This is a genomic window from Streptomyces sp. NPDC020898, from assembly GCF_044333925.1.
GTDB lineage: Bacteria > Actinomycetota > Actinomycetes > Streptomycetales > Streptomycetaceae > Streptomyces.
In genome coordinates this window covers 171,777-229,447 of record NZ_JBIRRV010000010.1, presented here as the reverse complement: position 1 = coordinate 229,447, position 57,671 = coordinate 171,777, and the positions used below count along the sequence as shown (strand labels likewise).

Annotated in this window: 49 protein-coding genes (2 of these 49 cut by a window edge); 31 read left to right on the top strand and 18 right to left on the bottom strand. The window is 70.2% G+C overall.

The features are described from left to right. The 3 genes from ACH4TV_RS29610 to ACH4TV_RS29600 form a co-directional block, all read right to left on the bottom strand. Positions 1-653 carry the 5' portion of an alpha/beta fold hydrolase gene (locus ACH4TV_RS29610; protein ID WP_398403346.1) on the bottom strand. The gene continues 925 nt to the left of window position 1, outside the view, so 653 of the gene's 1,578 nt are visible here — the first part of the coding sequence; it begins with the start codon at positions 651-653; the stop codon falls past the left edge of the window. A 171-nt stretch (positions 654-824) separates the two neighbouring features. Further along, on the bottom strand, positions 825-2,393 hold the full coding sequence (locus ACH4TV_RS29605; RefSeq protein ID WP_398403344.1) for a multicopper oxidase family protein: 1,569 nt from the start codon (positions 2,391-2,393) through the stop codon (positions 825-827). Between the two features lie 415 nt (positions 2,394-2,808). Next, positions 2,809-3,549 (bottom strand): N-acetylmuramoyl-L-alanine amidase, encoded by a 741-nt coding sequence (locus tag ACH4TV_RS29600; RefSeq protein ID WP_398403342.1) that lies wholly within the window; start codon positions 3,547-3,549, stop codon positions 2,809-2,811. Between the two features lie 60 nt (positions 3,550-3,609). Here ACH4TV_RS29600 and mnmA point away from each other — a divergent pair, with 60 nt between their 5' ends. Continuing rightward, a complete protein-coding gene (gene mnmA / locus ACH4TV_RS29595; RefSeq protein ID WP_398403340.1) occupies positions 3,610-4,734 on the top strand; it encodes a tRNA 2-thiouridine(34) synthase MnmA in 1,125 nt (374 codons plus the stop codon). A gap of 28 nt (positions 4,735-4,762) precedes the next feature. On the opposite strand, the gene ACH4TV_RS29590 is transcribed toward mnmA, so the two are convergent. The 9 genes from ACH4TV_RS29590 to ACH4TV_RS29550 all read right to left on the bottom strand — a co-directional run bounded on the left by ACH4TV_RS29590 (position 4,763) and on the right by ACH4TV_RS29550 (position 14,463). After that, positions 4,763-5,617, bottom strand: a complete 855-nt coding sequence (locus ACH4TV_RS29590; RefSeq protein ID WP_398403338.1) for an FAH family protein — start codon at positions 5,615-5,617, stop codon at positions 4,763-4,765. After that, entirely contained in the window at positions 5,614-6,837 is a 1,224-nt protein-coding gene (locus tag ACH4TV_RS29585; protein WP_398403336.1) for a mandelate racemase/muconate lactonizing enzyme family protein, read from the bottom strand. The genes ACH4TV_RS29590 and ACH4TV_RS29585 overlap by 4 nt, the downstream gene beginning before the upstream one ends. Next, entirely contained in the window at positions 6,827-7,720 is an 894-nt protein-coding gene (locus tag ACH4TV_RS29580; RefSeq protein ID WP_398403334.1) for an alpha/beta hydrolase, read from the bottom strand. Before ACH4TV_RS29580 ends, ACH4TV_RS29585 begins: the two co-directional genes overlap by 11 nt. Continuing rightward, on the bottom strand, positions 7,717-9,396 hold the full coding sequence (locus tag ACH4TV_RS29575) for a GH3 auxin-responsive promoter family protein (protein ID WP_398403332.1): 1,680 nt from the start codon (positions 9,394-9,396) through the stop codon (positions 7,717-7,719). The genes ACH4TV_RS29580 and ACH4TV_RS29575 overlap by 4 nt, the downstream gene beginning before the upstream one ends. Before the next feature lie 100 nt (positions 9,397-9,496). Next, positions 9,497-10,606, bottom strand: coding sequence for an LLM class flavin-dependent oxidoreductase (locus tag ACH4TV_RS29570; RefSeq protein WP_398403330.1), 1,110 nt, complete (start codon positions 10,604-10,606; stop codon positions 9,497-9,499). A 51-nt stretch (positions 10,607-10,657) separates the two neighbouring features. Beyond that, on the bottom strand, positions 10,658-11,965 hold the full coding sequence (locus tag ACH4TV_RS29565; RefSeq protein ID WP_398403328.1) for an ATP-grasp domain-containing protein: 1,308 nt from the start codon (positions 11,963-11,965) through the stop codon (positions 10,658-10,660). After that, positions 11,962-13,308, bottom strand: coding sequence for a PLP-dependent aminotransferase family protein (locus tag ACH4TV_RS29560; RefSeq protein WP_398403326.1), 1,347 nt, complete (start codon positions 13,306-13,308; stop codon positions 11,962-11,964). Before ACH4TV_RS29560 ends, ACH4TV_RS29565 begins: the two co-directional genes overlap by 4 nt. A gap of 1 nt (position 13,309) precedes the next feature. Beyond that, positions 13,310-13,636: a YciI family protein gene (locus tag ACH4TV_RS29555; protein ID WP_398403324.1), complete on the bottom strand. Its 327-nt coding sequence runs from the start codon at positions 13,634-13,636 to the stop codon at positions 13,310-13,312. Between the two features lie 80 nt (positions 13,637-13,716). Beyond that, positions 13,717-14,463, bottom strand: coding sequence for an SDR family NAD(P)-dependent oxidoreductase (locus ACH4TV_RS29550; protein WP_398403322.1), 747 nt, complete (start codon positions 14,461-14,463; stop codon positions 13,717-13,719). 737 nt (positions 14,464-15,200) lie between these two features. Between ACH4TV_RS29550 and ACH4TV_RS29545 the strand changes: the two genes are divergently transcribed. From ACH4TV_RS29545 to ACH4TV_RS29520, 6 genes are all read left to right on the top strand, one after another. After that, entirely contained in the window at positions 15,201-16,487 is a 1,287-nt protein-coding gene (locus tag ACH4TV_RS29545; RefSeq protein ID WP_398403320.1) for an MFS transporter, read from the top strand. A gap of 369 nt (positions 16,488-16,856) precedes the next feature. Then, entirely contained in the window at positions 16,857-18,005 is a 1,149-nt protein-coding gene (locus tag ACH4TV_RS29540; protein WP_398403318.1) for a fatty acid desaturase, read from the top strand. A gap of 61 nt (positions 18,006-18,066) precedes the next feature. After that, positions 18,067-18,561, top strand: coding sequence for a cobalamin-dependent protein (locus ACH4TV_RS29535; protein ID WP_398403316.1), 495 nt, complete (start codon positions 18,067-18,069; stop codon positions 18,559-18,561). Beyond that, positions 18,558-19,919, top strand: a complete 1,362-nt coding sequence (locus ACH4TV_RS29530) for a methylaspartate mutase (RefSeq protein ID WP_398403314.1) — start codon at positions 18,558-18,560, stop codon at positions 19,917-19,919. Before ACH4TV_RS29535 ends, ACH4TV_RS29530 begins: the two co-directional genes overlap by 4 nt. Before the next feature lie 48 nt (positions 19,920-19,967). Further along, positions 19,968-20,930 (top strand): quinone oxidoreductase family protein, encoded by a 963-nt coding sequence (locus ACH4TV_RS29525; protein ID WP_398403312.1) that lies wholly within the window; start codon positions 19,968-19,970, stop codon positions 20,928-20,930. A gap of 84 nt (positions 20,931-21,014) precedes the next feature. Next, the gene (locus ACH4TV_RS29520) at positions 21,015-22,319 is read left to right on the top strand and encodes an ATP-grasp domain-containing protein (RefSeq protein WP_398403311.1); all 1,305 of its coding nucleotides are present in this window, start codon (positions 21,015-21,017) and stop codon (positions 22,317-22,319) included. Here ACH4TV_RS29520 and ACH4TV_RS29515 read toward each other — a convergent pair. Further along, positions 22,289-22,621 carry a DUF427 domain-containing protein gene (locus tag ACH4TV_RS29515; RefSeq protein WP_398403309.1) on the bottom strand — a complete coding sequence of 111 codons (333 nt, stop codon included), beginning with the start codon at positions 22,619-22,621 and terminating at the stop codon, positions 22,289-22,291. The two genes, ACH4TV_RS29520 and ACH4TV_RS29515, sit on opposite strands and share 31 nt — an antisense overlap. 61 nt (positions 22,622-22,682) lie before the next feature. Here ACH4TV_RS29515 and ACH4TV_RS29510 point away from each other — a divergent pair, with 61 nt between their 5' ends. The 9 genes from ACH4TV_RS29510 (at position 22,683) to gatB (ending at position 33,665) form a co-directional block, all read left to right on the top strand. Further along, positions 22,683-23,222, top strand: coding sequence for a TIGR00730 family Rossman fold protein (locus tag ACH4TV_RS29510; protein WP_398403307.1), 540 nt, complete (start codon positions 22,683-22,685; stop codon positions 23,220-23,222). A gap of 18 nt (positions 23,223-23,240) precedes the next feature. Beyond that, positions 23,241-23,942, top strand: coding sequence for an SDR family oxidoreductase (locus ACH4TV_RS29505; RefSeq protein WP_398403305.1), 702 nt, complete (start codon positions 23,241-23,243; stop codon positions 23,940-23,942). A 161-nt stretch (positions 23,943-24,103) separates the two neighbouring features. Next, the gene (locus ACH4TV_RS29500; RefSeq protein WP_398403303.1) at positions 24,104-25,111 is read left to right on the top strand and encodes a methionine synthase; all 1,008 of its coding nucleotides are present in this window, start codon (positions 24,104-24,106) and stop codon (positions 25,109-25,111) included. Positions 25,112-25,126: 15 nt separating this feature from the next. Then, positions 25,127-27,322 carry an NAD-dependent DNA ligase LigA gene (gene ligA, locus ACH4TV_RS29495; protein ID WP_398403301.1) on the top strand — a complete coding sequence of 732 codons (2,196 nt, stop codon included), beginning with the start codon at positions 25,127-25,129 and terminating at the stop codon, positions 27,320-27,322. Between the two features lie 250 nt (positions 27,323-27,572). After that, the gene (locus tag ACH4TV_RS29490) at positions 27,573-29,903 is read left to right on the top strand and encodes a putative bifunctional diguanylate cyclase/phosphodiesterase (protein WP_398403299.1); all 2,331 of its coding nucleotides are present in this window, start codon (positions 27,573-27,575) and stop codon (positions 29,901-29,903) included. Between the two features lie 185 nt (positions 29,904-30,088). Further along, positions 30,089-30,385 (top strand): Asp-tRNA(Asn)/Glu-tRNA(Gln) amidotransferase subunit GatC, encoded by a 297-nt coding sequence (gene gatC / locus ACH4TV_RS29485; RefSeq protein WP_190154674.1) that lies wholly within the window; start codon positions 30,089-30,091, stop codon positions 30,383-30,385. Positions 30,386-30,390: 5 nt separating this feature from the next. Then, entirely contained in the window at positions 30,391-31,890 is a 1,500-nt protein-coding gene (gene gatA / locus ACH4TV_RS29480) for an Asp-tRNA(Asn)/Glu-tRNA(Gln) amidotransferase subunit GatA (RefSeq protein ID WP_398403297.1), read from the top strand. Further along, the gene (locus ACH4TV_RS29475; protein ID WP_398403295.1) at positions 31,887-32,129 is read left to right on the top strand and encodes a hypothetical protein; all 243 of its coding nucleotides are present in this window, start codon (positions 31,887-31,889) and stop codon (positions 32,127-32,129) included. The genes gatA and ACH4TV_RS29475 overlap by 4 nt, the downstream gene beginning before the upstream one ends. Before the next feature lie 15 nt (positions 32,130-32,144). Further along, positions 32,145-33,665 carry an Asp-tRNA(Asn)/Glu-tRNA(Gln) amidotransferase subunit GatB gene (gene gatB / locus ACH4TV_RS29470; protein ID WP_398403293.1) on the top strand — a complete coding sequence of 507 codons (1,521 nt, stop codon included), beginning with the start codon at positions 32,145-32,147 and terminating at the stop codon, positions 33,663-33,665. A gap of 68 nt (positions 33,666-33,733) precedes the next feature. Here the strand turns inward: gatB and ACH4TV_RS29465 are convergent, their stop codons facing one another. Next, positions 33,734-34,546, bottom strand: coding sequence for an SAM-dependent methyltransferase (locus ACH4TV_RS29465; protein WP_398403291.1), 813 nt, complete (start codon positions 34,544-34,546; stop codon positions 33,734-33,736). Between the two features lie 194 nt (positions 34,547-34,740). On the opposite strand from ACH4TV_RS29465, the gene ACH4TV_RS29460 reads away from it, so the two are divergent. The 8 genes from ACH4TV_RS29460 to ACH4TV_RS29425 all read left to right on the top strand — a co-directional run bounded on the left by ACH4TV_RS29460 (position 34,741) and on the right by ACH4TV_RS29425 (position 42,949). Continuing rightward, the gene (locus ACH4TV_RS29460) at positions 34,741-35,022 is read left to right on the top strand and encodes a hypothetical protein (protein WP_398403289.1); all 282 of its coding nucleotides are present in this window, start codon (positions 34,741-34,743) and stop codon (positions 35,020-35,022) included. A 225-nt stretch (positions 35,023-35,247) separates the two neighbouring features. Further along, the gene (locus tag ACH4TV_RS29455) at positions 35,248-37,533 is read left to right on the top strand and encodes an MMPL family transporter (RefSeq protein ID WP_398403568.1); all 2,286 of its coding nucleotides are present in this window, start codon (positions 35,248-35,250) and stop codon (positions 37,531-37,533) included. Beyond that, positions 37,511-38,086 carry a GNAT family N-acetyltransferase gene (locus ACH4TV_RS29450; protein WP_398403287.1) on the top strand — a complete coding sequence of 192 codons (576 nt, stop codon included), beginning with the start codon at positions 37,511-37,513 and terminating at the stop codon, positions 38,084-38,086. Before ACH4TV_RS29455 ends, ACH4TV_RS29450 begins: the two co-directional genes overlap by 23 nt. 35 nt (positions 38,087-38,121) lie before the next feature. Continuing rightward, positions 38,122-38,733 (top strand): hypothetical protein, encoded by a 612-nt coding sequence (locus ACH4TV_RS29445; RefSeq protein ID WP_398403285.1) that lies wholly within the window; start codon positions 38,122-38,124, stop codon positions 38,731-38,733. Positions 38,734-38,938: 205 nt separating this feature from the next. Next, positions 38,939-39,124 (top strand): hypothetical protein, encoded by a 186-nt coding sequence (locus ACH4TV_RS29440; protein WP_398403283.1) that lies wholly within the window; start codon positions 38,939-38,941, stop codon positions 39,122-39,124. Between the two features lie 233 nt (positions 39,125-39,357). Beyond that, entirely contained in the window at positions 39,358-42,405 is a 3,048-nt protein-coding gene (locus ACH4TV_RS29435; RefSeq protein ID WP_398403566.1) for an AAA family ATPase, read from the top strand. A 31-nt stretch (positions 42,406-42,436) separates the two neighbouring features. After that, positions 42,437-42,694, top strand: coding sequence for a type II toxin-antitoxin system RelE/ParE family toxin (locus ACH4TV_RS29430; protein WP_398403281.1), 258 nt, complete (start codon positions 42,437-42,439; stop codon positions 42,692-42,694). A gap of 36 nt (positions 42,695-42,730) precedes the next feature. Continuing rightward, positions 42,731-42,949: a DUF6191 domain-containing protein gene (locus ACH4TV_RS29425; RefSeq protein ID WP_398403279.1), complete on the top strand. Its 219-nt coding sequence runs from the start codon at positions 42,731-42,733 to the stop codon at positions 42,947-42,949. On the opposite strand, the gene ACH4TV_RS29420 is transcribed toward ACH4TV_RS29425, so the two are convergent. Both ACH4TV_RS29420 and ACH4TV_RS29415 read right to left on the bottom strand, forming a co-directional pair. Beyond that, entirely contained in the window at positions 42,937-44,124 is a 1,188-nt protein-coding gene (locus ACH4TV_RS29420) for a PQQ-dependent sugar dehydrogenase (RefSeq protein WP_398403277.1), read from the bottom strand. The genes ACH4TV_RS29425 and ACH4TV_RS29420 overlap by 13 nt on opposite strands. 93 nt (positions 44,125-44,217) lie before the next feature. Continuing rightward, positions 44,218-45,216 (bottom strand): aldo/keto reductase, encoded by a 999-nt coding sequence (locus ACH4TV_RS29415; RefSeq protein ID WP_398403275.1) that lies wholly within the window; start codon positions 45,214-45,216, stop codon positions 44,218-44,220. 76 nt (positions 45,217-45,292) lie between these two features. Here ACH4TV_RS29415 and ACH4TV_RS29410 point away from each other — a divergent pair, with 76 nt between their 5' ends. The 6 genes from ACH4TV_RS29410 (at position 45,293) to serA (ending at position 55,245) form a co-directional block, all read left to right on the top strand. Beyond that, positions 45,293-46,243 carry a 2-hydroxyacid dehydrogenase gene (locus tag ACH4TV_RS29410; RefSeq protein WP_398403273.1) on the top strand — a complete coding sequence of 317 codons (951 nt, stop codon included), beginning with the start codon at positions 45,293-45,295 and terminating at the stop codon, positions 46,241-46,243. Between the two features lie 372 nt (positions 46,244-46,615). Next, positions 46,616-49,627 (top strand): putative bifunctional diguanylate cyclase/phosphodiesterase, encoded by a 3,012-nt coding sequence (locus ACH4TV_RS29405; protein WP_398403271.1) that lies wholly within the window; start codon positions 46,616-46,618, stop codon positions 49,625-49,627. 255 nt (positions 49,628-49,882) lie between these two features. Then, positions 49,883-51,730 (top strand): acetolactate synthase large subunit, encoded by a 1,848-nt coding sequence (locus tag ACH4TV_RS29400; RefSeq protein ID WP_398403269.1) that lies wholly within the window; start codon positions 49,883-49,885, stop codon positions 51,728-51,730. Positions 51,731-51,750: 20 nt separating this feature from the next. Continuing rightward, entirely contained in the window at positions 51,751-52,278 is a 528-nt protein-coding gene (gene ilvN / locus ACH4TV_RS29395) for an acetolactate synthase small subunit (RefSeq protein ID WP_318323570.1), read from the top strand. A gap of 128 nt (positions 52,279-52,406) precedes the next feature. Continuing rightward, positions 52,407-53,405, top strand: coding sequence for a ketol-acid reductoisomerase (gene ilvC, locus ACH4TV_RS29390; RefSeq protein WP_398403267.1), 999 nt, complete (start codon positions 52,407-52,409; stop codon positions 53,403-53,405). Positions 53,406-53,655: 250 nt separating this feature from the next. Further along, on the top strand, positions 53,656-55,245 hold the full coding sequence (serA, locus tag ACH4TV_RS29385; protein WP_398403265.1) for a phosphoglycerate dehydrogenase: 1,590 nt from the start codon (positions 53,656-53,658) through the stop codon (positions 55,243-55,245). Between the two features lie 107 nt (positions 55,246-55,352). Here the strand turns inward: serA and ACH4TV_RS29380 are convergent, their stop codons facing one another. Beyond that, a complete protein-coding gene (locus ACH4TV_RS29380; RefSeq protein WP_398403263.1) occupies positions 55,353-56,864 on the bottom strand; it encodes an MFS transporter in 1,512 nt (503 codons plus the stop codon). Between the two features lie 101 nt (positions 56,865-56,965). On the opposite strand from ACH4TV_RS29380, the gene ACH4TV_RS29375 reads away from it, so the two are divergent. Then, complete coding sequence (locus tag ACH4TV_RS29375; protein ID WP_398403261.1) at positions 56,966-57,547, top strand: TetR/AcrR family transcriptional regulator; 582 nt, start codon at positions 56,966-56,968, stop codon at positions 57,545-57,547. Here the strand turns inward: ACH4TV_RS29375 and ACH4TV_RS29370 are convergent. Further along, positions 57,544-57,671, bottom strand: partial view of a PucR family transcriptional regulator gene (locus tag ACH4TV_RS29370; RefSeq protein WP_398403259.1) — the 3' end only. It continues 1,051 nt past the right edge of the window; the window shows 128 of its 1,179 coding nt (coding positions 1,052-1,179); its start codon lies off the right edge, out of view; the stop codon is at positions 57,544-57,546. The genes ACH4TV_RS29375 and ACH4TV_RS29370 overlap by 4 nt on opposite strands.

The following is a 57,671-nucleotide window of genomic DNA, read 5'->3' as shown; positions in this document are numbered from 1 at the left end:
CCGTACGAGCCGCCCCAGTAGCTGATCTGCCGCTCGCCGAGGCCCGAGCGGATCGCGTCCATGTCCCGCGCGACGCTCTGGGTGTCCATGTGGTCGGCGAGCGGTCCCGACACCTCGCGGCAGCTGTCGGCGAGGGCGCGGTTGGCCTGGCGGAGGGTCTGGAACGAGGCTTCGTCGGTCGGGCCCAGCGCGGCCCGCCGGGCCGTCACCTTGTCCCCGGCGCAGTGCATCTCGGCGCTGCGGGCGATACCGCGCGGGTCGAAGCCCACGAAGTCGAAACGGGCGGCGAGTTCGGGGGAGAAGGAGGACGGCGCGCTGAACGCGAGGTCCACACCGGACTGGCCGGGGCCGCCCGGGTTGAGCAGCAGCGAGCCGATCCGGCGGTCGGGGTCGGTGGCCCGGTGCCGGGCGAGGGCCAGGTCGACGGTCGTGCCGTCCGGGTGCTGCCAGTTCACGGGGACCGTGAGGGTACCGCACTCGAAGTCGCCCTCGCCGTACGGGGATTCGCAGGGTTCCCAGGCTATGGGGGTCGTGGGGGTGGGGGTGCTGGGGGTGGTGGCCGCGGTCGCAGTCCCGGTCAGTAACTGGGCGAGGAGTGCGGTGGCCGCCACTCCGACGGCCGCCAGCATGCGTCTGGGTGTGGGGGATGACACGGATGGTCCTCCGGGGCACGGGAGTTCATGGATGGATCACGGAATGGATCACAGCATGAACCCAACAGCCCGGCAGGCCAAGGAAACTGACGGTCCGTAAGTGATCTGCTGATGCTGCCGCCGGTGCTTCCACCGCCGGCGGCAGCTGTCGCAGGGAGTGTCGGGCAGGGCCTAACTGTCCATCACCATGAGGGCGGCCATCATGCCCTCGTCCTCGTGCTGGAGCAGATGGCAGTGGAGCATGTACATGTACGTGTCGTCGGCGAAGTCGGTGAACTTCATCGCGATCTTGATGGAGCCGCCGCCGACCACCTCGTAGGTGTCGAACCAGCCCAGGTCGGTGCCCGTGGGTGCCTCACCGTTGATCTCGATCAACTGGAACGGCACGTCGTGCAGATGGAAGGAGTGTTCCAGCTGCGTGAGGTTGGAGATCGTCCAGACCTCCTCGGCGTCGAGCGTGGTCATGATCGTCGCCATCGCGTCCATGGTGGTGCCCACGGCGCCGTTGATGTTCATCAGCAGCCCGCTCTGCCCCAGGGTGATCGTGCGGGCGGCGAAGGCCGACGTGTCGTACCGGGTGATGGTGTTGAGCGTGCTCGGCAGGTCGGCCGGGGTGTCGGAGGCGTCCGGCGTGACGGTCAGGAAGTCGTACGTGCCGCTGCCGCCGCGGACCCAGCCGGTCGTGACCACCGTCTGCAGCGTGACCGCGGCGTCGAGGTCGAGGACGAACTCGGCGCGGCCGCCCGCCACCAGCCGGATGGAGGTCACCTCCGCGGCCTCGGCGAGGTAGCCCTGGTCGGTGGCGATCTGAGTGAGGGTGCCGCCGTCGCCGCGCTGCACGGTCAGGATGTCGGAGGGGGAGGCGTTCAGGACGCGGAAGCGGGTGCGCTTCTTGGTGGCGGTGAAGCCCAGGGTGGTCGCGTCGACGTTGGTGCCGTTGCACAGCACCGGGTAGCTGTTGCCGGCGCTGAGATAGCCGGTGAGGTTGTACTTGACGTCACCACTGGCGTCGGCGGACAGGCACTGCAGGACGAGCGGGATGTCGTCGACGCCGTACTCGCTCGGCAGCGCGGCCGAGGCGTCCGAATCGTCCTCGACGATGATCAGCCCGACCAGGCCGCGGACGACCTGCTCGGCGGTGGTGCCCAGGGCGTGCGGGTGGTACCAGAGGGTCTTGGCCTCGTCCTTGATCTCGAAGGTGGGCGACCAGGTCTCGCCGTCGGCGAAGGAGTTCTGCGGACCGCCGTCCATGTCGGGAGGGATGTGGGCACCGTGGAAGTGGACGCTGGTCTCGTCGCCCAGGTTGTTGGTGATGTTCAGCAGGACGGTGCTGCCCTTGGTCCACTTCATGGTCGGGCCGAGGTACGACCCGTTGTAGCCGGCCGTCTGACTGGTGACGCCGCTGAGCACCTCGTTCGTCCCAGTCTGCGCGGTCAGGGCGAACGTGGTGGTGCCGTCGGCGGTGGTGCCCTCCAGCAGGTCCGGGATGTTCAGGGCGGTGTCGGCCGCGGCGGCCTTGAAGGCGTTGCCGTCGGTCAGCAGGGCGAAGGTCGCCCCGGCCGCCCCCACGGAGGCCAGCCCGACCCCCGCCAGTCCGCCGAGGAACTTCCGCCGGTGCAGGCCCTTGCCGCCCCGGCCCCCGGTCCTGGTGTGCTCGCCCTTGTCGCCCCGGTCGCGTTTCGCGTGAGCGCCCCTGCCCTGCTGGTCCGCGCCCGAAGAAGGATCTGTGGTGTGTGCCATGGCACGGGAGCTTTGATCCGAGGGCTGTGTGAGGACTGAGGCGAAGTTAGGAGCGAGCCGGGGCGGCTGTGGAAACACCGTGTGTGGTCACGGGCATCAACTCCCTGTGGGGAGAGCTGAGTTGGCGTACCGCAGGTCAAGATCGGGGTCCGGGACACATCGGGCAGCCGAAGGTGCGGAGGTGTTCGCGAAATCGAGTGCGAGTGACCTGTGTCACACCGCCTGGAAAGTGCGGGAGCCGTCAGGCGGTTGTCAGTTTCGCCGCTGAGCAGGTCGGGCGAAATCGGCTGCGGTTCGGCAGCGCCCTGCAAGGGGCGCGGGGCTGTGTCGATCTGCGGCTCCGCCGCGGGGCGCGACCAGCCACGACGGTGCCGCAGCGGACCGACGGCCCCTCGCGGCACTTCCAGCGGAGCGCTCAGGCCTCGGTCGTGGCGGCGCCCGCTGCCTCCCGCACCAGCCGCAGATACCGGTCCCAGTCCCAGCCCGTCCCCGGATCGGTGTGGTCCGTGCCCGGCACCTCCACGTGGCCCATGATGTGCTCCCGGTCGACGGGTATGCCGTACCGCGCGCAGACCCTCGCCGTCAGGCGGGCCGAGGCCGCGTACATCGCGTCCGTGAAGTCCTCGGGCTTGTCCACGAAGCCCTCGTGCTCGATGCCGACGCTCCGCTCGTTGTACTCCCGGTTGCCCGCGTGGAACGCCACGTCCAGCTCGCGGATCATCTGCGTGACGTGCCCGTCCTTGCGGACTATGTAGTGCGCCGCGGCTCCGTGCGCCGGGTTCTGGAAGACCTTCACCGCACTGTCGAAACTGCCCTGCGTGACATGGATGATCACCCGGTCCACGCCGTAGTCGTCAGGCCGGTCCGCCAGCCGCCAGTTCGCCGAGGAGGCCGCCACCCAGCGCGCCCCCGCGTAGTCGACCTCGCCGTCCTTGCGCGGCTTCGCCATCCCGGGCACCCGCCACCACAGCCGCCCCAGTTCGTCCCGCGCGAGCACACCCGTGGCGACGGCGGCCACCGCCCCGCCGATGAGCAGGGAGCGCCGGCCGATACGCCGGTCGCCGTCCTTCGGAGCCCGCCGGTGACCGTTCTGCGCGTCCTGCCCGTCCTGCGAAAGGCCGCGGCCGGTGTCCTGCCGAGCCTGTAGTTCCTCCATACGAGCGTCAACGGATACTCGCGCGCCCCGGTTCCCGGCGCCCCGTACTCTTGAAGGGTTATGACTCACACCTCGCAGCGACCCCTTCGCGTACTGGCCGCCATGTCCGGCGGCGTGGACTCCGCCGTAGCCGCCGCCCGGGCGGCGGAAGCCGGCCATGACGTGACGGGCGTCCATCTCGCCCTGTCCGCGAACCCGCAATCGTTCCGCACGGGCGCGCGTGGATGTTGCACCATCGAGGACTCCCGCGACGCCCGCCGCGCGGCCGACGTCATCGGCATCCCCTTCTACGTGTGGGACCTCGCCGAGCGCTTCCGCGAGGACGTGGTGGACGACTTCGTCGCCGAGTACGAGGCGGGGCGCACCCCGAACCCGTGCCTGCGCTGCAACGAGAAGATCAAGTTCGCCGCGCTCCTCGACAAGGCCCTCGCCCTCGGCTTCGACGCGGTCTGCACGGGCCACTACGCGCAGGTGATCGTCCTTGAGGACGGCACGCGCGAGCTGCACCGCGCCTCGGACATGGCCAAGGACCAGTCGTACGTCCTCGGAGTCCTCGACGACCGCCAGCTCGCGCACGCCATGTTCCCCCTCGGCGACACCCTCACGACGAAGGACGAGATCCGCGCGGAGGCCGAGCGGCGCGGTCTCGCCGTCGCCAAGAAGCCCGACTCGCACGACATCTGCTTCATCGCCGACGGCGACACCCAGGGCTTCCTGGCGAACCGCCTGGGCCGCGCCGAGGGCGACATCGTCGACGAGTCCGGCACGAAGATCGGCAGCCACGAGGGCGCGTACGGCTTCACCATCGGCCAGCGCAAGGGGCTCCGCATCGGCACCCCGGCCGCTGACGGCAAGCCGCGCTACGTCCTGGACATCTCCCCGGTGAACAACACCGTGACGGTCGGCCCGGTCGCGGCCCTCGACGTGAACGCCCTCACCGCGATCAAGCCCCGCTGGTGCGGAGCGGCCCCCACCGGCCCCGGCACCTACACCGCCCAGCTGCGCGCCCACGGCGGCGAGACCGAGGCCACCGCCGAGCTGATCGACGGCACCCTGGAGGTCACGTTCACCGAGCCCGTACGCGGGGTGGCGCCGGGCCAGGCGATCGTCCTCTACGACGGCACGCGCGTCGTCGGCTCGGCGACGATCGCCACGACGACCCGGGCCACGGCGGGCGTGGCCTGAGCCGGCGGACACGGGCTGCCCGGTGTCCTCATCCCCAGTGCAGGGGATGGGACATCGTCACATCGTGCGTGGCGAACTCGATCGTCACGCGGTCGCGGTCGGCCGTCGTGAAGCCGTGATGGAAGCTGCTGCGGTCCGCGCCGAGGTACACGTAGTGCACCCGGCCGGGGTGCAGCAGTGACGCGTTCGCGAAGAGCCCGGCCGTCATGTCCCGCAGCCCGTAGTGCAGGGCCTTCACCCCGGTGCTGAACGGCCCCTGCCAGGCGGCCTCCCCGTCCCGCTCGATGGTGACCTGCCCGGTGACCTGCTGCGGCGGAGTGCCCAGGAAGAGGTACGGCGCCACGCCCGCGTCGCACAGCTTCGCGTACGACAGATGCCCCGCGTGCCGCTTGAACCGGCCGATGTCGGTGAGGTCGTTGCCGAAGGTGTACCCGGCGTACCGCGGAGCGCCGTCCGCGTCCCCGACGTACACGAGGACGACCTCCGCCTCCTCGGTCACCGCGATCGCGTCCTGCGGCACGCGCAGCGGCTCGCCGGAGATCTTCAGGACGTCGCCGAGCCCCTTGAAGAACCAGTTGGGCTGAGCCGGCGCCCCGGAGTCCGCCTTCACGTTGTGGGTGGCCATGAACCCGCTGACCAGCGCGTCCCCGACCGAATCGGGCAGCAGTGGGGGCCGGAAGCGTACGTCCGTCACGGCCGCGGTCACCGGCTCGCGGCCGTCGGTCAGCGCGGCCAGCAGGGCCGGGGTGTCGCCGTCGGCTGCCAGGATCGCGGCGCGCGGGTCGGTGCCGGCGAGGGGGAAGAGGGCGAGGACGGTGTCCTCGGGGGCGCCGTGCCCGATGTACCGCTCACTGTTGTACACACATTCGAACAGGGCCGTCATCGGGTGCTCTCCTCAAGCTCGGGGCGCGGGGCGGGGACAGCGCCGGGCGGCTGCCATCCGTGGTCGGTCCAGGTCAGGGCGGTCCAGCGGGCCGCCTGTTCCGTCAGGACCAGGCCGAATCCAGGGCCCTCGACGGGGGCGATCGTGTTGGTGACGCGGTCCACCAGCGGGCGTGGCGAGACGATCGCGTCGGTGTCGGCGAAGAAGCGGTCGGACTGGCCGGCCTCGACGGTCAGGGCGTCCGGGCTGCGCAGGGCCAGGGCCCGGCTCGCGTTGATCAGCGGACCGGTCTCGGCGACCTGGACGCCGATCTGGAAGCCGAGGCCCTGGGAGCGGGCGTACTCGATGAGGCGGGCGGAGGCCAGCAGGCCGCCGTTCTTCGACACCCGGACGTTCACCGCGTCGCACGCCTCGGCGGCCACCGCCGCCCGCGCGTCCGCCGCCGTGCACACCGACTCGTCGAGCAGGACGCGGACGCCGGTCGCACGGCGCAGGGCCCGGAGATCGGCCCAGGAGCGACGGGGGAGCGGTTCCTCGACGAGGTCCACGCCGGCCTCGCGCAGCCGGCGCGCGTACGGCACGGCCGTCTCGGGCGCCCAGCTCATGTTGGCGTCCACCATCACCGGCACGTCCGCACCGAGCCGGTGCCTGATCGCGCCCACTGTGCGGACATCCCGCTCGATGTCGTCGGACGCCTTCACCTTCACGAAGTGGAAGGGCCCGCGCGTGTCGAGGAACTCCTCGACGCCGATGCTCAGATCCAGCACCTGGGAGACGGGAAGGGAGGGGAGTACGGGGATGCCGGGTGCCACCAACTCGCCTACGGAGACAGACAACTGACGGCACAGCAGGTCCAGTACGGCCGTCTCCAGCAGGCACACCAGGTTGGTGCCGGGGGCTGTCCCCAGGGTGTGGGCGAAGAGCTCGGGGAACGTCGACTCGAAGCCGTCGGTGCGGAGTTGGGCCGCGAGGTCCGCCGGTGGTGTCGTCCGCAGGCGTCCGAACAGCGCGTGCAGCGGGACGTGTTGGAGCGCCTCCGTCACGGTGTCGGTCGTCTCGCCGGTGACGTACGAGCGGGGGGCACACTCCCCGATGCCGGTCGCGTCGTCGATGGTCAGGCGCAGGACCAGGCTGTCGCTGGTGCGGCGGCGGGCCGCCGGGTGGTCGAAGCCGATGCGCATCGGCAGCGCCACCCGGTACAGCCGCGCCTCAGACCCCACGGTCCAGCCCCTGGAGCAGGGTGTGCGTGGAGGTCCAGTCGACCAGGGTGCGGCTGACGTCCGTGTAGAAGAGGTAGTGCCGGTCGGTGGGGAACTGGACGGCCAGGCCGCCGTCGGAGAACAGCTCCTGGAAGACCGTGCGGGTCGCGTCGAGGTCGACGATGGGGTCGGTCAGCCCGGACACGAACGCGGCCGGTACGTCCGGCAGTCGGGGGCGGGCCGGGTTCAGGTAGAGGCGTTCCAGGGCCAGCAGGACCGCTCGTGAGCGGCGGGTGAGGGTGCGGGCGGCCAGGTCGTCGTGGTCGATGAACCGCTGGTAGCGGGGGTCGTCGGTGAAGTCCGCCGACTTCAGGCCGGCGTCCCACGGCTCCGTGCTCGTCTCGGCGGCCAGTGCCGCCTGCTCCTCCTCGCCGAGCACCGCGTGCAGGCGGCCCAGCCAGGTCGAGCAGAAGACGGTGGCGTCGTAGCGCACGGTGAAGTCGGGGTGGTGGAGGAGGGCGGCCAGGAAGGAGCCGCCCAGGCAGTGCCCGAACAGGGTCAACGGGACGTCGTCGCCGATCAGTTCGCGGGTGTGCGTGATCGCGGTGACATAGTCCGCGATGATCGTGTCGACGTCCGGCACGTCCTGGCGTTCGCCGCCGCTGATGCCGCTGCCGCGCCGGTCGAGCACGAAGAAGGCGATGTCGTTGTCGGCGAACTGCGGCCCCACCTCCCACAGCCAGCCCGCGTGACTCTGGAGGCCGTGGAAGTAGAAGACCGCGCCCTTGGTCTCCCCGCGCGGACGCCAGAGGTGCAGCGCCAGGTCGGTGTCGTCGTCGCCCCCGCCGGAGAGCGTGATGATCTCGCGGCGCACGTTCTGCGGCGGTCTCTTGGTCTCGATCACCGGGGTACTCCCGCCCCGCCGACCAGGTCGGCGACGAAATCGGTGTCCTTCTGGAAGGGGCTGTACTTGTACTGGGTGGCGTTGCCGCGCTGGCGCCGGGACTCGGTGTGGGCGGCGATGGTGTCGTGGCCGACGGTGTGGAACTCCAGCGGGCCGAGGCGTCCGCTGGTGCGCTTGCTCGCGTACTCGATGTTGATGGTGGCGAGCGCGCGGTCCACCGCGTCGGACAGCCGGTGGTCCAACTCGGGGCTGGGGAGCGGGACTTCACCGACCACGATGTAGTGCGGGGGCTCCGCCCAGCGGGGCCCGCAGAGATAGAGGCCGCCCTCCAGGCCGTACGCGGCCAGCGCCTGTTCTATCGCCTGGGTGACCTGGGCCTCGGTGATCTTCTCGCCGGTGAAGGAGTGGAAGACACCGTCGCGGTGCACGAAGTGGATCCAGGGGACGCCGTCGGTGACCCGGTCGACGCGGTAGATGTCGCCGCTCCACAGCCGGTAGAGACCGTTGGCCTGCGTCATGATCAGGTGGTAGTCGCGGCCCGCCTCGACCTCGTCGAACAGCAGCGTGTCGACCCGCTCACCCGCGTCCAGGAGCTTCCCCAGCTCCACCTCCGCCGGTACGAACTCGAAGAACGCCTGGTTGACCGCGAGCGGTTGGCTGTCCAGGGAGTGGTCGACGGGAAGGGTGGTGACCCCCTCCGTACCGCAGCTCATGAACGGCATCGCGCGCACCCCGGGCAGTACGGCGTCCAGTTTCGACCGGTAGAGACCGGCGGAGGAGGACAGCCAGCAGCTGTAGGCGCCGAGCGAGGGCCATACGTCCTTGAGGGTGAACTCGCCCCGGTCCAGGACCGATTGGAGGTGCGCGGCGGCTTCGGGGTCGGGGTCGCCGTAGGGCCGGCCCTCCAGCGTGCCGGCGGCCAGATCGCGTACCAGGTCCGGGCCGTACTCGGCGATCAGGTCACGCAGCGAGATCAGCGTGCTCGGGTTGATCGCCGACACGAACTCCAGCCGCCGGCCCACGAAATGGCGGATGCGGTGGTACATCCGGCCCCCGTGCGAGGTGGGCGCCTCCACACCGAACCAGGGCGCCGCCGACCAGGGCGGGTTCCAGTCACGGCTGTTGATCCGCGGATGCCGGTTGCTGATCGCCTGGTACTGGACGCCGTACAGGAAGTCGTCGACGTTCTCGTGGACGGTCTGGGTGTCCAGGGTGGCGTAGGGGTGGTCGAGGAGCGCCGGGTGGAGGTCCAGGTACGTTCCCCACATGGCCTGCATCGCCGGGACCCGGTAGGTCAGCAGCCAGTGCAGGGTGTACGGGACGCGCTTCGGCGCCCCGGTCGTGCCGCTCGTCTTCAGCCAGCGCAGGACCGGGCTGCACGACAGGACGCCGCCCTTGGTCCGGGTCTCGCGGTCGATCTCGGCCGCGAAGTCGTCGTAGCGCCGCACCGGGAGGGTGTCCCGGAAACTCTTGTCGTCGGGGGCGACCGTGTCGTAGCCGCGCTCCTTCCAGTGCAGGGAGTCCCGGCACACTTCGACGACGTCCGCGAGGACCCGCCGCTGGGTGGCCGCCGGGTCCCCGAGGTCGGCCGACAGCGCCGCCCGGGCCCGCCGGCACTCCTCCTGGAAGAGGACGCGACGCGTGTTCCAGTGCTCTTGCCAGTACGAACCGCCCACGGCTTCAGCTTCTCCCTCGGCTTGTTGGCTCGATTCGGGCGGCGCTGCCACCGGGTTCTCCGGGACAACACCGTCGGATGTGAACGCTGTTCGGGTCCGGTTACCGGCCCCGCCGCGCGACCGCCCGGTCGACGGCCTCCTGCGGGCGGGCGGCGGCCCCGTTGATCCGCGGGGCCACCTGCCGGGCCAGCAGCCCGAGACTGCGGTTGGTGTTCTCGTACGACGTCCAGTCGGCGACGTACACGAGCAGCGTGCCGAAGCCGCCGGTCGCCTCCTCCATACATCGGATCTGGGCCACCACGTCGTCGACCGAACCGACCAGTGCGCCGCCCGCCGCCACCCGGTCCTCCAGCGCCCGGTGACGATCGGCGCCGGGCGGGAGGACATCACGGCCGGAGATCCGGCCGAAGTACTCGAAGAGCCACCGGTCGTAGCCCTCGCGGACCTCGGCGAAGGCCTGGGCGCGGGTCTCGGCGACATGCACCGGCAGGGCGATGCGCCAGTCCTCGCGGCGCAGGGTCCGCCCGTGCTCGTCGGCCGCCTCCTCGGCGTGCTTCCACTGCTGGGCCAGGCCCAGGTGCTCCGAGGCGCCCTTCGCCGGCAGTCCGAAGGGCAGCGCGAAGGACGTCATGCTCAGCCCGTACCGGCCGATCAGCCGGGGACTGGCCACCGAGGTGCCGGAGGTGGCCAGCGCCACCTCGATCGGGCCGGGGCCGAAACGCGGCAACTGGAGCTTGGCGTCGACCAGTTGGTACCAGTCGGTCCGCTGCGTGACCCGCTCCTCGCCGTTGACGAGTTCGAGCAGGGTCGGCAGCGTCTCCGCCAGCCGCCTGCGCTGCTCCGCGCCGTCCAGACCGAACATCGTGGCGTCGAACGGCACGCCAGGACCCACGCCCAGGATGTAGCGGCCCCGGGTGAGGTGGTGCAGATGTACGGCCCTGCTGGCCACGTGGAAGGGGTGGTGCCCGGAGAGCGGCACCACGCCGTGGGCCAGCCTGATCTGCCGGGTCCGCTGACTGGCGGCGGCGATCAGGGTCTCCGGGGCGCCGACCAGCCCCCAGCCCAGCGTGTGGTGCTCGCCGAACCAGGCCTCGTCGAAGTTGAGCCGGTCGGCGAGCTCCACCAGGTCGAGGTCGCGGTGGATCGCCAGATGCGGATCCTGACCCGTCTCGTGAACGGGCGAAAGGAACAGACCCATGCGGCTGTGCACTGCGAATCCTCCCCCTGGGACTGAGCGCCGTTGAATGGAACTGACGTAACGTCAGTTCACTTGGTAGACCGCGTCCTTGAGCTCCCGCGCCCGCTCGTAGTCGGCGGCCAGCCGGTCGTCGTCGGGCGAGGTCAGACAGATCCGCAGCGCGGCTGTCATCAGGTCGGCCGTGGGCCGGATGCGCGCCCCCGGCCGGTACTTGACGCCGGTGACGACGGTGCTGGACAACGCCTCGATCGCCGCCACGGCCTCCTGGTCCACGGCCGCCACGACGCCGTCCAGGGCGGTGGGCGCGTTGTAGGTGTAGCCGGACTGGAGCTTGCGGTACACCCCGCCGCCGTACCGCCGGACGAACTCCTCCGGGGCGAGGTACGCCAGCGCGGCCAGCCCCGCCTGGTTGTGGCCCAGGCACAGATCGTGGAAGGCCGGGTTCAGGTTGCCGTTGAGGCGGGTGGCGATCTCCACCAGGACCGGGCCCTCGTCCGTGACGATGACCTCCGCGTGCGTCGGCCCCCAGCGCACGTCGAGCGCCGCGAGCACCTCGGTGACGTACGCGATCAGGGCCGGCACCGGGTCGGCGTCCGGGGCCACGAGGATGTCCCGGTTGTAGATGTTCCGGCCGGTCGGCAGCAGCGTCTTCTCGTACTCCCAGACCCCGCAGACATACTGCCGGCCGTCCGCACTGACCGTGTCGACGATGTACTCGGTGCCCTTGAGATACGACTGGACCAGCACCTCGGTGGTCACGGCGACGTCGAACAGCGTCTCGCCGGACAGGATGGTCCCGGCCGCGCTGAGCACCTCACCGGCGTCCCGGCACACGAACACCGAGTCCGACCCCGCGGAGTCCAGCGGCTTCACCACGACCGGCCAACTGCCGTGGTCCTCAGCCCACTTGACGATCAGTGAGGCGTCGTCGCTCTTGAACTGATCGGCGCAGCGCACCCCCGCGCGGCGCAGCGTCTCGATCATCTCGTACTTGTCCCGGCGGGCCGGCGTGAGCGCGGTGCCGTTGGACTTCACCCCGAGCACCTCGCTGACCCGGTCGGCCGCCTCCACCGCGAACTCCTGCCCCGGCACCACGGCGACCGGGGATAGCGCGCCCACCAGCTCGGCCTGCGCGGCCTCGTCCGGGCTCACGATGTTCTGCTCGTACGCCGTCAGGTTCGGCGCCGTCATCGTCGGCATCAGATCGACCGTGGTCTGCAGATGGACCATCCGGGCGCCGAGCGCGGCGAACGCGGCGGGGTAGAAGTTGCCGGCTCCGTAGCCGTCGACCACAACAACCGTGGGAGCGACGGGAGTTGACACATCGGCAGCCGGGTGCTCAGGGGTGCGGGTATCGGGAGTGGTGCTCATTGCTGTCCTCCGGGTATGTCGCGGGGAGTGTCCGCGACAAAGCGTGCCAGCCTGGCGATGCCTTCCCGAATCGCCTCGGGAGCCAGGTTGCTGAAGCCGAGCCGGATCTCGCGGTCGCCGCCCTCTTCGAGGTAGAACATGCTCATCGGCGCCCAACTCACCCCGAAATCACGGGCGGAGCGCTCCATGACCGCGAGGTCGGCGGTGAACGGCACCTTCAGGGTCAGGAAGAAGCCGCCGCGCGGGGTGTTCCAGGTGACGCCGTGGTCGCCGCCGGCCGGGAACTCCGCGGCCAGCGCGGCCAGCACCGCGTCGAGGCGTTCCAGGTAGACGGCCGCCAACTCCCGGGTCGCCGACCGCAGATCGTAGCCCTGCTCGACGAGGAAACCGCCGATCACGGCCTGCGAGAGGGTGGAGGAGCCGACGCTGTACATCGCCTTCGCCTTGGACAGCGTCTGGGCCAGTGTCCGCGTGGTGCCGCCGGCGTCGGTGACCTCCTGGTCGGCGACCAGATAGCCGAGCCGGGCACCGGGGAACGCCGACTTGGCGAACGAGCCGAGATACAGCACCCGGCCGGTGGCGTCCAGGGACTTCAGGGTGGGCATCGACTCGCCGTCCCGCGCGAACAGTCCGTACGGATTGTCCTCCAGGATCAGGAAGTCCTCCTCTGCGGCGACCTCCAGGAGCCTCTTCCGCGCCGCGAGCGGCAGCACCGTCCCCGACGGGTTGGAGAAGTCCGGCACCAGATAGAGGGCGGCCGGACGCCTGCCCTCGGCGCGTACGGCGCGGGCCGCGGCGCGCACCGCCTCCGGGTCGAGCCCCTCGGGGCCCTCCAGGACGCCCCGCACGGGAACGTCCAGCATCCGGGCGGCGCCGAGGATGCCGACATACGCCGGGGACACCGACAGCAGGACGTCGTCGGGGGAGGCGAACAGGCCGCGCAGGGCGACCAGTGCGGCTTCCTGGAAGCCGTGCGTGATCATGATCGCCTCGGACGGGACATCGATGCCCTCGTCCTGCTTCAGCATCAGGGCGACCTCGTCCTGGATCAGACCGTTGACCGGTCCGTACTGGAACAGCAGCCGGGTGATGCGCTGTTCGGGGACGCCCTTGTCACGCAGATGCTTGACATAGCGGTCGATGTAGAAGGTGAGATTGGCCAGATCGTGGTTTCCGTCATACGGCGCTCCCGACGAGAAGGAGAGCGCGTCGGGGAAACGCAGCGCCGTCTCACTGAGGATGCGCATGGAATCCATGCTGGGATCGGCGATTCCGGCATGCAGGGAGTCGAGGGCGAAAGACACCGGCGCTGCCGTGCCGGTCGGTTCCGTCGTGACGGTCATATCAGTGGGTTCCCTTCGCGGCCGGTACTTCCTCCGGCATATTCAGCCGGGCGATCCAGCTTCCCTTTCCCGGCGCCCATTCACGAATTCGCGTCGTGGCCACGACGCCGCCCTTGACATAGGGCTCCTCGTCGAGAATTCGTTGCAGTTCCTCGCGGGATTCCACCTCGTACAGGAGAAGTCCGGAGTTCTCGCCGACGAGTGGTCCGCCGAGCAGCAGCACACCGCTGTCGGCCAGCCGGTAGAGGTTCTCGGCGTGTGCCGGATGCAGGCCCTGGCGCCCGGCCCGGTCGACGTTGTACTCGAATTCGACGACAAACTTCGCCACACCAAGCTCCTTGCAGTGGGAATCAGGCCAACGCGCGTAGAGCGGCGCGAGGCGAGTGAGGAGATCCGCCCGCGAACGGGTCACATGTAGAGGCCGCCGTTGATGTCGATCACGGCCCCCGTGGAGTAGCCGGCGCTCTCGGAACACAGGTGCAGCACGCTGCCGACGGCCTCGGGCACGGTGCCGTACCGCCCCATGGGCAGCCGCCCCAGGACGTCCTTCTTCGACTCCTCGGTACGGCGCTCGAAGGCGCCGGCGACCCGGTCGGTGGCGATCGGCCCGTGCGCGACCACGTTCGCGACCACTCCGGTTCCGGCCAGTTCGTACGCCAGCTGCTTGGTCATACCGATCACGGCGGCCTTCGCGCCGACGTACGCGGCGTTGTTGAAGTGGCTGTATGTACGGCCGCCCGCCGAGGCGAAGTTGACGATGCGGCCGTATCCGTCCTCGGCCATCCGGGGTGCGCAGACCTTGATCGCGATCCAGGTGCTGATCACGTTCTCCAGATGGGTCTGTTCGAAATGGCTCCGGTCGAGATCCGTGTATCCGATGACCCGGGTGTCGCCGCCGACGCCGTTCACCAGAACGGACGGCGCGTGGCGCGCGACGATCTCCGTCAGCTGCCGCTCGGCGGCCGGGATGTCGGTGATGTCGCCGACGACCGCCTCGGTCTTGGTCACGCCGGCGAGTTCGTCCGCGAGGCGGGTGACCGTCTCCTCGTTCCTGTCGAACAGGACGAGTGAGGTGCCTTCCTTCGCGAGACCTCTGGCCACCTCGGAGAGAATTCCCCCGGCGGCACCGATCAGAAGCGCGGTACGAGCAGTCACGTTGCTTTTCACCCAAACTTTACTGATGTCGGCGACCCTGAACGAGCAGGGCCCTGGTGAGGGAAGCTCGGTAGAACGCCACGCCAATCGGCCCGAGTCGTGATCGGGCTGCGAGTGGCGATGGTGTGTGCTGTGACGCGAACGATGTGTGCTGTGTTGCAAGTACGGTCTGCGGTGTCGCTCCGACGCACGCAACAAACTGGCACAGAAGGTGGCCGCCCCCTCGGCACCTCCAAGACGATCACATCTGACTTCGGTCGTTGTCAACGAGTTCCGGAAATTCCCTCGCATGCTTGCCGTGACACACGGATACCGGCGATCCTTGCTTTCACACCGCACCGACCGGGTAGTGTGCGCCGGTCGTCCGGGCGCTTCGGAAGTATGCTGCACCGCTCGGGCAAGTACTGTGAACAGTCGATGAAATGGCGTCGGGAACCTGGGAAGCGAACCGGTTCAGGCGCCATCCTCAAGGGGCGGTCTTCGGCCATCCCGAAGAGGCAGAAGCGGAACGGGGGCAAGAGTGAACAATCTTCTGGCGGGTGTTTTCCAGCCAAGACGGCAGGGAATTGCGCCTTTCTGTCGGGCTGCGTCAGACCCGCCGGCCGACCCGGCCGTACGTCGGGCCGCGCCCCGGCCGGGCCCGCCGCGCCCGTAGGTTCCCGGGAGCCCCCCACCTGCTCCCGCCCTGTCGTGCGCTCTCTTCTCCGCCTTCACCGACCCCACCGGACGAACGGATCATGCGACCCGACTCCCCATGGCGGACAGCCGATTTCCGCACGCTGTTCACCGCCTCCGCGCTCAGTCAGCTGGGCAGCAACATCAGTTACGTGGCCATACCCCTGGTCGCCGTGGCGGCGCTGGACGCCGGACCCGGCCAGGTCGGTGCCCTCGCCACCCTCAGCACGATCGCCTTCCTGGTCATCGGCCTGCCGGCCGGGGCCTGGGTGGACCGGCTCAGTCACCGCCGGGTGCTCATCGCCGCCGACCTGTGCCGCGCCCTGCTCTACGTCTCCGTACCGGTGGCCTGGTGGCTGGACGCCCTCACCCTGGGCCAGCTCTACGCGGTCGTCCTGGTCAGCGGTTGCGCCACGGTGTTCTTCGACGTGGGTTCACAGAGCGTGCTGCCCCAACTGGTCGGCAAAGAGGCGCTTGTTCAGGCCAACGCCGACATCAACACGCTGATCGCCGCCGGCAACGTACTGGGCCGCAGCGCGGGCGGCGGGCTCGTCTCGCTGCTCACCGCACCCGCGGCCGTACTGGTCTCGGCCGGCACCTATCTGGCCTCCGGGCTCGGGCTCATCGCGATCCGGCGCACCCCGCCGGCCGCCGCGAAGAGGACCGGGGCGGGCAACCGGCTGCGCACCCAGATCGCCGAGGGCGTACGGCATGTCTTCGGCAACCGGGAGCTGCGGGCGCTGGTGCTCACCGCGGCCCTGGCCAACCTGGGCTCGTCCGTCATCAACACCATGCTGCCGATCTGGTTCGTCCGCGAACTCGACCTCCCCGGCGCCGCGTTGGGCCTGTTCTGGGGGGCCGGCGGGATCGGTCTGCTGATCGGCGCGCGCAGTGCGCGGCCCATCGCCGCCCGGCTCGGATTCGGCCGCACGCTCGGTCTGGCCGGGGTCTGTCTGGCGCCTGCTGGACTGCTCGTGCCGCTGGTCGACCGGGGGCCATGGCTGTTTCTCGCGGGCGCCGGATGGTGTTTGGCCATGTTCAAGGTGGGCATGGACAACGTGCTCGGCGTCAGCCTGCGCCAGCGGATGACCCCCGGCTCGCTGCTCGGCCGCATGAACGCGACCTTCCGGTTCCTGCTGACGGGCGCCCTGGCGGTCGGTGCCGCGATCTCCGGTGTGCTGGGTGAACTCGTAGGCGTCCAGGCCACGTTGTGGGTGGGCGGCGTTTTCATGGCGACGGCCTTCCTGCCCGTCTTCCTCTCGCCGGTCCGGGTCCGCAGGGTCCTGCCCGAGCCCGTCCCCGAGCCGGAACCACCCCGCACCCAGGACGCCCCCGCCACACCCGCGTGAATTCGCGCGCGTATCGGGCATTCCCGTGTTCTGTTCCCTCCGGCTGAGTCGCCGGGTGGCGGTTCGGTATTCCTCCGCCATTCCCTGGCGATTCCCTGTCCATTTCCTTGCCAATCGATTGCCCCTCGATCGTCCGTCGATCGTGATTCGTTCAGCTTCTCGACAAAAGGTTGACCTTGCGGGTGACCGCCTGTCAGGATCGACCACGCACCCAGTCACAGACCTTTCGTGCGTCGATATCCCGAGTTCCCGACCGGGCCACCGGATATCAGACGCCTCAGATCCCTGACCTAGAGGAGTGCGATGGCAGCCATCGACAGTGGCTACCGGACCGAAGGCATTGCGGATTATTCAGATCCTCGCGAAACCATGCGCGCTCTGCCCCGGTTCACCCAGTACCCACTCACCCTTTTCACCGGAAAGGCACTGCCCGGACAGAGCCCCCTGTCCTGGTGGACACCGGGATTCCATCTCCTGACGGCATATCTCTCCATGGCCTTCGGCGTCGCCGCCGGCTGCACCGGACTGGCCCTCGGCGGCGCCTGGCTGCTGCTGGTGCCGGCGGGCTGGGCCGTCACCCTGCACGGCATGCGCAACCTCCGCATGATGATCTACCACCAGTGCTCCCACCGGAACATGTACCGAAGACGGCGCCTGGACACCGCGATAGGCCGGCTCACCTCCAGCGTCCTGGTGATCCAGAACTTCGTCCGCTACAGCCGCGAGCACGTCAGCGACCACCACGCGGCCCACCACATGACCCTGCGCGACCCCACCGTCCAGGCCTTCCTGATCAGCCTGAACCTGCACCCCGGGATGAGCCGGCGGCAGATGTGGAGACGCGTCCTCGGCAAGCTGGTGTCGCCCTGGTTCCACCTGAACTTCCTGGTGGCGCGCGCCCGTTCGTTCTGGCACGGCTCGGCGCGGGCCGAGAAGGCGACCTTCCTCGTCCTCTACCCGACCGCCGTCGCCGCCACCGTCCTCACCGGGACCTGGCAGGCCCTGCTGATCGTCTGGTTCGTCCCGCTGGTCCTGCTCTTCCAGATCAGCAACACCCTGCGGCTGTGCGTCAAGCACACCTTCCCGGGCCGGGACCTCACCGTCCGGCGCGGCAAGGAGTACTTCGGCGGCCTGACCAACGCCATCTTCATCGGCGAGGCGGCCCCCACCGCCGAACTGCCGCCGCTGCGGAAGGCCGCTGCCTGGGGAGGGTGGGCCCTGCGCATGCTGTTCGTGCACGCGCCGGCGCGCTATCTCGTCCTCACCGGGGACACGGTCGTCCACGACTTCCATCACCGGTATCCGTCCACACCCCGGTGGGCCAACTATATTTTCGAACGCCAGGCAGACCTGGAAAAGGGCAGCCCCGGCTGGCCGCCCTACATTCAGGTCTGGGGCCTCGTGCCCGCGATCAATCTGGTCTTCGACTCGTTGTCCGTCGCCGACCCGGAGGAATTCAATGTCGCGCGGCTGCGTGAGGTCAGCAAACGGGAACTCTTCGCCGCATTCGACGACTGAGTTCCCGCACTGCGCAAACTCCGCCCGCGCTCAGCCAACAGCCGGTCGACATTTGGCCGGAATGGGTCGACATTCGCCCAGTGATTCCTTTCGAATACCCCGGGGGCTCTCCATGCGGCAGGACACAGAAACACGTACCGTCATTCTCGGTGTAGCGGCCAGCGACAGCCATGTCGTGGCCAATCACCTCATCGCCCACGCGCTGCGCGCCGAAGGCTTCCAGGTGGTCAATCTCGGCGCCTGCACCTCGGTGGCCGAGTTCGCCGCGGCCCACGCCGAACACCCCGAGGCCGAGGCGGTGATCATCGGCAGCCTCAACGGGCACGCCCACGCCGACCTCCAGGACCTGCCCGCCGCTCGTGCCGCCGGCCGTCTGCGCTGCCCGGTGATCCTCGGCGGCAACCTGTCCGTGGGCAGCTACAAGGGCGCCGCCGACCATGAGCGGCTGTACGCGCTCGGCATCGACGTCGTCCTGTCCGACCTGGGCGAACTGCCCACGGCACTGGACGAGTTGAGGGCCCGCAGCACGGCAGCGGCCCCGGTCGCCGCCTCATGAGCGACGCCCTTGTGCCGCTTCCCGAGCTCGCCGAGTCCGTGGCCTACGTACGGGAGCTGGGGAAACCCACCGTCGCCGAGGTGCTGCGGGAAGCGCGGGCGGCGGGGCGGTTCGCGCTGCAACCCCGCTGCGGGGTCGGCTCGCACGCCCAGATGACGACCCTGCTCCAGGACCTGGAACGGCACGCCCGCCCGGACATCCTCACGCTCACCATCGACTCGTACACGCGACTGAAGCAGTTCGACAGCGCCCGCAGGGTCCTGGAGCACAACCCCGCCGACCTGAACGGCTATCCGCTGGTCACCCACGGCTGGGTCAAGGGGCGTCAGCTCAACGAGGCGGTGGCCGCGCCGCTGGAGATACGGCACGGGACGCCCGACGCACGGCTGCTGTTCGAGGTGACGGTGGCGTCCGGCATCACCTCTTTCGAGGGCGGCGGGATCTCGTACAACCTGCCGTACTGCAAGGACGTGCCGCTCGCCGAGTCGCTCGCGGCCTGGCGGGACGTGGACGCCCGTTGCGGTGAACTGGCCCGGCACGGACTGGTGGTGGACCGCGAGACGTTCGGCACCCTGACCGCCGTCCTCATCCCGCCGTCGATCTCGCTGGCGATCAGTGTGCTGGAGGCGGTGGCGGCGGCGCGCGAGGGCGTGCGGTGCATCTCGGTGGCGTATCCGCAGGGCGGCCACTTCGAGCAGGATGTGGCCGCCCTGCGGGCCATCCCGGAACTGGCGGCCCGCTATCTGCCGACGGACATCGAAGTCCACGCCGTACTCCACGAGTTCATGGGGGTGTTCCCGAAGCAGCGGCCCCATGCCGAGGACCTCATCCTCTACGGCGCCCTCGTCGCCCGGCTCGGCGGCGCGAGCAAGCTGATCAGCAAGACGTACCAGGAGGCGCACGGCATCCCCGACACCCGCGCCAACATCGACGGACTACTGCTCGCCTCGCGCGCCAACTCCCCGCTCCTCGACTTCATCAGGCTCGACGAGGACCGCATCGGCACCGAACTGGAGTGGATCCTGCGGGAGGTGGCCGAGATCGTCGAACCGATCCTCTCAACTGCCGATCTGTACAAGGAGATTCCGGCCGCTTTCGAGGAGGGGCGGATCGACATCCCGTTCAGTGCCAGCCGTTCGGCGCGCTCGGAGATCATTCCGCGCCGCGCGGCCGACGGTGCCATACGCTACTTCGCCACGGGATCACTGCCGTTCTCCGCCCGCACCCGCAGGGACAACGAACAGAGCCTCGCCGTGGGCGGGGAGTCCCGCCTCGGGGAGATGGTGAAGGGGCTCACCTCGGACATCAACTACTTCCTCGGGGTCTTCGGTGAGAGCACACCCGTAGCCCCGTCCTGACCCGAACCCACGACCCGCACCGCACGATCCTGGAGTGGAAAGACAACCATGCAGTCCATCCGCGTCACCCGGCCCGGCGGCCCGTCCGAACTCCGCCTGGAACAGACCGAGTTGCCGGTCCCCGGCCCCAGCCAGGTACTGGTCCGCAACACCGCCGCCGGCGTCAACTACATCGACGTCTACTACCGCGACGGCACCTATCCCGCCGAGCCCCCCTTCACCCCGGGCCAGGAGGCCGCCGGTGTGGTGGAGGCCGTCGGCGAGGGCGCGAACGGGTTCGCGCCGGGTGCGCGGGTCGCGTACGCCTCCCAGCTGGGCGCCTACGCCGAGTACACGCTGGTCCCCGAGGACAAGCTGATTCCGGTCCCTGACGGCGTCGACCTGACCGAGGCCGCCGCCGTGACGCTCCAGGGCCTCGCCGCGTACTACCTCACCCACGAGACGCACCCGGTCGCCGCGGGCGAGACCGTGGTCGTTCTGGCGGCGGCGGGCGGCCTCGGCCGGCTCCTGGTCCAGCTGGCCGCGTCCCGCGGGGCCACCGTCGTCGCCGTCGCCTCCACCCCCGAGAAGGAGGAGACCGCCCGCGCGGCGGGCGGCCACCACACCCTCGGCTACGACAAATTCGACGAGGCCGTACGGGATCTGACGCACGGTCAGGGAGCGAACGTGGTCTACGACTCGGTCGGCGCCACGACCCACCTCACCAGCCTCCGCAGCCTAGGCCGCCGGGGCACACTCGCCCTGTGCGGTCTGTCCAGCGGGCCCGTACCGCCGCTCGACGTCGAACTCCTGCGCGGCGGCGGCTCGTTGTTCCTGACCCGCCCGACGATGAAGGACTACGTGTACGACGCCCGGACGCTGCGCGCGGCAGGCGGCGCCGTCTTCGACCACCTCGCGGCCGGGGTGATCAAACCCCTGCTCCACGCGGCCCTCCCGCTCGCGGACGCCGCCGAGGCACACCGCCTCCTGGAAAGCCGCGCCACCCAGGGCAAGCTCCTGCTCACGCCCTGATCCAAGAGTGCGCATGAGTAACCAGATCACCCCAACACCCCACACCCCCACCACCGTCGGTAATTCCATCACCCGGGAGCACACATGGCCGAGGCGAGCAGCCCTCACCTCCTCTTCGTCGGCGGCGCCGGAAACGCCACCCTTGGCGTGGACGTCGTAGAGGCGGCCCTGAGGGAGGCCCAGGCCCGTGGCCTGCGCATCCATGTCACCAACCAGGAAGCCACGTTGGCGGCCACTCCGACGGTCAGCGCCCTGGCCGACACCGTCTCGGCGGTCGACTTCTCCGTGCGCGGCGAGAGCGCCGCGTGGGTGCGCGACCGGATCGCGGCCGGTGACCGGTACGAAGTCGTGTTCGGCGTACGGGAGATGGCGCAGGAGGCGGTCGCCGAGGTCGCCGACGCGCTGGGTCTGCCCGGCAACACGCCGGACGCCGTCCACCGCGTCCGCACCAAGGACGAGGCCCGCGCCCACCTCACCGCCGCGGGCTTCCTCCAGCCCGCCTTCCGGGTCTGTGCGGACGAGAAGGAGGCCCGCGACTTCCTGGCGGACTCCACGGGCCCCTGGGTGGTGAAGCCGCGCGACGCGATGGGCAGCGAGGGCGTCACCCGCATCGAGTCGGCGGACGAGCTGGCGTCGGCCCTGGCCTTCCTGCCCGGTTGGCCTGCTCAGGGGGCGTCGTTCATCGTCGAGGAGTTCGTGGAGGGCCCGGAGTACAGCGCGGAGGGGGTGTTCATCGACGGCGCTCCCCACGTGCTGGCCCTGACCTCGAAGGAACTGCTCCCGCCGCCCAACTTCTTCGAGATCGAGTACGTCATCCCGGCGATCCTGCCGGACACGACGGCCGCCGAGATCGAGAAGCAGGTCCTCGCCGCCCTGACGGCCCTGGGGCTGCGCTTCGGCCAGTTCCACGTCGAACTGTGGTGGACCGAGCGGGGCGTGGTCCTCGGCGAGGTCCACGTACGCAACGCCGGCGGCTGGATCCACCGCATGCTGCCGCACGTCATCCCGGGCCTGGAGTGGTTCGGCATCGTCTACGACGACGTCCTGGGCAGGCCGATCGACAAGGCCGCGCTGAAGCCCGTACGAGGCTCCGCGATCCGCTTCCTCACCCCGCCGCCCGGCCGCCTGACGGCGATCGAGGGCTGGGACGACGTACTGGCCCACCCCGCCCTGATCCACGCGGAGTTGGCCATCGCCCCCGGCACCGTCGTCGCCGAGCACCGCTCCGTCTGGAACCGCGTCGGCCATATCGCGGTCGGCGCGGACACCCCGGAGGAGGCCCAGGCACTGGCCCGGAAACTGGAGGCGGGGGTGCGGTTCGTGACGGAACCGGTCGAGGACCAGACAGTCTCTGCGGATCAGACAGTCTCCACGGTCTCCGTCTCGTAGAAGCAGAGGTGGTCCTTTATCTGCGCCACCTCGGGCTTCGGCTCGGGGTACGCCCAGACGAGGTCGGCGGCGTCCGGGAGAGACCAGTAGGACGCCGTGCCCTTGAACGGGCAGTACGAGTGGGTTTCGGAGGGCGTCAGCAGGTCGAGGCGGACGTCCTCCGCGGGGAGGTAGTACCGCGGGGGACAGCCGGTCTCACGCAGGACGAGGGCCCGCGTGCTCTCGGCGAGCACCTGGCCGCCGTGGACGACCCGTACGCGCTCGGTGTTCTGCTCGATGGTGATCGTGTGTCCTTCAGCCATACCGGAAAAGCGTTCGGGGAGCCCCAGTTGTTCCCGGATCCTCCCGCGTACGGTGAACGGCATGAACATCTGTGTCTTCCTCTCCGCCGCCGATCTGGACGACCGCTACACGCGCCCCGCGCGGGAGTTCGCGAAACTCCTGGGCAAGGGCGGGCACACCCTGGTGTGGGGCGGCTCGGACGTCGGGCTGATGAAGGTGGTCGCGGACGGCGTGCAGGAGGCGGGCGGCCGGCTGCTGGGTGTCTCGGTGGGCTTCCTGGCGGCCAAGGCGCGGCCGGGCGCCGACGAGATGGTGATCGCGGGGGACCTCGCCGAAAGGAAGCGGCTCCTCCTGGAGAAAGCGGACGCGGTCGTGATCATGGTCGGCGGTACCGGAACGCTCGACGAGGCCACGGAGATCCTGGAGCTGAAGAAGCACGGCAGGACGGACAAGCCGGTGGTGCTGCTGAACACGGCGGGCTTCTACGACGGCCTGAAGGAACAGTTCCGCCGCATGGAGACCGAGGGCTTCCTGCCCCGCCCGCTTACCGACCTGGTGTTCTTCGCGGAGGAGCCGGTGGGCGCGCTGGCGTACCTGGAAGAGAGCCGGGGCGTCGAGTGAGCGCCGGGTGATGCGAGCATGGAGGGCATGGCTACACATGTGATCACCGGGGCGGGGTCCGGCATCGGGGCGGCGGTCGCACGGCGGCTGCACGCGCGCGGGGACGAACTCGTGCTGCACGCGCGTGACGCGGGCCGCGCGAAGGAGTTGGCGGCGGAGTTCCCGGGGGCGCGGACCCTGGTGGGCGACCTGGCCGACCCGGACCGCCTGTCCTGGGCGTTCTCCCACCAGACGCTCCCGGAGCGGGTGGACTCCCTCCTCCACATCGCGGGCGTGGTCGATCTCGGCCCGGTCGGCGAGCTGACCCCCAAGACGTGGCGCCACCAGCTCAACGTCAACCTGATCGCCCCCGCCGAACTGACCCGGCACTTCCTGCCCCAACTCCGGCTGTCCCAGGGCCAGGTGGTGTTCGTCAACTCCGGCGCCGGCCTGAGCGCGAGCGCAGACTGGTCCGCGTACGCCGCGTCCAAGCACGGTCTCAAGGCCCTGGCGGACTCGTTGCGTCAGGAGGAACACGGGGCGGGGGTGCGGGTGACGACGGTCTATCCGGGGCGTACGGCGAGCCCGATGCAGGCGAAGGTGCACCAGCAGGAGGGCAAGGAGTACGACCCGTCGAAGTGGATCGACCCGGAGTCGGTGGCCACGACCATCCTGCTGACCCTGGACCTCCCCCGCGACGCGGAGATCAACGACGTGACGGTACGCCCGGGCCGAGGCTGACCTTCAGCCCGTCCGGCGTTTGAGGACGAGGCCCGTTGAGGGCCGTAGCGGGGTCTGGGGCGGCAGCCCCAGGGATGGGACGGGTAGGGGCGGCGGGGGCGAGGAAACCAGGGCCCGCACCAGCGCACCGCCCGCTCCACGAACTACGTAGGCTTCCCCAGGTGAACGCGAACCCCACCTTCGGCCCGGCCACCGGCGTCGGCTCCCTGCCCGGCAGCGACTCCCTGGAGGCCGTCAAGACGGCCACCGGATCCTTCGACGACTTCCCCTTCCTCCCCGAACTGCCCGCCCGCGGCCCCGGCGCCGACATGATCGGCCGCACCGCCGGAATGCTCGTCGAGATGTACGCGCGCGTGGAGCCCAGCGGCTGGCGGCTCGGGGACCGGCCGGGACGGGACACCAAGCGGGCCCGTTCCTGGCTCGGGGAGGACCTCGACGCGCTGGAGGAGTTCACCCAGGGGTACGAGGGACAGCTGAAGGTGCAGGCGGTGGGCCCCTGGACCCTCGCCGCGAGCCTCGAACTCAGGAACGGACAGCTGGCACTCTCCGACCCCGGCGCCTGCCGCGACCTCGCCGGTTCCCTCGCCGAAGGCATCCGCCTCCACCTCGACGAGCTGCGCCGCCGGGTGCCCGGCGCCCAACTCGTCCTGCAACTCGACGAACCGTCCCTCATCGCCGTACTGCGCGCCCAGGTGAAGACCGCCAGCGGCTACCACACGTACCGCGCCCCGGACCGCCAGGTCGTCGAGGCGACCCTCCGCGAGGTCATCGGCGTACACGGCGACGGCGGCGGGTCGGTGGTCGTCCATTCCTGCGCGTCGGACGTGCCCTTCGCCCTGCTCCGCCGGGCCGGTGCGGCGGCCGTCTCCTTCGACTTCTCGCTCCTCACCGAGCGTGACGACGACGTGATCGGCGAGGCCGTCGAAAGCGGCACGCGACTGTTCGCCGGTGTCGTGCCGGGCACGGATGCCCCGTTGTCAGACCCTGCCGGTAGCGTCAGTGGTGTCAGGTCGCTGTGGCGCAGGCTGGGGCTGCATCCGGGGCTTCTCACGGAGGCGGTCACGATCACTCCGTCGTGCGGACTCGCGGGCGCTTCCCCGCAGTACGCGCGACAGGCACTCGCCCACTGCGCCCAGGCGGCGAGATCACTCGCGGACAACCCAGAGTAACGGGAGGACAATACGGTGGCCGGCGAACAGCACGCACAGACCACATCGGTGCCCGCCGAGGCGCGCGACAGGCACGCCCAGCTCGCCGAGCGCGTCGAGGAGCACCGCTTCCGGTACTACGTGAACGACGCTCCCGTCGTCAGCGACGCGGAGTTCGACAAGCTCCTGCGCACCCTGGAGGCGCTGGAGGAGGAATATCCGGAGCTGCGCACGCCCGACTCCCCGACCCAGAAGGTCGCGGGGGCGTACGAGACGGACTTCACCTCCGTACAGCACCGCTCGCGCATGCTCTCCCTCGACAACGCCTTCGACGACCTGGAACTGGCGGCGTGGGCGGAGCGCGTCCACAAGGACGTCGGCGCCTCCGCGCACCACTTCCTGTGTGAGCTGAAGGTCGACGGTCTCGCCGTCAACCTGACGTACGAGAAGGGGCGTCTGGTGCGCGCGGCGACCCGCGGTGACGGCCGCACGGGCGAGGACATCACGCCCAACGTGCGGACGATCGCGGAGATCCCGGACCGGCTGAAGGGCGACCGCGTCCCGGAGCTGGTGGAGATCCGCGGCGAGGTCTACTTCCCGATGGAGAAGTTCGAGGAGCTGAACGCCCGTCTGGTGGAGGGCGGCGACAAGCCGTTCGCCAACCCGCGCAACGCGGCGGCCGGTTCGCTCCGCCAGAAGGACCCGCGCGTCACCGCCACCCGCCCGCTGCACATGGTGGTCCACGGCATCGGCGCCCTGGAGGGCTTCGACCCGCTGAGCCGCCTCTCCGAGGCGTACACGCTGCTGCACGAATGGGGCCTGCCGACCACGCGGTACGCGGAGGTGGTCGACGACCTCGACGGCGTACGGGCGTTCATCGCGAACTACGGCGAGAACCGGCACTCCGTGGAGCACGAGATCGACGGGGTCGTCGTCAAGCTCGACGAGATCCCGCTCCAGGGCCGCCTCGGCTCGACGTCCCGCGCCCCGCGCTGGGCGATCGCCTGGAAGTACGCGCCCGAGGAGGTCAACACCAAGCTCATCAACATCCGCGTGGGCGTGGGCCGTACGGGCAGGGTCACGCCGTACGCGCAGGTCGAACCGGTGACGGTGGCCGGCTCGGAGGTCGAGTTCGCCACGCTGCACAACCAGGACGTCGTCAAGGCCAAGGGTGTGCTGATCGGCGACACCGTGGTGCTGCGCAAGGCCGGTGACGTCATCCCGGAGATCCTCGGCCCGGTCGCCGACCTGCGCGACGGCACGGAGAAGCCGTTCGAGATGCCGGCCAGGTGTCCTGAGTGCGAGGAGCCGCTGCGGCCGATGAAGGAGGGCGACATCGACCTCCGCTGCCCCAACGCCCGTACCTGCCCGGCCCAGTTGAGGGAGCGCCTGTTCTATCTCGGCGGGCGCAAGTGCCTGGACATCGAGAACTTCGGGTACGTCGCCGCCGCCGCGCTCACCAAGCCCCTGGAGCCGGCCGAGCCGCCGCTCGTCGACGAGGGCGACCTCTTCGACCTCACCATCGAGCGGTTGCTGCCCATCAGGGCGTACGTCCTGGACCAGGACAGCGGGCTGCCCAAGCGGGACCCGAAGACGGGCGAGGAGAAGATCGCCACGGTCTTCGCCAACCAGGAGGGCGAGCCCCGGAAGAACGCGGTCGCGATGCTCGCCAACATCGCCGCCGCCAAGGACCGTCCGCTGGCCCGGGTCATCACCGGTCTGTCGATCCGGCACGTCGGGCCGGTCGCCGCCGAGGCGCTGGCCCGCGAATTCCGCTCGATCGAGCGCATTGAGCAGGCCTCCGAGGAGGAGCTGGCCACCACGGACGGGGTCGGCCCGATCATCGCGGCCTCGCTCAAGGAGTGGTTCGCGGTCGACTGGCACCAGGAGATCCTCCGCAAGTGGCGGGCCGCCGGAGTCCGTATGGAGGAGGAGGGGTCCGGCGAGGACGAGGGTCCGCGCCCGCTCGAAGGACTCACCGTCGTGGTGACCGGCACCCTCGAACACCACACCCGGGACGGCGCGAAGGAGGCACTGCAGAGCCGTGGAGCAAAAGTGACCGGTTCTGTTTCGAAGAAGACGTCTTTCGTGGTTGTGGGTGACAATCCTGGTTCGAAGTTCGACAAGGCCATGCAGCTGAAGGTGCCTGTTCTGAACGAGGACGGCTTCGCCGTCCTGCTCGAACAGGGACCGGAGGCAGCGGCCGAAGCAGCTCTTCCGACCGAGGAGTAGCGCAGGAGCACCAGAGGAGCAGGGGAGGGGCGGGGTTGAACACCACCCGATCGGCGCATACCAGATGCATACGGGTGGCCGGGTCGCATTCGGGCAACCGTCGTCGACCGCTGCCCCTGGAAGCCTTCTGCGGCCTACTGTTGACGTATGCGCCTGCCGTGCTCGGATGCGGTTCGGACGCGGTGCCGTTGACGGTTGTCGGGCATCGGACCGCGTGGCGTGGGCACCGCCGGCTGTGAGAGGGACGGGAATGGAACCGACCGAAAGCGCCGCCCCTCCTTCGCGGCTGCGCCGGAGCCGGATATCCGGCGCCTGGCGCTGGGGTTCCGCCCTCCTCGCGGGCCGGCCCGAGCCCGGTGGAGAACCGGGGGCGGCCCGCCGGGCGGCACGGTTCCTGGAACGGGCGGGCGTCGGCGCACGTACGACCGGACAGGCAGGCGGGACAGGCGGCACCGGGCAGCGCATCGTCGCGGACAGCAGGGTGTCGGCCCAACTGACGGCCCATCTCACCGCAGAGGAACGCGCCGAGCGGCTGCACGACCAGGACCCCGATCGCCAGCTGTCATGGCCCGCGCTGCCCCCGGTGGTCGTCTCGGTGGCCGGGTTCGTCCTCGGCGCCGGCTTCTACCGCGGCTTCACCGGCCATGACGCGCTCTTCCCGTCCGGCACCGTCGGCTGGGCTCTCGCCGTGCTCACCGGCGTCATCGTCGGCCACCTCGTCGCCCTCGGCCGCGCCCGCTGGTGGGGCGGCACCGGATCGGGCGCCGCCCTCACCCTCGCCGTACTCCTGCTGTACGGCTGGGTGCCGGCCGGCATGGTCAGCCTCACCGTCGTCGTCCTGGTCGGCATAGCCCGGCGCCACCGCTGGCGGCAGGGCATCCTGCACGGCGCGGTGGACATCCTCGGCATCGGCGCCGGCGCGCTCGTGCTCGCCGCGTTCGGCCGGGTCCCGTCCGTCGAGACACCGTGGAACCCGCAGACCTGGACGGTCTACACGGCGCCCGAGGTGATCCTGATCGCGGTCACCTACCTCGCGGTCACCCGCACCCTGCTCTGGTATCTGCACGCCCCGCGCGGCGGACTGCCCACCGTCGCCCGCTCCGCCCTGGTCAGACAGGGCCTGGTCGCGATCGCACTGCTCGGTATCGCGCCGCTGATCTGCGTGGTCGCCGTGGCCCTGCCGATCCTGCTGCCCCTCTTCGCGATCCCCCTCATCGCCCTCGACTCCACCCTGTGGATAGCCAGGGCCCGGGCCGAGGAACAACTGCGCGACCCGCTGACCGGACTGCCCAACAGACAGTGGCTCCTGGAGCGGACCTGGACGGCCCTCGACGATGCCGAACGCATCGACGCGCGGGCCGCATTGATGCTCATAGACCTCGACCGCTTCCGTTCCGTGAACGACACGCTGGGCCACCTCGCCGGTGACCGCCTCCTCCTCCAGATAGCGGACCGGCTGCGCCTCGCCCTGCCGCGCGGGGCGGAGGCCGCACGGCTCGGCGGTGACGAGTTCGCCGTCTTACTGCCGGTCGTCGACTCCACGACGTCCGCCATCCGTGTCGCCCGCAACCTCGTCACCGTGCTCGGCTCCCCGCTCGACCTCGACGGACTCACCCTCGTCCTGGAGGCCAGCGCCGGCCTCGCTGTCTTCCCCGACCACTCGCTCGACGCGGAGGGGCTGCTGCGGCGCGCGGACGTCGCGATGTACCAGGCGAAGCGGGACCGCACGGGCGTCGAGGTGTACGAGTCCAAGCGCGACTCGAACACCCCGGACCGGCTCGGACTCCTGGGTGACCTGCGGCGCGCGCTCGACGCGCACGAGGTCGAACTGCACTACCAGCCCAAGGTGCGCTTCGACGGGCAGGTCGCAGGCCTGGAGGCGCTGGTGCGGTGGGTGCACCCGGAGCGCGGGAAGGTACCGCCGGACGAGTTCATAGCGATCGCCGAGTCGTCCGGGCTGATGCCCCATCTCACGGAGTACGTGCTGGAGACGGCGCTCGAACAGGTCGCGAAGTGGCGCTCCCAGAAGCTGTTCGTCCCGGTCGCCGTCAATGTCTCCCCGCGCGACGTCCACTCGCCCGGGTTCGCGGGATCGGTCGCCGCGCGACTGGCCCGGCACGGGGTCCCGCCGGGGGCGCTCCAGCTGGAGATAACGGAACACGTGCTCCTGGAGGACCCGCAGAAGGCCGCGGACACGCTGGCCGCGCTGACCGCGCACGGTGTGAAGATGTCGCTGGACGACTTCGGGACCGGGTACTCGTCGCTGGTGCATCTGCGGCGGCTGCCGGTGAGCGAGCTGAAGATCGACCGGTCGTTCGTGGGGCGGCTCGTGGTGGACACGGAGGACGCGGAGATCGTGCGGTGCACGGTGGATCTCGCGCATTCTCTGGGGCTGCTGGTGGTCGCCGAGGGCGTGGAGGACGACGAGACGTGGGAGCGGTTGCGGGACCTGGGGTGTGACGCGGTGCAGGGGTGGCTGGTCGCCGCCGCGATGCCTCCTGAGGAGGCCACGGCGTGGTTGCTGGCGCGGGGGACTCGTGGGTGGCAGCGGCCGCGGGCGGCTTTGCCGGCCGCGGAGTGATTCGGGGAGATCTCCCACCCGCGCACCACCCGTTTACCGTCTCTCAAGAGGCTGACGTCGCCTGTGGGGGTCACTCGCCATCGGCGGCCTCGGGTGCGCTGCGGTAAACCCGTGCATGGGTTGTCCCGCCTGCCCTCTAGGATTGGGGCCAAAACCCACACCGCACTCACCCAGAGGATCGCTGCATGCCTGGCATCACGCGCGAGGAGGTCGCCCACCTCGCACGGCTGGCGCGTCTGGAGCTGAAGGGCGAAGAGCTCGACCACTTCGCAGGCCAGCTCGACGACATCATCGGCGCGGTCGCCCGCGTCAGCGAGGTCGCCGACCAAGACGTACCGCCGACCTCGCACCCGCTGCCGCTGACGAACGTCATGCGCGCGGACGAGGTCCGTCCGTCGCTCACCCCCGAGCAGGCGCTCTCCGGCGCCCCCGCCCAGGAGCAGCGGCGTTTCAAGGTGCCGCAGATCCTGGGGGAGGACTAATCACCATGACGGACAACATCATCATCCGGCTCACCGCCGCCGAGACCGCCGCGAAGGTCGCCTCGGGCGAGCTGACGGCCGTCCAGGTCACCGAGGCCCACCTCGCGCGGATCGAGGCCGTCGACGAGAAGGTGCACGCCTTCCTCCACGTCGACCGGGAGGGCGCTCTCGCCCAGGCCCGTGCCGTCGACGCCAAGCGCGAGCGCGGGGAGAAGCTCGGTCCGCTGGCCGGCGTACCCCTCGCGCTCAAGGACATCTTCACCACCGAGGGCATTCCGACCACCGTCGGGTCCAAGATGCTCGAAGGCTGGATTCCGCCGTACGACGCGACCGTCACCAAGCGGCTGAAGGCCGCCGACGTCGTCATCCTCGGCAAGACCAACATGGACGAGTTCGCCATGGGGTCCAGCACCGAGAACAGCGCGTACGGGCCCACCGGCAACCCGTGGGACCTCACCCGCATCCCCGGTGGTTCCGGTGGTGGGTCCTCCGCCGCGCTCGCCTCCTTCCAGGCGCCCCTGGCCATCGGTACGGACACCGGCGGTTCCATCCGTCAGCCCGCCGCCGTCACCGGCACGGTCGGCGTCAAGCCGACGTACGGGGCCGTCTCGCGGTACGGCATGGTCGCCTTCTCGTCCTCCCTCGACCAGGGCGGGCCCTGCGCCCGTACGGTCCTGGACGCCGCGCTCCTCCACGAGGTCATCGCCGGGCACGACCCGCTCGACTCCACCTCGATCGACTCCCCGGTCCCGCCGGTCGTCGAGGCCGCCCGCAACGGCAGCGTCGAGGGCATGCGCGTCGGCGTCGTCAAGCAGTTCCGCGGCGAGGGCTACCAGGCCGGCGTCATCCAGCGCTTCGACGAGTCCGTGGCGCTGCTGAAGGAACTGGGCGCCGAGATCGTCGAGCTGGACTGTCCGTCCTTCGACCTGGCGCTGTCCGCGTACTACCTGATCGCGCCCTCCGAGTGCTCCTCCAACCTCGCGCGCTTCGACGGGCTCCGTTACGGCCTGCGCAGCGGCGACGACGGCACGCACTCCGCCGAAGAGGTCACCTCGCTCACCCGCGCGGAGGGCTTCGGCCCCGAGGTCAAGCGGCGCATCATCCTCGGCACGTACGCGCTCAGCTCCGGCTACTACGACGCGTACTACGGCAGCGCCCAGAAGGTCCGTACGCTCATCACCCGGGACTTCGAGAAGGCGTTCGAGTCGGTGGACGTGATCGTCTCCCCGACCACGCCCACCACCGCCTTCCCGATCGGCGAGCGCGCCGACGACCCGATGGCGATGTATCTCGCGGACCTCTGCACCATCCCGACCAACCTGGCCGGCAACGCGGCCATGTCCCTGCCCTGCGGTCTCGCACCGGAGGACGGGCTCCCGGTCGGTCTGCAGATCATCGCCCCGGCACTCCAGGACGACCGTCTTTACAAGGTCGGCGCGGCCGTCGAGGCCGCCTTCGTGGAAAAGTGGGGGCACCCGCTGCTCGAGGAGGCTCCGTCGCTGTGAGCAAGGCTCTTTCGAAGGCCAAGGGCTTCAAGAAGTCCAGGTCCGGCACGTATCTGTCCATCGCGACCACCGCGTTCGGTGCCGTCAGCGTCGCCAAGCAGGCCAAGAAGGCCCGCCTGGAGAGCGACACGCTGCGCCTCATCGACGCGGCCGTGTCCGCCGCCGCCATCGTCACCGGCCTCGCCATCCTCTACCGCGAGCTGAAGCGGCTGGGCGACGACGACGTCCTGCTGGGCTGAGAGGGAAGTTTCACAGTGACCACCACGACCGACACCGAACTGGTGGCGTACGAGGACGCGCTGGCGTCGTACGACCCAGTCATGGGCCTCGAAGTCCATGTCGAACTCGGCACCAAGACCAAGATGTTCTGCGGGTGTTCCACCGAACTGGGCGCCGAGCCCAACTCGCAGACCTGCCCGACCTGCCTCGGCATGCCCGGCGCGCTTCCGGTCGTCAACGCGATCGGCATCGAGTCGGCCATCAAGATCGGCCTCGCGCTCCACTGCGAGATCGCCGAGTGGTGCCGCTTCGCCCGGAAGAACTACTTCTATCCGGACATGCCGAAGAACTTCCAGACCTCCCAGTACGACGAGCCGATCGCCTTCAACGGCTACCTCGACGTCCAGCTGGAGGACGGCGAGACCTTCCGGGTGGAGATCGAGCGCGCCCACATGGAGGAGGACACCGGCAAGTCGCTGCACGTCGGTGGCGCGACGGGCCGTATCCACGGCGCCTCGCACTCGCTCCTCGACTACAACCGCGCCGGCATCCCCCTCATCGAGATCGTCACCAAGCCGATCGAGGGCGCCGGTGAGCGCGCTCCCGAGGTCGCCAAGGCGTACGTCGCCGAGCTGCGCGAGCTCATCAAGGCGCTCGGTGTGTCGGAAGCCCGCATGGAGCAGGGCCAGATGCGCTGCGACGTGAACCTGTCGCTGCGCCCGCACGGCCGTGAGAAGTTCGGCACCCGGAGCGAGACCAAGAACGTCAACTCGCTGCGTTCGGTGGAGCGCGCCGCCCGGTTCGAGATCCAGCGGCATGCCGCCGTACTCAACTCGGGCGGGACGATCATCCAGGAGACCCGGCACTTCCACGAGGACACCGGGTCGACGACCTCGGGCCGTGTGAAGGAGGAGGCCGAGGACTACCGGTACTTCCCCGAGCCGGACCTGGTGCCGGTGGCCCCCTCGCGTGAGTGGGTCGAGGAGATCCGCGCCGGGCTGCCGGAGCTGCCGCTGGTCCGCCGTAACCGGCTCCTCGCGGAGTGGGGCGTCACGGCGACCGACATGCAGTCGATCCTCAACGCCGGTGCCATCGACCTGATCGTCGCCTCGATCGACGCCGGTGCCGACGCGGCCTCGGCCCGCAAGTGGTGGATGGGTGAACTCGCGCGCAGCGCCAACGAGTCGGGCACCTCGCTCGACGCACTGGCCATCACGCCCGAGCAGGTCGCCCGGCTCACCGCACTGGTCACCGCCGGCGACCTGAACGACAAGCTGGCCCGCCAGGTCATCGAAGGCGTTCTCGCGGGCGAAGGCACCCCGGACGAGGTCGTCGAGAAGCGTGGCCTGAAGGTCGTCTCCGACGACGGCGCGCTCAACACCGCTGTCCAGGAGGCCATCGCCGGCAACCCGGGCATCGCGGACAAGATCCGCGGCGGCAAGGTGGCCGCGGTCGGCGCCCTGGTCGGCGCGGTCATGAAGGCGACCCGGGGACAGGCCGACGCGGCCCGCGTCAAGGAACTGATCCTTGAGCAGCTGGGCGTCAGCGAGGGCTGAGACTGAGCCACGTGGCAGTACCTGGGGGCGCATCGGGTTTCCGATGCGCCCCTTCGGCTTGCGCTATGTCACGTGCGGCGCCCCACAACCCGTACGAAGCCCAGGGACCGGCCCTGGTCGGCGCGCATCAGCTGCACCTGGTCGCGGGCCATGTCCGCCATGAACTCCTCGGTGCTCTCCTGGGCGCAGACCTCGCTCCACAGCAGCCAGTCCCGCCAGCCGTCCGGCTGCCAGTCGGCGGCCTCCACCGTCACGGCCCCGCTGCGCGTCCACTGGCGCCGCCACCAGGCGGGGGAGTGGAACGCCCAGAAGTCCGGCTCCCAGAACGGCTTCAGGTGCTCCGGCGGCTCGACGCCGTCCGGCTCCTCGCGCAGCGCGGGCATGGCGACACCGATCCGCCCGCCCGGCTTCAGCAGCCGGGTGAGGCTCGGCAGATACAGGTCGTTCGTGCCGAAGTACTGGTAGGCGTCGATGCTCACGATCGCGTCGAACGACTCGTCGCCGAAGGGGAGTTGGTGCGCCTCGGCGTACACGGGCAGCACCCGGTCCGCGACGCCCGCCTCGGCGATGCGGCGCGCGTTCTTGGCGGGCTCGATCCACAGGTCGGCGGCGGTGACCTGGACGTCGTACTCCTTGGCGAGGAAGACCGACGTCATGGCCTTGCCGCAGCCCAGGTCGAGCACCCGGGCGCCCGGCGGGAGGGCGTCGAGGCCGAGCGCCGGGGCCAGCCACTCCAGCAGCCACAGGGCGTGCGGGCCCATCTGGTTGTCGATGGTCCAGCGGGCGTTGTAGCTGTTGCTGCGCGGGTGGCGGGGGTGGGTCAGCCGGTCAGTGAGCTGGTCGAGAGGGTCGTTCGAGGTCCTGGATGTGATGTCGGACATCGGTGAACGGGCTCCTTGGGTTCTGCGACGACGAAGAACGGAATGCGTAGGAGCTCGGTCGGACCTTCAAAAAACGCACCTGCTCAGCTGGGCGGCCACAAGCCGTGTACGGACAGTCGACGACCGGACGCTAGCAGTGCGCGTCCGCCGCCCGCATGAGGATTTCTCAGGCGGGCGCGGTACGCTCCCGCGCCATGGACGAAGACGAGGAGGAGTACGAGGACGCGGTGCTGGACGCGCGGCGGGCCCGCTGGACGGCGACCGGGACCGGGGCGCTGCTGGCCCTCGCGGGCCTCGCGGCCTCGACGCTCCGTGTCACGGGCTCCGCGCCCGTGCTGGTGCCCGGCGCGTACGCCTTCGGCGCCGCCGTCTGCGCGCTCGCGGCGGTGCTGGGGGCGCGGGGGCGTACCCGGCGGGCCCTGTGGCTGCTGATCGCCGGGGTGATGGTGATGGCACTCGGCGACCAGTTCGACTGAAACGACAGATTCGACTGAAACGACAGAGGCGACAGAGTTCATCTGATTGTCCTGTGACGTGACTCGCACTCTTGTGAGTAAGGGCACGAACGACTCAAACGATCGCGATCGCCTGCGACAGTGGTTCGGCATCACTCTTGCGCTCATTCGTTTCTTTGCGGGCTGTTCTGTTCATTCACTACTGTTCCCGGGCAAAGATCCACTTTTCACCCAGGGAGCATGTCTGTGGCAGTCCTCGCACGCTGGTGTGTCAGGCACCGCCTCGTCGTCGTTCTGATCTGGCTCGCCGCCTTCGCCGGCGTGACCACCGCCGCTGCCGTCGTCGGCTCGGCGTACTCCAACGACTACGAAGCCCCCGGCACCGAGTCGGGCCGCGCCACCCAGCTCCTTGAGGACGGCTTCCCCGGTCTGGGCGGCGACACCGACACCGTCGTCTGGCACACCGCCGCCGGCACGGTCCGTGCCGCCGACGTCGAACAGACGATGACCGGCACCCTGGACGCGATCGCCGACCTGCCCGGAGTGGCCTCGGTCGGCAGCCCGTACGAGGGCCGCAGCAGCAGCCAGATCAGCGGCGACGGGCGTACGGCGTACGCCACCGTCACCTTCGACGAGTCCGCCGAGGACATCGGCAAGGGCGAGGCGCAGGCCGTCGTCGACGCGGCCGAGGCGGCGCGGGCCGACGGGCTCCAGGTGGAGCTGGGCGGCGGGGCCATCGCGCTCACCGAGTCGTCCGGCGGGCATCTCGCCGAGGCCGTGGGCGTGGTCGTCGCGGCCGTCGTGCTGTTCCTCGCCTTCGGCTCGCTCGCCGCCTCCGCGCTGCCCATCGCCACCGCACTGGTCAGCGTCGGCACGGCCTACGCCGGGATCGTGCTGCTCGGCCACGCCATGACCGTCGCCGACTTCGCGCCCATGCTCGGCATGCTGATCGGACTCGGCGTCGGCATCGACTACGCCCTGTTCATCGTCACCAGGCACCGACGCGGGCTCAAACGGGGCCTGCCGGTTGCCGAGGCGGCCGTCAACGCCGTCAGGACCACAGGACGCGCCGTCGTCTTCGCGGGTGCGACCGTTTGCATCGCGCTGCTCGGGATGCTGATACTGCGGCTCGGCTTCCTCAACGGGGTCGCGATCGCCGCCTCGCTGACGGTGGTCCTGACCGTCGCGGCCTCCGTGACCCTTCTCCCGGCCCTGCTCTCCTTCATCGGGCCCCGCGCCCTGAGCCGGCGCGAGCGGCGCAGGCTGGCCGAGCACGGGCCCGAGCCGGAGCTGCCCACCGGGTTCGCCGCCCGCTGGTCCGCGTTCGTCGAACGCCACCCCAAGCTGCTCGGCGCCGCCGCCCTGGTCGTCATGGCGGTGCTCGCCCTGCCCACCTTCTCGCTCCACCTCGGCACCTCCGACCAGGGGAACAACCCCCGGTCGACGACCACCCGCCAGGCCTACGACCTCCTCGCGGACGGATTCGGCCCCGGCGTCAACGGCCCGCTCACCCTGGTCACGCCCGTCTCCGACGCCGAGGACAAGCTCGTCCTCGACAACCTCGCCGCCACCATCCGGACCACCGACGGCGTCGCCTCGGCCTCGCCGGTGACCTACAGCGCGGACGGTTCCGCCGGGTACCTCACCGTCGTACCGGAGTCCTCTCCGCAGTCCGCCAGGACCAGTGACCTGGTGGAGCGGCTGCGCGAGAACGTGCTCCCGCGCGCGGAGACCGGCACCTCGCTCGACCTCCAGGTCGGCGGGGTCACGGCGAGTTACGACGACTTCGCGGATGTGATCATCGGCAAGCTGCCGCTGTTCGTCGGCGTCGTGATCGGCCTGGGCTGTCTGCTGCTCCTGCTCGCGTTCCGGTCGATCGGCATCCCGCTCAAGGCCGCCGCGATGAACGTCGCCGCCGTCGCCTCCTCGTTCGGCGTCGTCGTCGCGATCTTCCAGTGGGGCTGGGGGAGCGAGCTGCTGGGCCTGGGCAGCGCGGGCCCGATCGAGCCCTTCCTGCCCGTGATCATGGTCTCGGTCCTCTTCGGGCTCTCCATGGACTACCAGGTCTTCCTGGTCAGCCGGATGTACGAGGAGTGGCTGGAGACCGGCGACAACCGGCGGGCCGTCCGGGTCGGCCTCGCCGAGACCAGCCGCGTGATCAACTCCGCGGCGGTCATCATGATCTCCGTCTTCCTCGCCTTCGTCCTCTCCGGTGACCGCGTGATCGCCATGTTCGGCATCGCGCTGGCCGCCGCCGTGGCCCTCGACGCCTTCGTCCTGCGTACGCTCCTGGTGCCCGCGCTGATGCATCTGCTCGGCGGCGCCAACTGGTGGCTGCCCCGCTGGCTCGACCGGCGCCTGCCGCGCATCAGTATCGAGCCGCCCGAACGCCGTGACGCCGGCGCGCAAATGCCGGGCGTCGACGAGGCTGCCCGTGCGAGCATGCCGGACGTAACTGACGTGGATGTCATGAGCGTCATGGACGTACTCGTGAAGGAGCAACCGCAGGATGTACGCGATATCCCTGGGTGACGACGGCGCCGAACTGCGACCCCTGGAGCCCTGGCACGCCGAGGAGTTCCTCGCGCACCTCGACCGGGGACGGGACTTCATCACCCGGCACATCCCGTTCGGCATGAAGTCCACGGACCTCGACTCCGCGCGGGAACAGATCCAGCGGTACGCCGACCAGCGCGCCGCCGACACCGGGTCGCTGCACGGCATCTGGCTGGACGGGAAGCTCGTCGGCGGCGTCCTGTTCCTCAACTTCAGTGCGGAGCACGGCAACTGCGAGGTCGGCTGCTGGCTGGAACCGGCCGGTACCGGACGCGGCCTGATCACGCGCGCGATGCGGGTCCTCATCGACTGGGCGATTGACGTACGCGGCATCCACCGTGTGGAGTGGCACGCGTCGTCCGCCAACGAAGCGAGCATCAACGTGGCGCGGCGGCTGGGCATGAGCCGTGAGGGCCTGCTGCGGGCGAACTATCCGCACCGGGGCGTCCGCCAGGACACCGAGATCTGGTCGGTACTCGCGCCCGAGTGGCACGCGACACGCGCGCGTGCGGCTCACAAGGATCATTAAGGAACTTCTCAGACGACGTCCGTACGGTGCGAGGTATGGGAACCAAGACAGCAGACGAGACCGGCGCCGAGACCGGTACCGAGGCGAAGAGCGACGACGCGAAGAGCGGCGGGGAGACGGTGGACATCACCAAGGGCGAGCAGCCGACCGAGACCACGGCTGAGACCGAGGCCGAGGTCGAGGTCCTGGGCGACGCGGACGAGTACGAGGGCGACGACCTGGAGGCCGGGGCCGAGAAGGAAGGCCCCTCCGGCGTGGGCCAGGGCGTCGCCGCCGTCGTGTCCGCCGTGCTCGGCTTCGTCTCGCTCACCGGCAGCTGGGTGGGCACGGTCGCCGGCGCACGCGAGGGGATCAACGGCCAGCTGGAGATGCAGGCCGCGTCGTCCGCGAGCGTCGCCAACCAGGTCGAGGCGATCTACGGCGACGCCTGGCAGGCCACCGCGCTGTGGGGCGGCATCTTCGCGCTGGCCGCGCTGCTCGTCGGTGTCGCGGCCATCGCCCGGCCCGCGTTCGGCGCCCCGGGCAAGCCGCAGCCGGTCTGGATCAGGTCGGTCTCCTGGGCGGGCGTCGCGCTCGGTGTCCTCGGACTGCTCCTGGCGGTCCTCAAGTACACCGACGTCATCCTCGGCGTACCTTCCGTGTCCTGACGCGTCACCGCAGGTCAAGAGGGGCCTTAGGCCGACCGTAAGTACCTTACGGTCCGGCTGGGGCCCCTCACCTGTTTCTAAGGCCCCCACCCCCTCGGAAGATGCGGAACTCTCCCGATGTGGCGGACCCCCCTGGGAGACGAAGGTTGAGACATCGCAGAAAGCGATGACCGGCCGATCCCGTCAGGGACGTGAGGGGCACACCATGTTCGAGTACGAACTCCACCAGATCCGTTCCGCCGAACTGCGCCGCGAGGCCGCGGACCAGCGCCTGGCCCGGGAAGCGGTCCGTGGCGCCCGCGCCGCCCGCCGCGAGGCCGCGAGCCGCGCCGCCGAGGGCGAGGTGCATCCCGGCGGCCAGCGCCGGCACTGGTTCACCCGGGCCGCGTGAGCACGGAGGGACGGGCGGACGGCCGTGCGGAATCCAGCAGCTCGGAAGCCGGTCGCCACGTGTCCGGTACCGCTGATCCCGCGGCGTCGCTCCTCCCCGCGCACACCGCGGCCGTCCGCCCCACGACCCGCAACGGGCCGGTTGCCGTCTCGGCGACCGGCCCGTCCGTCACCGCGCCCCGCGCCCTGCCCATCGGCGCAATAACCAGTCCCGCGATGTCAGAGCCCTGTGCGATGCTCTGGCCCGTGGAAACCAGGTCCGTCAGTCCCGTGTTCGTCGGTCGCGCCGATGAACTCGGAGTGCTGCACGACGCGCTCGCCCGTGCCGCCGCCGGTGAACCGCAGGCGCTGCTGCTCGGCGGGGAGGCCGGGGTCGGAAAGACACGGCTGGTCGAGGAGTTCGCCGGCGCCGCCTCCGGCCGGGGCGCCGTCGTCGCGCTCGGCGGCTGCGTCGAGATCGGCGCCGACGGACTGCCCTTCGCGCCCTTCTCCACCGCCCTGCGCGCCCTCCGGCGTGCTCTGCCCGCCGAGTTGGCCGCCGCCGCTGCCGGGCAGGAAGAGGAACTGGCCCGGCTGCTCCCCGAGTTGGGCGAGACCGGCGCCGGACGGCACGACGAGGAGGGCATGGCACGCCTCTTCGAACTCACCGCCCGCCTCCTGGAGCGCGTCGCCGCCGACCGCACGGTCGTCGTCGCCCTCGAAGACCTCCACTGGGCCGACGCCTCCACCCGCCACCTCCTCGCCTACCTCTTCCGCACCCTGCGCACCGGCCGCCTCGTCGTCCTCGCCACCTACCGTGCCGACGACATCCACCGCCGCCATCCGCTGCGTCCCCTGCTCGCCGAACTGGACCGGCTGCGCACGGTCCGCCGGATCGAGCTGAGCCGCTTCAACCGCACCGAAGTGTGCCGCCAGATCGCCGGCATCCTCGCCGCCGAACCCGAACCGGCCCAGGTCGACGAGATCTTCGACCGCTCCGACGGCAACGCCTTCTTCGTCGAGGAACTCGCCGTCGCCGCCCACGAGGGCTGCCGCACCCGCCTCACCGACACCCTCCGCGACCTCCTCCTCGTCCGCGTCGAGAGCCTGCCCGAGAGCGCCCAGCGGGTCGCCCGGATCGTTGCCGAGGGCGGCTCCACCGTCGAGTACCGGCTGCTCGCCGCCGTCGCGGGCCTCGTCGAGGACGACCTCATCGAGGCGCTGCGCGCGGCCGTCGGCGCCAACCTCCTGCTTGCCACCCCGGCCGGCGACGGCTACCGCTTCCGCCACTCCCTGGTCCGCGAGGCCGTCGCCGACGACCTGCTGCCGGGCGAACGCTCCCGCCTCAACCGCCGGTACGCCGAAGCCCTGGAGGCCGACCCCACGCTCGTCCCCGCCGGCGAACGTGTCATGCGCCTGGCCAGCTACTGGTACCACGCCCACGACCCGGCCAAGGCCCTCCCCGCCGTCCTGGACGCCTCCGTCACCGCCCGGCGCCGGTACGCCCACTCCGAGCAACTACGGCTGCTGGAACGGGCGATGGAGCTGTGGGACGCCACCCCCGACGCCGTACGGGCCACGCTCCGCCCCGTCGACTACACCGAGGTCTACCCGCCCCGCGGCTGCGATCCCGCCACCACCCCCCTGCGCTACCTGGACCTCATGGCCGAGGCCGCCGTCGCCGGCCGGCTGTGCGGGGAGCGTGAACGCGCGCTGAAGATCATCAAGCGCGCGCTGCACCTCCTGGAGGACGACGGCGACCCACTGCGCGCCGCCTGGTTCTGGTGCCAGCGCTCCCGCCTGGTCCAGGCCCTGTCCCGTGGCGACGGCTGGCAGGAACTGGGCACCGCGCAGGAACTCGTCCGCGGTCTGCCGCCCTCGGAGGTCCACGCCGAGGTCCTGGCCAGCGGCGCCACCTGGTCGATGCTGCACTGCCCGGGCCCCGAAGCCGTCGCGGCGGCCGAACGCGCGGTGGAGTACGCGCGCATGGTGGGCGCCCGCGAGATCGAGATGGGCGCCCGCCTCACCCTCGGCGGCCTCATGGTCGACGCGGGTGACCTCGAAGAGGCGCTCGCGGAGATGCACGAGGTGAAGGAACGGGCCGTCGAGGACCACATCCCGTTCGTCGTGGGACGCGCCTATACGAACCTGCCGTCCGCACTCGAATCGGTCGGCCGCTCCCAGGAAGCGGTCCCGATCCTGGAGGAGGGCATCGCCTACGCGCGGAAGTTCGGGCAGCTGGACTCCGAGGCCTGGGTGTGGGGCAACCTCTCCGAGTCGCTGTACTCCCTGGGCCGCTGGGACGAGGCCGTCGAGGCCGGGGCGAACGCGCTGCTGCGCGGCCACAGCGAGAAGCCTCAGGGCGCGAGCGCCGTCTGCCTGGCCCACCTCGCGCTGAGCCGGGGCGACGTGGCCGAGTCCGCGACCCGACTGGCCGCCGCCCGCGCCCACTTCGGCTCCCACGACCCCATGCCCCAGCAGTCGCTGCCGCTCGCCCGCATCGCGATAGGTGTGGCCGCCGCCGAGGGCCGCCTCCTCGACGCGCGCACCGAACTGGCCCACGTCCTGGACACCGGTTTCCCGCCCGGCACCCAGCGCTACGGCTGGCCGCTGCTCCTCGCCGCCGCCACCGCGGAGGCCGACGCCCGCGCCCTGCCCATGGTCGAGGCGGGCCGCGCCGAGACCCTCGCCCGCATCCGCGACACCGTCAGGACACTCACCACGGGCGCCCCCGTCTGGCTCGCCCACGAACAATGGGTGCGCGCCGAACTCCAGCGCGCCGACGGCACCGCCACCCCCGGCACCTGGTCGCGGATCGTCACCGCCTTCGAGGTCCTGGACCGCCCGTACGACCTCGCCAGGGTCCGCCACCGGCTCGCCGAGGCCCTGCTGACGGACGGCGCCGAGCCCGCCGACCGCGACCGGGCGACCGAGCTGCTCCGCCTGGCCGTCGCCGTCGCCGACCACCTGGGCGCCCGCCCCCTCGCCGACGCCGTCACCCTCCTCGCCCAGCGCGCCCGCCTCACCCTGACCCCCACGCCCGGCCGCGCCCTTCCCGCCGCCGATCCGGCCGAGTCCCTGGGCCTGACCAGCCGCGAACGAGACGTCCTGCGTCTGGTCTCCGCCGGCCGCACCAACCGCCAGATCGCCGAGGAACTCTTCATCTCCCCGAAGACGGCGAGCGTCCACGTCTCCAACATCCTGGGCAAGCTGGGCGTTTCAGGGCGCGGGGAAGCGGCTGCGGTGGCACACCGGCTGGGGCTGTTCCCGGCGGGGGCCGGGGATCGTCTGACGGCGGGATAATGGCAGCAGACCCACGTACCACGGAGGGGCTGTGCTGTACCAGATCGAGTTCACCGAGCGCGCTGCCGCGCAGCGTGATGCCCTTCCCGAGGGCCGTCGCAAGCTGCTGGAGCGAGGCCTCCAGAAACTGGCCGAGGATCCCTTCACGCCGGTGTCGCAGGCGGTGAGCGGCGAGGACATCCGCGTCGTCTCCGTCGCCTCAGGCCTGACCGTCGACTACATGGTCCACCGAGCCTTCCTGATCCTTGTCTCCGTGGCGCTCCTCGACCAGGCGCTCCTCGACGACTGATCACCCTCTGTCACTCGGCCAGGGAAAGGGGAAGAGATGTTCAACGCCTTCGAGGAGCTCTTCGCACCAGGCCGCAAGCACACCCGCGACGAACAGAACCGCCTGGAACTGACCCGTGAGGACGTCGGCGACGGCGATCCCGGACGCGGGCCTATAGATCTCGCGTCCGGAAAGGTCGTCGTACGCCGGTCCGAGCAGCCCGAAGAACCGGAGCCGGAGCAGGCAGCGCAGTCGGATCCTCCTCAGGTCACCTGAAGTTCCAGAATCCGGTCGTCCCCGCCCTCCGGCGACCCCCTGCCGTCCGTCTCGCTCGTCACCAGCCACAGCTTGTCGCCGCCCGCCGACACCACCGTACGGAGCCTGCCGTACTCGCCCTCCAGGAACGCCTGCGGGTCGGCCGAGGCCTCCGTGCCCTCCAGGGGGACGCGCCACAGGCGCTGGCCCCTCAGCCCCGCCATCCATATCGAGCCCTCGGCGAAGGCGATGCCACTGGGGGACGCGTCGTCCGTGCGCCACTGGGCGAGGGGGTTGTGGAACGCGTCGTCGTCACTGTCGCCCTCCGCCTCCGGCCAGCCGTAGTTGTCGCCCGGCGTGATCTGGTTCAGCTCGTCCCAGGTGTCCTGGCCGAACTCCGCGGCGAACAGACGCTGCTCGGAGTCCCAGGCCAGACCCTGCACATTGCGGTGGCCGTACGAATACACGGCGGAGTCGGGGAACGGGTTGCCCGGCGCCGGTTCGCCCTCCGGGGTCATGCGCAGGATCTTGCCGCCCAGCGACGACCTGTCCTGGGACAGCCCCGTGTCGCCGCTCTCGCCCGTGCCCGCGTACAGCATCTTGTCCGGGCCGAAGGCGATCCGGCCGCCGTTGTGGATGTACCCCTTCGGGATGCCCCGGAAGACAGTGTCGGGGGCGCCCAGCTGCTGGCCCGCCGGCTTCTCCTCCTCGTACAGCATGCGGGCGATGCGGTTGTCCGACTCCGTCGTGAAGTACGCGTAGACCAGATGGTCCGAGGCGAACGAAGGGGACAGCGCGAGGCCCATCAGACCGCCCTCGCCGGCCGGGGAGACGCCCGGCACCTCGCCCAGCTCCGTCTTTTTGCCGGTCTCCGTGTCGACCCGCGTGATGGTGCCCTCGTCACGGGAGGAGACCAGCAGGCCGCCGTCCGGCAGCGGGGCCAGGCCCCAGGGGCTCTTCAGATCCTCGGTGACCGTGCGCACCACCTTCACCGAGCCCTTGGCCGGCGGGGCCTCCTTGGTCGCCCGTGCGGAGGGCGACGACGTCGACTGCGGACTCGTACCGCTCGTGCCACTCGGAGACGCGCTGTCGTTGCCGCCCGAGCCACCGCCGCCTCCTCCCTCGTCGGAGGAGCAGGCGGCCGTGAGCAGGAGCGTGGCTGCGGCCAGTACGGCCGTCACAGCTCTACGTTGCACGATCGTGGTCCCTTCGACGCGGATGGGTTCTCCTTGTCATACACCGCCGGCGCCCCACGAGTTCCCGATCTTTCGAAGGTATCCACCTGCCCGTCAGTCCCACGACCCCTGGGCCCGGGGCAGCGCCGCCACCTCCGCCAGGTCCGCCGCAGACAGCCGCAGCCGGGCCGCCCCCGCGTTCTGCGCCACCCACCGCTCCTGCTTCGTCCCCGGCACCGGCACCACGTGCCGGCCCTGCGCGAGTACCCACGCCAGCGCGACCTGCGCCGGGGTGACCTCCGGACCGTTCCGTCGCGCCACCCGGCGCAGGCCCGCCACGATCGGCTGGTTCGCGGCCGTCATCTCGGCCGTGAAGCGGGGATGGCGGGCGCGGATGTCCTCCGGCTCGAAACCCTCGCCCGGCGTCAGCGTCCCGGTCAGGAAGCCGTTACCCAGAGGCATCGCCGCGAGGAAACCGACCCCGCGCGCCACGCACCACGGCAGCAGCGTCTCCAGCGCCTCCGTCGACCACACCGACAACTCGGCCTGCACGGCACTGACGGGAAACACCTGCTGCACCCGCTCCAACTGGCGGATCGTCGCGTCGTGCAGCCGCGCCCCCGACCGGCGCCCGGGGTGCGCACCCATCGCGGACAGCCCCAACGCCCGTACTTTTCCCGCCTGTACGAGTTCCGCCAGCGCACCCCAGGTCTCCTCGACGGGAACCTCGGGGTCCGCGCGGTGCAGGTGGTAGAGGTCGATGACGTCCGTCTGCAAGCGCCGCAGCGAGGCGTCGCACGCCCGTTTCACGTATCCGGGGCGGCCGTTGGCGACGATGTGCTGATCGCCGACCAGCAGGCCGACCTTCGTCGACACGAAGGCGTCCCGGCGCCGTTCCCTCAGCACCCGTCCCACCAGCAGCTCATTGGTGAACGGGCCGTACATGTCGGCCGTGTCCAGGAGCGTCGAGCCCTCGTCCAGGGCCCGGTGCACGGCCCGCACCGACTCCTCGCCGCGCTGCCGAGAGGCGCTGTACGCCCAGCTCATCGGCATGCACCCGAGGCCCACGGCCCCCACTTCGAGCGCCGCCGCGCCGATCGTCCTGCGCTCCACCTGGTCGTGAACCTCTCTCTCCTCGCCCCCCAAACCTAACCTCTGTACGCACAGGGGTTCGCCTACGCTCGTGAGCATGACTGCTGACGTGTGGCTCCCCATCCCTCCGGAGGAGATCGAGGGCCTCCCCGAAGGGCCCGACTACCTTTTCTGGAACGGCGATCACGACTACCCCGGGGACCCGGCCGACTGCGCGTTCTACGTCGTGCCGTACATGAAGCCCGTCGAGGACTGCGTACGCCCCCTGCCCGACATGACCAGCGTCCAGGTGCTGCAGACGCTGTCCGCCGGGGTCGACAACATCCAGCCCGGGCTCGGGCACCTGCGCCCGGGCGTACGGCTGTGCAACGCGCGTGGTGTGCACGAGGCGAGCACCGGCGAACTGGCCCTCGCCCTCATCCTGGCCTCGTTGCGCGGCATCCCCGACTTCGTGCGGGCCCAGGACAAGGGGGAGTGGCGGGGCGGGTTCCGTCCCGCACTCGCCGACAAGACCGTTCTCATCGTCGGGTACGGGTCGATCGGCGCCGCCATCGAGGACCGGCTCGCGCCCTTCGAGCTCGCGCGGGTGGCGCGCGTCGCGCGCTCTGAGCGCACCACGGCGCGCGGACCGGTGCATCCGCTCACCGAACTGCCCGCCCTGCTGCCCGCAGCGGATGTCGTGATCCTTTCCACACCCCTCACCGAGCAGACAAGAGGGCTGGTGAACGGCGATTTCCTGGCGCGCATGAAGGACGGCGCACTGCTCGTGAACGTGGCCCGCGGGCCCGTCGTCGACACCAAGGCGCTGCTGGCCGAGCTGGAGTCCGGGCGCCTCACGGCCGCCCTCGATGTCACCGACCCCGAGCCGCTGCCCCCGGGGCACCCCTTGTGGCAGGCGCCCGGCGTGCTCATCAGCCCGCACGTCGGCGGCCCGACCTCCGCCTTCCTGCCGCGCGCGAAACGGCTACTGGTGGACCAGTTGGGTCGTTTCATGAACCAGGAGCCGTTGCGGAACGTGATCCTTACGACGGGGACGATCGGCGCATAGTCCGTTTCGGGCACCCTCCGCGTTCCCCCGGATGCGGGGTGTGTCGGTATTGCCGCTGGTCGTCACGGAGCGTAGAGGAACTATGTCCCTGAGTGACGAGACTGGTGTATCGTCCCGACAGGGGTTGCGCCGCGAACCGTTCGGCGCCGGGGACGGACATTTCAGACTGTGAGGGGGGCGACGGGCGATGCACGGCCTATGGGCGAACGATCCGACGCGGCGGGGCCGTCGACGGCGACCCTGGCGCACGGCCGCGCGCAGACGCGGCCACTGCAGCCATCATCAGCACCGCCGGCACAGCGGCCGCCGGAGGCACGCGCACACCGCGCCCTCCGCACCCGCCGCGCACCCGGCTCACACTCGGAGGGTCCGGTGAGTTCCCCCGAGGCGCTGTTGGCCAGCCGGCCGGTCTCGGGCGGCGGGGCGAGCCTGGTCTCGCAGCTCGGACTGGCCCTGGTGTGCGCGGGATACGCCGTCGGTTCCGCGTTCGGCTGGGGCTCCCCCCGACTCGCCCTGATCATGGGCGACTTCGGGTTGAGCGCCGCGGCGGCCACCGCGGCCGTGTCCTGTTTCGTCTACGCCCGTAGCCGTATCCGCTTTCGACCGGCCTGGCTGCTGTTCGGGCTGTCGTCCGCCATGGCCGCCCTGGGCAACCTGGTCTGGGGGTGGTACGAGGTCGTGCTCGAACAGGACGTGCCCAGTCCCAGCTACGCCGACCTGTTCTTCCTGTGCTTCGCCCCGCCCGCCATCGTCGGCCTCCTGGTCCTCGCCAAGCGGCCGGTGACGCGGGCCGGCTGGGTCTGCATGGTCCTCGACGCCTGGCTGATCGGCGGCTCGCTGCTCACCCTGTCCTGGAGCCTCGCGCTGGCCCAGGCGGCGAAGTTCGACGGGCCGAGCGTCGCGCACGCCGCGCTGTCGCTGGCGTACCCGCTGCTCGACATCGCCCTCGTCAGCATGGTCCTCGCGCTGCACTTCCGGCGCTCCACCGTGAACCGCTCCGCGGTGAACACCGCGATCGGCGCGCTGGCCCTGACCGTGTGCTGCGACGCCCTGTTCACCTCGCCCCTGATGCACAACAACTACCACTCGGGCCAGTTGCTCGACGCGGGCTGGTTCGCGGGCTCGCTCCTGCTGGCGTACGCGCCATGGGTCGGCTCCGGCCACGGCGAATCCAGCGGGCACACGCGCGTGGTGCACGAACACCTCCCCGGAGGACAGCGCCCGGCCAGGCCCGGCGGCCACCCGTCCGCACCTCGCCCCGGCCACGCGCCCGCCCCCGGACAGGGCCACGCGCCCGCACCGGGAGGCGATCACGGCCGCTATCCGGCCACCCGGCCCATCACCGGCTCGCTGGCCGCGCTCACGCCGTACCTCGCCGCCGCGGTGTGCACCCTGGGCATCCTCTACAACGTCCTCAACGGCCGCAGCCCCGACCGCGTGGTGCTCATCACCGCGGGCGCCGTCGTCCTCGCCCTCGTCGTGCGCCAGGGCATCATGCTGCTCGACAACATCACCCTCACCCAGGAACTGGCCCAGAAGGAGAACCACTTCCGCTCCCTGGTCCAGGGCTCCAGCGACGTCATCATGATCGCCGCTCCGAGCGGGATGCTTCGCTACGTCAGCCCGGCCGCCGCCGGGGTGTACGGGCGGTCCGCGGAGGACCTCGTCGGTACCGAACTGGCCAACCTCATCCACCCCGAGGACCTGGGCTGCGTGGTGCACGAAGTGCGCCGCTTCCTCGCCGCCAGCCCCGATGACGAACCCACCACCCGCATCGAGTGCCGCTTCAAGGCCGGCGGTGGGGGTACCTCCCGCTCGGGTGAAGCCGAGAGTGGGGGAGGCTGGCTGAACGTCGAGTCCACGGTCAACCGGCACCACGGCGGCCTGATCTTCAACAGCCGGGACGTCACCGAACGTGTGCGCCTCCAGGCGCAGTTGCAGCACAACGCCGAGCACGACCCCCTCACCGACCTGCCCAACCGCGCGCTGTTCACCAAGCGGGTCCAGCAGGCGCTGTCCGGCCGCCGCTCCACCGACCGCGGCACGGCCGTCCTCTTCATCGACCTCGACGGCTTCAAGGCCGTCAACGACACGATCGGGCACCAGGCCGGGGACGAACTGCTCGTCCAGGCCGCCCGCAGACTCCAGGACGCGGTCCGGTACGGCGACACCGCCTCCCGCCTCGGCGGTGACGAGTTCGCCGCCCTGATCGTCGGCGACGGCACCCGGGACCGTACCGCCCGCGAACGTCACATAATGGAACTCGCCGACAGGCTGCGGCTCACGCTCTCGCAGCCGTACGAGATCGACGGCAACGATGTCCGTGTCAACGCCTCCATCGGCGTCGCCTTCGCCGAGCCCGGCCTCGGTGCGGGTGAGCTGCTGCGCAACGCGGACCTGGCGATGTACCGCGCCAAGGCCTCCGGCAAGGGCCGCGTCGAGCTCTACGCCCCCCAGATGCAGCAGGACGTCGTCCGGAAGGCGGAGCTGGCCACGCGCCTGCGGGCCGCACTCCACGACGGACAGTTCGTGCTCCAGCACCAGCCCGTGGTGGCGCTGGAGAACGGCCGGATCACATCGGTCTCCGCCCAGGCGCGCTGGCGCTCCTCCCAGGGAGTGCTCTTCACGCCCGCAGAGTTCCTGCGCGTCGCCGAGGACAGCGACAAGACCGCCGAGCTGGGCCGCTGGATGCTGGAGGAGGCCGTCGAACAGGCCGCCGAACGCGCCGCGACCGGCCTCGCCGTACCCGTAGCCGTCCGGATAAGCGCCCGGCGGCTCCTAGACCGCTCCCTGCCCCTCGGATCGATCGAGACCCTGCTGACCCGGCACGGGCTCGCCACCGGTGCCCTGGTGATCGAGCTGGCGGACACCGACCCCCGGGTCTCCCTGGACGAGCTGGAGCGCCGGCTGAACGCCCTGCGGCGCCTCGGCGTACGGATCGCACTGGACGGCTTCGGCAGCGGCTACGCGGCGATCACGGCACTGCGGCGGCTCCCCGTCGACGTACTGAAACTCGACCGCGGTCTGGTCGAGGGCGTCGTCGAGTCCGCGCGGCTGCACAAGATCACCAGCGGACTCCTCAGAATCGCCAATGACCTCGGTCTGGAGTCCGTGGCCGACGGCGTGGACCTGCCGGAGCAGGTGGTCGCCCTGCGTGCGATGGGCTGCACGCACGGCCAGGGCATGGCCTTCTCGGGGCCGCTGGACGAGTACCGGCTGCGCCGGGCGCTGTCCACCGGCCGCTATCCGGTGCCGCACGGCCCGGCCGAGCCCGCGTTCGCGGGCGGCGGTTCCGGGGTGTACACAAGTACAGGTGTGCCCGCTGTCTACGGAGGCGGAACGGCCCTCCGCTCACATAATGAGACTCCCGTCCCACCCACTTGACAGTCGGTGTGCGCCGGGGGGAGGGTCGACTCCATGCGCACCCGAATTCTCGTACTTGGAAAGCGCGTCGGCTGACGCTGGTGAACGTTTCGGACGGACCCGGAACTCCCAGCGACCGCACCCGGCGCGCTCCCCTCGCTTGCCTCCCGGCACGAGGGGTTTTTTGTTGCACCGGAACCGGTCGAACAGCGACGCAATCGCAACGCACACCGCACAAACCTCGCAAAAACCCTCAGCATCGAGAAGAGAATGCCGATGACCGAGCAGGCCACCGGGGCCCATCACCCGCAGCCGCGGCCCCGTTCCGGAGGACAGCAGTCCGCCCCCGAGTACGTCACGGGTGCGAAGTCCCTCATCCGCTCGCTTGAGGAGGTCGGGGCCGAGACGGTATTCGGCATTCCCGGGGGCACCATCCTGCCGGCGTACGACCCGATGATGGACTCCACGCGGGTGCGTCATGTGCTGGTCCGCCACGAGCAGGGCGCGGGACACGCGGCCACCGGTTACGCGCAGGCCACCGGCAAGGTCGGCGTGTGCATGGCGACCAGCGGACCCGGTGCCACCAACCTGGTGACCCCGATCGCCGACGCGCACATGGACTCGGTGCCGCTCGTGGCGATCACCGGGCAGGTCGTGTCCAAGGCGATCGGTACGGACGCCTTCCAGGAGGCGGACATCGTCGGCATCACCATGCCGATCACCAAGCACAGCTTCCTGGTCACCAAGGCGGAGGACATCCCCCGGGCCATCGCGGAGGCGTTCCACATCGCCTCCACCGGCCGCCCGGGCCCGGTTCTGGTCGACATCCCCAAGGACATCCTCCAGGCCCAGACCGTCTTCCAGTGGCCGCCGGTCACCGACCTGCCGGGCTACCGCCCGGTGACCAAGCCGCACGCCAAGCAGATCCGCGAGGCCGCGAAGCTGATCACCGCCGCCAAGCGGCCGGTCCTGTACGTCGGCGGCGGTGTCATCAAGGCACACGCCACCGCCGAGCTCAAGGTTCTCGCCGAGCTCACCGGAGCGCCCGTCACCACCACCCTGATGGCGCTCGGCGCATTCCCCGACAGCCACCCGCTGCACGTGGGAATGCCGGGCATGCACGGTGCGGTCACCGCCGTCACCGCGCTGCAGAAGGCCGACCTGATCGTCGCCCTCGGAGCCCGCTTCGACGACCGTGTCACCGGCAAGCTGTCCAGCTTCGCCCCGCACGCCAAGATCGTCCACGCCGACATCGACCCGGCGGAGATCGGCAAGAACCGCGCCGCCGACGTCCCGATCGTCGGGGACGCCCGCGAGGTCATCGCCGACCTGGTCCAGGCGGTGCAGAAGGAACACAGCGAGGGCCAGACCGGCGACTACACCGCCTGGTGGAAGGACCTCAACCGCTGGCGCGAGACCTACCCGCTGGGTTACGAGCAGCCCGACAACGGCTCGCTCTCCCCGCAGCAGGTCATCGAGCGCATCGGACAGCTCGCCCCCGAGGGCACGATCTTCACGGCGGGCGTCGGCCAGCACCAGATGTGGGCCGCGCACTACATCCAGTACGAGAAGCCCGCGACCTGGCTGAACTCCGGCGGCGCCGGAACGATGGGGTACGCGGTTCCGGCCGCGATGGGTGCCAAGGCGGGTCAGCCGGACCGTACGGTCTGGGCGGTCGACGGTGACGGCTGCTTCCAGATGACCAACCAGGAACTCACCACCTGCGCGCTCAACAACATCCCGATCAAGGTCGCCATCATCAACAACGGCGCCCTCGGGATGGTCCGCCAGTGGCAGACCCTGTTCTACAACCAGCGGTACTCCAACACCGTGCTGCACTCGGGCCCCTCCGACGTCAATCCGGACGCCAAGGGCACGCGCGTGCCGGACTTCGTCAAGCTGTCCGAGGCGATGGGCTGCTACGCGATCCGCTGCGAGTCCCCCGACGACCTCGACAAGGTCATCGAGGAGGCGAACTCGATCAACGACCGCCCCGTCGTGGTCGACTTCATCGTCCACGAGGACGCCATGGTGTGGCCGATGGTCGCCGCCGGCACCTCCAACGACGAGATCATGGCCGCCCGGGACGTCCGCCCCGACTTCGGCGACAACGAAGACGACTAAGAGAGAGCCTTGTCAAAGCCATGAGTAAGCACACCCTCTCCGTCCTCGTCGAGAACAAGCCCGGTGTCCTCGCCAGGATCACCGCCCTGTTCTCCCGGCGCGGCTTCAACATCGACTCGCTCGCCGTCGGCGTCACCGAGCACCCGGAGATCTCCCGCATCACGATCGTGGTCAACGTGATCGAGGCACTCCCCCTCGAACAGGTGACCAAGCAGCTCAACAAGCTCGTCAACGTGCTGAAGATCGTCGAGCTGGAGGCCGGCTCGGCCGTTCAGCGCGAACTCGTTCTGGTGAAGGTGCGTGCCGACAACGAGACGCGCTCCCAGATCGTCGAGATCGTCCAGCTGTTCCGCGCCAAGACGGTCGACGTCTCTCCGGAGGCCGTCACCATCGAGGCCACCGGCAGCAGCGACAAGCTGTCGGCGATGCTCAAGATGCTGGAGCCGTACGGCATCAAGGAGCTGGTGCAGTCCGGCACGATCGCGATCGGGCGCGGCGCGCGCTCGATCACGGACCGGTCGCTGCGCGCGCTGGACCGTTCTGCCTGAGCATTGCCCCGTAGGGATACGGGCGGCCGTCAGCCGTCGGCCGCCCGTATCGCGAGACCCCGAGACTTCATTTCCTCTCGCCGTCATACGGTGGGACGCAACACCTGCACTCAAGGAGAGAACCCAAAGTGGCCGAGCTGTTCTACGACGCCGACGCCGACCTGTCCATCATCCAGGGCCGCAAGGTCGCGGTCATCGGTTACGGCAGCCAGGGCCACGCCCACGCGCTGTCGCTCCGCGACTCGGGTGTCGACGTCCGTGTCGGTCTGCACGAGGGCTCCAAGTCCAAGGCGAAGGCCGAGGAGCAGGGCCTGCGCGTGGTGACCCCCGCCGAGGCGGCCACCGAGGCCGACGTCATCATGATCCTCGTTCCGGACCCGATCCAGGCCCAGGTCTACGAGGAGTCCATCAAGGACAACCTCAACCAGGGCGACGCGCTGTTCTTCGGCCACGGCCTGAACATCCGCTTCGACTTCATCAAGCCCCCGGCCGGCATCGACGTCTGCATGGTCGCCCCCAAGGGCCCGGGTCACCTCGTGCGCCGCCAGTACGAGGAGGGCCGCGGCGTTCCGTGTATCGCGGCCGTCGAGCAGGACGCGACCGGCAACGCCTTCGCGCTGGCCCTGTCGTACGCCAAGGGCATCGGTGGCACCCGCGCCGGCGTCATCAAGACGACGTTCACCGAGGAGACCGAGACCGACCTGTTCGGTGAGCAGGCTGTTCTCTGCGGTGGTACGGCCGCGCTGGTCAAGGCAGGCTTCGAGACGCTGACCGAGGCCGGCTACCAGCCGGAGATCGCGTACTTCGAGTGCATGCACGAGCTGAAGCTGATCGTCGACCTCATGTACGAGGGCGGCCTGGAGAAGATGCGCTGGTCGGTCTCCGAGACCGCCGAGTGGGGCGACTACGTCACCGGCCCGCGGATCATCACGGACGCCACCAAGGCCGAGATGAAGAAGGTCCTCGCCGAGATCCAGGACGGCACCTTCGCGCGCGAGTGGATGGCCGAGTACCACGGTGGTCTGAAGAAGTACAACGAGTACAAGACCGCGGACTCCGAGCACCTGCTGGAGACCACGGGCAAGGAGCTGCGCAAGCTCATGTCGTGGGTCAACGACGAGGCGTAGGTCTTCACGGATGGGGCCACGGCGCTTGCTGTGGCCCCATTGCCGAACCATGGACGGGGCCTTGTCCGTGGCGCCAGCCACGGATGAGTGATCCTTCCGCAGGGGCGCAAGCCGATCTTCGCCGCGCCACTAGACTGCCGTACTAATACGCGTCAGGCCCACAGTGTCGTGCGTCTTCCACGCGGCTAGCACCCCTCCACCGCATGCGGCCGTCGGGACGGCCGTCCGCATTGGATATGTGAGGACTCACGTGAGCTCGAAACCTGTCGTACTCATCGCTGAAGAGCTGTCGCCCGCGACCGTCGACGCACTCGGCCCGGACTTCGAGATCCGGCACTGCAACGGAGCGGACCGAGCCGAACTGCTCCCCGCCATCGCGGACGTCGACGCGATTCTGATCCGCTCGGCCACCAAGGTCGACGCGGAGGCGGTCGCCGCCGCCCGCAAGCTGAAGGTCGTCGCACGAGCCGGCGTCGGCCTCGACAACGTGGACGTGTCCGCCGCCACCAAGGCCGGCGTGATGGTCGTCAACGCCCCCACCTCGAACATCGTCACCGCCGCCGAACTGGCCTGCGGTCTGCTGCTGGCCACCGCGCGCCACATTCCGCAGGCCAACACCGCTCTCAAGAACCACGAGTGGAAGCGCAGCAAGTACACGGGCGTCGAGCTGGCCGAGAAGACCCTCGGTGTCGTCGGCCTCGGCCGTATCGGCGCGCTCGTCGCGCAGCGCATGTCGGCGTTCGGGATGAAGGTCGTCGCGTACGACCCGTACGTCCAGCCCGCGCGAGCCGCGCAGATGGGCGTCAAGGTGCTGTCCCTGGACGAGCTCCTCGAGGTCTCCGACTTCATCACCGTGCACCTGCCGAAGACGCCCGAGACCCTCGGTCTCATCGGTGACGAGGCGCTGCACAAGGTCAAGCCGAGCGTCCGGATCGTGAACGCCGCGCGTGGCGGGATCGTCGACGAGGAGGCGCTGTACTCGGCGCTCAAGGAGGGCCGCGTCGCCGGCGCCGGCCTCGACGTGTACGCGAAGGAGCCCTGCACGGACTCCCCGCTGTTCGAGCTGGACCAGGTCGTGTGCACCCCGCACCTCGGCGCGTCCACGGACGAGGCGCAGGAGAAGGCCGGCATCGCCGTCGCCCGCTCGGTGCGTCTCGCCCTCGCCGGTGAACTCGTGCCCGACGCGGTGAACGTCCAGGGCGGCGTCATCGCCGAGGACGTCAAGCCGGGCCTGCCGCTCGCCGAGAAGCTCGGCCGCATCTTCACCGCGCTCGCGGGCGAGGTCGCGGTCCGCCTCGACGTCGAGGTGTACGGCGAGATCACCCAGCACGACGTCAAGGTGCTCGAACTCTCCGCTCTGAAGGGCGTGTTCGAGGACGTTGTCGACGAGACCGTGTCGTACGTCAACGCCCCGCTGTTCGCCCAGGAGCGCGGCGTCGAGGTACGGCTGACGACCAGCTCGGAGTCGGCCGACCACCGCAACGTCGTCACCGTGCGCGGCACGCTCAGCAGCGGCGAGGAGGTGTCGGTCTCCGGCACGCTCGCCGGTCCCAAGCACCACCAGAAGATCGTCGCGGTCGGCGACTACGACGTCGACCTCGCGCTCGCCGACCACATGGTCGTCTTCCGGTACGCGGACCGGCCCGGTGTCGTCGGCACCGTCGGCCGGATCTTCGGTGAGGCCGGGATCAACATCGCCGGGATGCAGGTCTCCCGGTCGGTGGCCGGTGGCGAGGCGCTGGCCGTGCTCACCGTCGACGACACGGTGGCCCCCGGTGTGCTGACGGAGGTCTCCGAGGAGATCGGGGCGACGTCCGCCCGATCGGTCAACCTTGTGTAGGTGACCGTCACCTGGGGGCTGCCGCCCCCAGACCCCGGCCACGGCCCTGAACGGGCCTGGTCCCCGATCGCCGGACGGGCTGAGGTTTCTCTCCCCGTCCGGCGTTTTCAGTTCACCTCCTTGACGCGCACCGCCAGCACCGCTGCCCCCAGCAGCACCACCACCCCGGCGACCGCGGCCGCCTGCATCCCATGGGCGTACGCCTCCCGGGCCGCCGTGACCAGCGCGTCTCCCGTGCGCGCCGGGAGCTGGTGGGCCACAGCCAGGGCGCCGCCCAGGGTCTCGTGGGCTGCGGGCGGGGCCGAGGCCGGGATGCCGTGGCGGTAGACCGCCGTACCGATCGAGCCCAGTACGGCCATGCCGAGCGCGCCGCCGAACTCGGCGCCGGTCTCCAGCAGGGAGGAGGCGGTGCCCGCCCGGTCGACCGGGGCGGTGCTCAGGCCCAGGTCCATCATCTGGGACATCACGGTGACGATGCCGGCCGCGAGGACGCCCGCGCCGGCCAGTACCAGCCACAGTGAGTCGGTGCCCACCAGGGCCAGCAGCCCGTATCCGCAGGCCGCCGTGACGAAGCCGCCGGCGACGACCTGGGCGCGCGGCACGCCCCGCTGGACCAGGGTGGCGGCGACCGGAGCGGCGACGCCGACCAGGACCGTCGGCACCAGGCCCCACAGCGCGGCCTCCAGGGAGCTCTTGCCGAGCACCGACTGGAGGTACTGCGTGGTGAAGTACGCCGACCCCATCATCGCGAACGCGGAGATCAGGTTCAGCGAGACCGCCGGGCCGAAGCCGCGTCCCCGGAACAGCGCGGGGGAGATGAGGGGCGAGGCCGTCGTGCGCTGGCGCTGGACGAAGAGGTACGCGAAGAACAGGCCGACGGTGACGCAGAGGACGTACTCGGTGTGCCAGCCCTCCGACGGGATCTCCTTGAGGCCGTAGATCACGGGGAGGACCGCCGCCATCGACAGGGGGACGCTGAGGAGGTCGAAGCGGCCCGGGGCCGGGTCCTTCGACTCGGGGAGCAGGATCGGGCCCAGGACCAGCAGCAACGCCATCGCGGGCAGGTTGACCAGGAAGACCGAGCCCCACCAGAAGTACTCGACCAGCAGTCCGCTCATCACCGACCCGAGGGCGATGCCGCCGGTCATCACACCGGACCACAGGCCGATCGCCTTGGCGCGCTGCCCGGGGTCGCGGAACATCGTGCGGATCAGGGCCATCGTCGACGGCATCAGGGTCGCGCCGCCGATGCCGAGGACCGCGCGGGCGGCGATCAGGGTCTCGGCGCTGTTCGCGTACGCGGCCAGCAGCGACCCCGCGCCGAAGGCGGCGGCGCCGATGAGCAGGAGCCTGCGGCGTCCGATGCGGTCGCCGAGCGAGCCCATCGTCATCAGCAGGCCGGCCAGCACGAAGGCGTAGATGTCGAAGATCCACAGCTGCTGGGTGCCGGTCGGTTCCAGGTCCGCGCTGATCGCGGGGACCGCGAAGTAGAGGACGGAGACGTCCATCGAGACCAGCAGCAGCGGCAGCATCAGTACGCCCAGCGCGGTCCATTCGCGGCGGCCCGCGCGGGGCGTGGCCGGACGTGAACTTGTTGTCGTTCCAGGGGAGTTCGTCATGACCGCGAATGTACACACGTATTAGACGATCGTCTAGAACGCTTGTATAGAACGATTGTCTTGAACGTTCGTATGGGACACCTGTGTAATACGCTGACGCCATGGGACACCGTGAGGATCTACTCGAAGGCGCCAAGCGCTGCCTGCTGGAGAAGGGCTTCGTGCGTACGACCGCGCGCGACATCGTCAAGGAGTCGGGGACCAATCTGGCGTCGATCGGCTACCACTACGGTTCCAAGGACAAGCTCCTCGCGGAGGCGTACGTCTCCCTGGTGGAGGGGCTCTCCGACGACTTCACCCCCGCCGTGGGGACGGGCGGCGACACCGAGGCCGGCTCGCTCGACCGGTTCGAGGAGGTCTGGGCGAACATCATCCAGACCATGCGGGAGCCCGGTTCGTTGTGGCGCCTGAGTGTGGAGATCGTGGCCATGGGGGACCAGCTGCCCACCGTCCGCGACCACTTGGCGCAGGCTCAGCGCGAGGCGGGGCGCGGCATCATCCCGCTGTTCCTCGGAGGGCGCGAGGAGGACGTGCCGGAGGCGGACGTCGACTCAGTAGGCCAGTTCTACAACACCCTGATGACCGGGCTCATCTGCCAGTACGTCTTCGATCCGGCAACGGCACCGACCGCGGATCAGCTCACCGAGGGGCTGCGGCGGGTCATCGGGGCAGCGGCGCTCTAGAGTCGCGCACGCTTCAGCGCCATGTGCAGCAGGAGGCGGTCCTCCCCGTCGTCCAGGTCCAGACCCGTCAGCTGCTCCACCCGGGACAGGCGGTAGTACAGCGTCTGGCGGTGGATGCCCAGCT

Excerpts from the sequence above, each read along its gene's own strand:
- ACH4TV_RS29410 (WP_398403273.1), top strand. The coding sequence starts at position 45,293 with ATGACTGCTGACGTGTGGCTCCCCATCCCTCCGGAGGAGATCGAGGGC.
- ACH4TV_RS29435 (WP_398403566.1), top strand. The coding sequence starts at position 39,358 with ATGCTCTGGCCCGTGGAAACCAGGTCCGTCAGTCCCGTGTTCGTCGGT.
- ACH4TV_RS29460 (WP_398403289.1), top strand. The coding sequence starts at position 34,741 with ATGGACGAAGACGAGGAGGAGTACGAGGACGCGGTGCTGGACGCGCGG.
- ACH4TV_RS29600 (WP_398403342.1), bottom strand. The coding sequence starts at position 3,549 with ATGGAGGAACTACAGGCTCGGCAGGACACCGGCCGCGGCCTTTCGCAG.
- ACH4TV_RS29445 (WP_398403285.1), top strand. The coding sequence starts at position 38,122 with ATGGGAACCAAGACAGCAGACGAGACCGGCGCCGAGACCGGTACCGAG.
- ACH4TV_RS29560 (WP_398403326.1), bottom strand. The coding sequence starts at position 13,308 with ATGACCGTCACGACGGAACCGACCGGCACGGCAGCGCCGGTGTCTTTC.
- ilvN (WP_318323570.1), top strand. The coding sequence starts at position 51,751 with ATGAGTAAGCACACCCTCTCCGTCCTCGTCGAGAACAAGCCCGGTGTC.
- ACH4TV_RS29400 (WP_398403269.1), top strand. The coding sequence starts at position 49,883 with ATGACCGAGCAGGCCACCGGGGCCCATCACCCGCAGCCGCGGCCCCGT.
- ACH4TV_RS29450 (WP_398403287.1), top strand. The coding sequence starts at position 37,511 with ATGTACGCGATATCCCTGGGTGACGACGGCGCCGAACTGCGACCCCTG.
- ACH4TV_RS29530 (WP_398403314.1), top strand. The coding sequence starts at position 18,558 with ATGAGCGACGCCCTTGTGCCGCTTCCCGAGCTCGCCGAGTCCGTGGCC.
- ACH4TV_RS29520 (WP_398403311.1), top strand. The coding sequence starts at position 21,015 with ATGGCCGAGGCGAGCAGCCCTCACCTCCTCTTCGTCGGCGGCGCCGGA.
- ACH4TV_RS29535 (WP_398403316.1), top strand. The coding sequence starts at position 18,067 with ATGGGTCGACATTCGCCCAGTGATTCCTTTCGAATACCCCGGGGGCTC.
- ACH4TV_RS29490 (WP_398403299.1), top strand. The coding sequence starts at position 27,573 with ATGGAACCGACCGAAAGCGCCGCCCCTCCTTCGCGGCTGCGCCGGAGC.
- ACH4TV_RS29375 (WP_398403261.1), top strand. The coding sequence starts at position 56,966 with ATGGGACACCGTGAGGATCTACTCGAAGGCGCCAAGCGCTGCCTGCTG.
- ACH4TV_RS29380 (WP_398403263.1), bottom strand. The coding sequence starts at position 56,864 with ATGACGAACTCCCCTGGAACGACAACAAGTTCACGTCCGGCCACGCCC.
- ACH4TV_RS29545 (WP_398403320.1), top strand. The coding sequence starts at position 15,201 with ATGCGACCCGACTCCCCATGGCGGACAGCCGATTTCCGCACGCTGTTC.
- ACH4TV_RS29525 (WP_398403312.1), top strand. The coding sequence starts at position 19,968 with ATGCAGTCCATCCGCGTCACCCGGCCCGGCGGCCCGTCCGAACTCCGC.
- mnmA (WP_398403340.1), top strand. The coding sequence starts at position 3,610 with ATGACTCACACCTCGCAGCGACCCCTTCGCGTACTGGCCGCCATGTCC.
- ACH4TV_RS29465 (WP_398403291.1), bottom strand. The coding sequence starts at position 34,546 with ATGTCCGACATCACATCCAGGACCTCGAACGACCCTCTCGACCAGCTC.
- ACH4TV_RS29440 (WP_398403283.1), top strand. The coding sequence starts at position 38,939 with ATGTTCGAGTACGAACTCCACCAGATCCGTTCCGCCGAACTGCGCCGC.
- ACH4TV_RS29425 (WP_398403279.1), top strand. The coding sequence starts at position 42,731 with ATGTTCAACGCCTTCGAGGAGCTCTTCGCACCAGGCCGCAAGCACACC.
- ACH4TV_RS29505 (WP_398403305.1), top strand. The coding sequence starts at position 23,241 with ATGGAGGGCATGGCTACACATGTGATCACCGGGGCGGGGTCCGGCATC.
- ACH4TV_RS29605 (WP_398403344.1), bottom strand. The coding sequence starts at position 2,393 with ATGGCACACACCACAGATCCTTCTTCGGGCGCGGACCAGCAGGGCAGG.
- ACH4TV_RS29540 (WP_398403318.1), top strand. The coding sequence starts at position 16,857 with ATGCGCGCTCTGCCCCGGTTCACCCAGTACCCACTCACCCTTTTCACC.
- ACH4TV_RS29590 (WP_398403338.1), bottom strand. The coding sequence starts at position 5,617 with ATGACGGCCCTGTTCGAATGTGTGTACAACAGTGAGCGGTACATCGGG.
- gatC (WP_190154674.1), top strand. The coding sequence starts at position 30,089 with ATGCCTGGCATCACGCGCGAGGAGGTCGCCCACCTCGCACGGCTGGCG.
- gatA (WP_398403297.1), top strand. The coding sequence starts at position 30,391 with ATGACGGACAACATCATCATCCGGCTCACCGCCGCCGAGACCGCCGCG.
- ACH4TV_RS29515 (WP_398403309.1), bottom strand. The coding sequence starts at position 22,621 with ATGGCTGAAGGACACACGATCACCATCGAGCAGAACACCGAGCGCGTA.
- ACH4TV_RS29510 (WP_398403307.1), top strand. The coding sequence starts at position 22,683 with ATGAACATCTGTGTCTTCCTCTCCGCCGCCGATCTGGACGACCGCTAC.
- ACH4TV_RS29565 (WP_398403328.1), bottom strand. The coding sequence starts at position 11,965 with ATGAGCACCACTCCCGATACCCGCACCCCTGAGCACCCGGCTGCCGAT.